At 61.5% G+C, this 45,601-nt stretch carries 41 protein-coding genes and 1 pseudogene; 19 read left to right on the top strand and 23 right to left on the bottom strand.

Translation table 11 applies throughout. The features are described 5' to 3' along the window. Positions 1 to 96 precede the first annotated feature (96 nt). The 3 genes and pseudogenes from NA637_RS11355 to NA637_RS11345 all read left to right on the top strand — a co-directional run. Entirely contained in the window at positions 97 to 357 is a 261-nt protein-coding gene (locus NA637_RS11355; RefSeq protein ID WP_256072340.1) for a type II toxin-antitoxin system Phd/YefM family antitoxin, read from the top strand. Beyond that, positions 354 to 743 carry a type II toxin-antitoxin system VapC family toxin gene (locus tag NA637_RS11350; protein WP_256072339.1) on the top strand — a complete coding sequence of 130 codons (390 nt, stop codon included), beginning with the start codon at positions 354 to 356 and terminating at the stop codon, positions 741 to 743. Before NA637_RS11355 ends, NA637_RS11350 begins: the two co-directional genes overlap by 4 nt. A gap of 85 nt (positions 744 to 828) precedes the next feature. Beyond that, positions 829 to 1,021: pseudogene (locus NA637_RS11345) on the top strand (tyrosine-type recombinase/integrase); the annotation flags it as partial. A 14-nt stretch (positions 1,022 to 1,035) separates the two neighbouring features. Here the strand turns inward: NA637_RS11345 and NA637_RS11340 are convergent. The 8 genes from NA637_RS11340 to NA637_RS11305 all read right to left on the bottom strand — a co-directional run bounded on the left by NA637_RS11340 (position 1,036) and on the right by NA637_RS11305 (position 11,880). After that, positions 1,036 to 4,137 carry a type I restriction endonuclease subunit R gene (locus tag NA637_RS11340; protein WP_256072338.1) on the bottom strand — a complete coding sequence of 1,034 codons (3,102 nt, stop codon included), beginning with the start codon at positions 4,135 to 4,137 and terminating at the stop codon, positions 1,036 to 1,038. A gap of 78 nt (positions 4,138 to 4,215) precedes the next feature. After that, on the bottom strand, positions 4,216 to 5,214 hold the full coding sequence (locus NA637_RS11335; RefSeq protein WP_256072337.1) for a Fic family protein: 999 nt from the start codon (positions 5,212 to 5,214) through the stop codon (positions 4,216 to 4,218). Between the two features lie 288 nt (positions 5,215 to 5,502). Continuing rightward, positions 5,503 to 5,889 carry a type II toxin-antitoxin system death-on-curing family toxin gene (locus NA637_RS11330; protein WP_256072336.1) on the bottom strand — a complete coding sequence of 129 codons (387 nt, stop codon included), beginning with the start codon at positions 5,887 to 5,889 and terminating at the stop codon, positions 5,503 to 5,505. Between the two features lie 4 nt (positions 5,890 to 5,893). Then, positions 5,894 to 6,916 (bottom strand): DNA-binding protein, encoded by a 1,023-nt coding sequence (locus NA637_RS11325; RefSeq protein WP_256072335.1) that lies wholly within the window; start codon positions 6,914 to 6,916, stop codon positions 5,894 to 5,896. Continuing rightward, positions 6,913 to 8,178 (bottom strand): restriction endonuclease subunit S, encoded by a 1,266-nt coding sequence (locus NA637_RS11320; protein WP_256072334.1) that lies wholly within the window; start codon positions 8,176 to 8,178, stop codon positions 6,913 to 6,915. The genes NA637_RS11325 and NA637_RS11320 overlap by 4 nt, the downstream gene beginning before the upstream one ends. A 37-nt stretch (positions 8,179 to 8,215) precedes the next feature. After that, positions 8,216 to 10,144 carry a type I restriction-modification system subunit M gene (locus NA637_RS11315; protein ID WP_256072333.1) on the bottom strand — a complete coding sequence of 643 codons (1,929 nt, stop codon included), beginning with the start codon at positions 10,142 to 10,144 and terminating at the stop codon, positions 8,216 to 8,218. A 1,005-nt stretch (positions 10,145 to 11,149) separates the two neighbouring features. Beyond that, complete coding sequence (vapC, locus tag NA637_RS11310; RefSeq protein ID WP_256072332.1) at positions 11,150 to 11,584, bottom strand: type II toxin-antitoxin system VapC family toxin; 435 nt, start codon at positions 11,582 to 11,584, stop codon at positions 11,150 to 11,152. Next, complete coding sequence (locus NA637_RS11305; RefSeq protein ID WP_256072331.1) at positions 11,545 to 11,880, bottom strand: type II toxin-antitoxin system VapB family antitoxin; 336 nt, start codon at positions 11,878 to 11,880, stop codon at positions 11,545 to 11,547. Before NA637_RS11305 ends, vapC begins: the two co-directional genes overlap by 40 nt. On the opposite strand from NA637_RS11305, the gene NA637_RS11300 reads away from it, so the two are divergent. Next, positions 11,881 to 13,023, top strand: a complete 1,143-nt coding sequence (locus NA637_RS11300; protein ID WP_256072330.1) for an IS91 family transposase — start codon at positions 11,881 to 11,883, stop codon at positions 13,021 to 13,023. A gap of 15 nt (positions 13,024 to 13,038) precedes the next feature. Continuing rightward, positions 13,039 to 13,473, top strand: a complete 435-nt coding sequence (locus tag NA637_RS11295; protein ID WP_256072329.1) for a GFA family protein — start codon at positions 13,039 to 13,041, stop codon at positions 13,471 to 13,473. 735 nt (positions 13,474 to 14,208) lie between these two features. On the opposite strand, the gene NA637_RS11290 is transcribed toward NA637_RS11295, so the two are convergent. The 3 genes from NA637_RS11290 to fadD2 all read right to left on the bottom strand — a co-directional run bounded on the left by NA637_RS11290 (position 14,209) and on the right by fadD2 (position 19,781). Continuing rightward, entirely contained in the window at positions 14,209 to 15,894 is a 1,686-nt protein-coding gene (locus NA637_RS11290) for a methyl-accepting chemotaxis protein (RefSeq protein ID WP_256072328.1), read from the bottom strand. A gap of 297 nt (positions 15,895 to 16,191) precedes the next feature. Beyond that, positions 16,192 to 17,880: a long-chain-fatty-acid--CoA ligase FadD1 gene (gene fadD1 / locus NA637_RS11285; protein WP_256072327.1), complete on the bottom strand. Its 1,689-nt coding sequence runs from the start codon at positions 17,878 to 17,880 to the stop codon at positions 16,192 to 16,194. A gap of 212 nt (positions 17,881 to 18,092) precedes the next feature. After that, positions 18,093 to 19,781 (bottom strand): long-chain-fatty-acid--CoA ligase FadD2, encoded by a 1,689-nt coding sequence (gene fadD2, locus NA637_RS11280; protein ID WP_256072326.1) that lies wholly within the window; start codon positions 19,779 to 19,781, stop codon positions 18,093 to 18,095. Positions 19,782 to 20,046: 265 nt separating this feature from the next. Here fadD2 and NA637_RS11275 point away from each other — a divergent pair, with 265 nt between their 5' ends. After that, entirely contained in the window at positions 20,047 to 20,517 is a 471-nt protein-coding gene (locus NA637_RS11275; RefSeq protein WP_256072325.1) for a MaoC family dehydratase, read from the top strand. A 321-nt stretch (positions 20,518 to 20,838) separates the two neighbouring features. On the opposite strand, the gene ccoM is transcribed toward NA637_RS11275, so the two are convergent. From ccoM to NA637_RS11260, 4 genes are all read right to left on the bottom strand, one after another. Continuing rightward, entirely contained in the window at positions 20,839 to 20,949 is a 111-nt protein-coding gene (ccoM, locus tag NA637_RS25520) for a cytochrome c oxidase subunit CcoM (protein WP_045425123.1), read from the bottom strand. A gap of 207 nt (positions 20,950 to 21,156) precedes the next feature. Beyond that, entirely contained in the window at positions 21,157 to 21,318 is a 162-nt protein-coding gene (locus NA637_RS11270; RefSeq protein WP_256072324.1) for a hypothetical protein, read from the bottom strand. After that, positions 21,315 to 21,941, bottom strand: a complete 627-nt coding sequence (locus NA637_RS11265; RefSeq protein ID WP_256072323.1) for an alpha-ketoglutarate-dependent dioxygenase AlkB family protein — start codon at positions 21,939 to 21,941, stop codon at positions 21,315 to 21,317. Before NA637_RS11265 ends, NA637_RS11270 begins: the two co-directional genes overlap by 4 nt. Further along, positions 21,928 to 22,227 (bottom strand): aspartate-semialdehyde dehydrogenase, encoded by a 300-nt coding sequence (locus tag NA637_RS11260; RefSeq protein ID WP_256072322.1) that lies wholly within the window; start codon positions 22,225 to 22,227, stop codon positions 21,928 to 21,930. The genes NA637_RS11265 and NA637_RS11260 overlap by 14 nt, the downstream gene beginning before the upstream one ends. A 180-nt stretch (positions 22,228 to 22,407) precedes the next feature. Here NA637_RS11260 and rapA point away from each other — a divergent pair, with 180 nt between their 5' ends. Continuing rightward, a complete protein-coding gene (gene rapA / locus NA637_RS11255; protein ID WP_256072321.1) occupies positions 22,408 to 25,257 on the top strand; it encodes an RNA polymerase-associated protein RapA in 2,850 nt (949 codons plus the stop codon). A gap of 287 nt (positions 25,258 to 25,544) precedes the next feature. On the opposite strand, the gene NA637_RS11250 is transcribed toward rapA, so the two are convergent. After that, positions 25,545 to 29,963 (bottom strand): DEAD/DEAH box helicase, encoded by a 4,419-nt coding sequence (locus NA637_RS11250; RefSeq protein WP_256072320.1) that lies wholly within the window; start codon positions 29,961 to 29,963, stop codon positions 25,545 to 25,547. 122 nt (positions 29,964 to 30,085) lie between these two features. Between NA637_RS11250 and NA637_RS11245 the strand changes: the two genes are divergently transcribed. The 4 genes from NA637_RS11245 (at position 30,086) to egtD (ending at position 33,602) form a co-directional block, all read left to right on the top strand. Further along, positions 30,086 to 30,397, top strand: coding sequence for a hypothetical protein (locus NA637_RS11245; RefSeq protein WP_256072318.1), 312 nt, complete (start codon positions 30,086 to 30,088; stop codon positions 30,395 to 30,397). 27 nt (positions 30,398 to 30,424) lie between these two features. Next, entirely contained in the window at positions 30,425 to 31,120 is a 696-nt protein-coding gene (locus NA637_RS11240; RefSeq protein WP_256072317.1) for an SDR family oxidoreductase, read from the top strand. A 217-nt stretch (positions 31,121 to 31,337) separates the two neighbouring features. Then, a complete protein-coding gene (gene egtB, locus NA637_RS11235; protein WP_256072316.1) occupies positions 31,338 to 32,633 on the top strand; it encodes an ergothioneine biosynthesis protein EgtB in 1,296 nt (431 codons plus the stop codon). A 3-nt stretch (positions 32,634 to 32,636) separates the two neighbouring features. Further along, on the top strand, positions 32,637 to 33,602 hold the full coding sequence (egtD, locus tag NA637_RS11230; protein WP_256072315.1) for an L-histidine N(alpha)-methyltransferase: 966 nt from the start codon (positions 32,637 to 32,639) through the stop codon (positions 33,600 to 33,602). A 127-nt stretch (positions 33,603 to 33,729) separates the two neighbouring features. Here egtD and NA637_RS11225 read toward each other — a convergent pair whose 3' ends face one another. Further along, positions 33,730 to 34,236 carry a hypothetical protein gene (locus tag NA637_RS11225; RefSeq protein WP_256072342.1) on the bottom strand — a complete coding sequence of 169 codons (507 nt, stop codon included), beginning with the start codon at positions 34,234 to 34,236 and terminating at the stop codon, positions 33,730 to 33,732. A 277-nt stretch (positions 34,237 to 34,513) separates the two neighbouring features. Here NA637_RS11225 and NA637_RS11220 point away from each other — a divergent pair, with 277 nt between their 5' ends. Beyond that, positions 34,514 to 35,275 carry an SDR family oxidoreductase gene (locus NA637_RS11220; RefSeq protein ID WP_256072314.1) on the top strand — a complete coding sequence of 254 codons (762 nt, stop codon included), beginning with the start codon at positions 34,514 to 34,516 and terminating at the stop codon, positions 35,273 to 35,275. 374 nt (positions 35,276 to 35,649) lie between these two features. Here the strand turns inward: NA637_RS11220 and NA637_RS11210 are convergent, their stop codons facing one another. Together NA637_RS11210 and NA637_RS11205 are read right to left on the bottom strand one after the other, a co-directional pair. Next, positions 35,650 to 35,994 (bottom strand): ArsR/SmtB family transcription factor, encoded by a 345-nt coding sequence (locus tag NA637_RS11210; protein ID WP_256072313.1) that lies wholly within the window; start codon positions 35,992 to 35,994, stop codon positions 35,650 to 35,652. Between the two features lie 267 nt (positions 35,995 to 36,261). Beyond that, positions 36,262 to 36,513 carry a hypothetical protein gene (locus NA637_RS11205; protein WP_256072341.1) on the bottom strand — a complete coding sequence of 84 codons (252 nt, stop codon included), beginning with the start codon at positions 36,511 to 36,513 and terminating at the stop codon, positions 36,262 to 36,264. A gap of 459 nt (positions 36,514 to 36,972) precedes the next feature. Between NA637_RS11205 and NA637_RS11200 the strand changes: the two genes are divergently transcribed. After that, the gene (locus NA637_RS11200) at positions 36,973 to 37,185 is read left to right on the top strand and encodes a hypothetical protein (protein ID WP_256072312.1); all 213 of its coding nucleotides are present in this window, start codon (positions 36,973 to 36,975) and stop codon (positions 37,183 to 37,185) included. A 4-nt stretch (positions 37,186 to 37,189) separates the two neighbouring features. Here the strand turns inward: NA637_RS11200 and mdtD are convergent, their stop codons facing one another. Next, positions 37,190 to 38,599: a multidrug transporter subunit MdtD gene (gene mdtD / locus NA637_RS11195; RefSeq protein WP_256072311.1), complete on the bottom strand. Its 1,410-nt coding sequence runs from the start codon at positions 38,597 to 38,599 to the stop codon at positions 37,190 to 37,192. Positions 38,600 to 38,929: 330 nt separating this feature from the next. On the opposite strand from mdtD, the gene NA637_RS11190 reads away from it, so the two are divergent. The 6 genes from NA637_RS11190 (at position 38,930) to NA637_RS11165 (ending at position 43,460) form a co-directional block, all read left to right on the top strand. Continuing rightward, the gene (locus NA637_RS11190; RefSeq protein WP_256072310.1) at positions 38,930 to 39,463 is read left to right on the top strand and encodes an iron transporter; all 534 of its coding nucleotides are present in this window, start codon (positions 38,930 to 38,932) and stop codon (positions 39,461 to 39,463) included. A 13-nt stretch (positions 39,464 to 39,476) separates the two neighbouring features. Beyond that, positions 39,477 to 39,809, top strand: a complete 333-nt coding sequence (locus NA637_RS11185) for a cupredoxin domain-containing protein (RefSeq protein WP_256072309.1) — start codon at positions 39,477 to 39,479, stop codon at positions 39,807 to 39,809. A 21-nt stretch (positions 39,810 to 39,830) separates the two neighbouring features. Next, positions 39,831 to 40,688, top strand: a complete 858-nt coding sequence (locus NA637_RS11180; protein WP_256072308.1) for an FTR1 family iron permease — start codon at positions 39,831 to 39,833, stop codon at positions 40,686 to 40,688. After that, positions 40,685 to 42,061, top strand: coding sequence for a 4Fe-4S binding protein (locus tag NA637_RS11175; protein ID WP_256072307.1), 1,377 nt, complete (start codon positions 40,685 to 40,687; stop codon positions 42,059 to 42,061). The genes NA637_RS11180 and NA637_RS11175 overlap by 4 nt, the downstream gene beginning before the upstream one ends. Positions 42,062 to 42,289: 228 nt before the next feature. Beyond that, the gene (locus NA637_RS11170) at positions 42,290 to 42,967 is read left to right on the top strand and encodes a Crp/Fnr family transcriptional regulator (RefSeq protein ID WP_256072306.1); all 678 of its coding nucleotides are present in this window, start codon (positions 42,290 to 42,292) and stop codon (positions 42,965 to 42,967) included. Positions 42,968 to 43,064: 97 nt separating this feature from the next. Then, positions 43,065 to 43,460 (top strand): putative zinc-binding protein, encoded by a 396-nt coding sequence (locus NA637_RS11165; protein WP_256072305.1) that lies wholly within the window; start codon positions 43,065 to 43,067, stop codon positions 43,458 to 43,460. A gap of 135 nt (positions 43,461 to 43,595) precedes the next feature. On the opposite strand, the gene ubiT is transcribed toward NA637_RS11165, so the two are convergent. The 3 genes from ubiT to NA637_RS11150 form a co-directional block, all read right to left on the bottom strand. Next, positions 43,596 to 44,090, bottom strand: coding sequence for a ubiquinone anaerobic biosynthesis accessory factor UbiT (gene ubiT / locus NA637_RS11160; RefSeq protein ID WP_256072304.1), 495 nt, complete (start codon positions 44,088 to 44,090; stop codon positions 43,596 to 43,598). Further along, positions 44,084 to 44,974 carry a U32 family peptidase gene (locus tag NA637_RS11155; RefSeq protein WP_256072303.1) on the bottom strand — a complete coding sequence of 297 codons (891 nt, stop codon included), beginning with the start codon at positions 44,972 to 44,974 and terminating at the stop codon, positions 44,084 to 44,086. Before NA637_RS11155 ends, ubiT begins: the two co-directional genes overlap by 7 nt. 22 nt (positions 44,975 to 44,996) lie before the next feature. After that, positions 44,997 to 45,601, bottom strand: a 605-nt coding sequence (locus NA637_RS11150; protein WP_256072302.1) for a peptidase U32 family protein, incomplete at its 5' end; no start/stop codon positions are given.

Below are 45,601 nucleotides of genomic sequence, written 5' to 3'. Positions count from 1 at the left end.
CGGCCATAACAGCCCGCAGCTGTCGAACCTCGACAGTTGCCCCATCGCCCCAGCAAGAATAGACTAAGCAGGTTAGCTAACCTGAGGTGACTAGCAATGAAATCTGAAAGCGATCTCGGCAATGCGCCTAAAACCGTCAACATCCACGATGCCAAAACTCACCTGTCCCAGCTCATCCTCGAGGCGAGCCAAGGCAACCCGTTCATAATCGCCAAGGCTGGCAAGCCTATGGTCCGTGTTGTCGCAGTCGATCATGAAGCCAAACCGCGATTGGGCATGCTTAGCGGTGCCTTTGCGGTACCAGACGATATCGATGCGCCTTTTCGAGACGAAATCGAAGCGATGTTTGGCGTATGAAGCTGCTGCTGGACACTCACATCCTGCTCTGGGCCTGCGCGGCCCCATCATCTCTCCCACGAGAGGCTGTGGAGATGATCGAGGATCGCGCCAATGAGCTGTTCTTCAGCGCCGCTAGCATCTGGGAAATCGGCATTAAAAACGCAATGGGCAAAGCCAGCTTTCAGTTCGATCCAGGAGTGCTAAGAAGGGCTCTTCTGGACGGCGACTACACGGAACTGACCATGACCAGCCAACACGCCATTGCGGCCGCGGCCTTGCCTCTTCTTCACAGCGACCCATTTGACCGGATGCTCATCGGACAAGCAGCTACGGAAGGCTTCATCCTCGTAACCAGTGATCACGCTATAGCGAAGTACTCAGGGCCAACCAAACACGTCGGTTGAATGCGCCGGCCCACGAATACCCTGTTGTAACGGGATGAGTAATGACCATACAAGCCGTTATTTTTGATGCTTTCGGGACACTATAGATGTACGAATTGGTTTGCAGCTGTTGAGCATGCTTGCCTGCCGCCCATCCGAGCTACGCGAGGCTCGTTGGGACGAATTTGACCTGAATGCAGGGCTTTGGCTAATCCCGGCGGCAAGGCGGCAAGGCGGCAAGAATGAAGCGCCGGCGCGAGCACTTGGTTCCGCTGCCAACTCAAGCAGTTCAGCTCCTTGCAACCGACCCACCCTACGCCCAACCCGCACATAGCATCTCAGCCTGCTCCAAAATCAGCTGTGCAGCCCCTTCCTGCTGATCTGGCGGATATTTGTATTTCCGTAGGATGCGTTTGACCATCAGCCGCAGCTTGGCACGCACGCTGTCGCGGTTGTTCCAGTCCACCGTCACGTTCTGCCGCAGACTTGCGGTCAGCTCGTGGGCGATCTTGGCGAGGATCTCGTCGCCCAGCTCGCGCACCGAGGCCTCGTTGTTGGCCAAGGCATCATAGAAGGCCAGTTCGTCATCATTCAGCCCGAGCTCATCGCCACGCTTGCTGGCGGCGGCGAACTTCTTGGCCATCTCGATCAGCTCTTCGATGACCTGAGCGGTTTCGATGGAGCGGTTCTGGTAGCGCTTGATCACGTTATCCAGCAGTTCGGAGAATTTCTTCTCCTGGGCCAGGTTGCTGGCGAACTTGCTCTTGATCTCGCCTTCCAGCAGCCGCTCCAGCAGCTCCACCGCCAGGTTCCTTTCCGGCAGGTTGCGCACCTCGGCGAGGAATTCATCATCCAGCAGGCCGATGTTGGGCTTGTCCAGGCCCACCGCTTCGAACACATCCACCACCTCGCCGGAGACCACGGCATTGCCGATGATCTGGCGGATGGCCAGCTCGCGTTCCTCGTCGGTCTTCTTCCTGGCACTGATCTCGCGCTTGGTCAGCAGCACCTTGATGGCCTGCAGAAAGGCCACTTCCTCGCGCACCGCCTTGGCTTCATCCAGCGTGCAGCACAGCGTGAACGCCTTGCTCATCGCCAGGGCGTTGTCGGCGAAGCGCTTCTTGCCATCCTCCAGACCCAGCACATGGTTCGCCGCACCGGCCAGCAGCTTGTGCCCACCGGTCAAGTAATCGCTGTAATCGAAGCCATGCAGCAGGCCGCGCAGCACGTCGAGCTTTTCCTCCAGCACCGCATAGGCTTCGTGGGCATCCACGGTTGGCCGGCCGCGTCCCTTGCTGGCGGTGTACTCCTTGAGTGCCGCCTTCAGTTCGTTGGCGATGCCGATATAATCCACCACCAGGCCGCCCTGCTTGTCCTTGAACACCCGGTTCACCCGGGCGATGGCCTGCATCAGGTTGTGGCCCTTCATGGGCTTGTCCACATACAGGGTATGCACGCAGGGGGCATCGAAGCCGGTCAGCCACATGTCGCGCACGATGACCAGCTGCAGTGGGTCCTTCGGGTCCTTGAAGCGCTTTTCCAAGCGTTTCTTCACCTGGCCGGGATAGATATGCGGGCGCAACAACGCCTTGTCCGAGGCACTGCCGGTCATCACCACCTTGATCGCACCCTGCTCCGGATCTTCGTCATGCCAGTCGGGCCGCAGCGCGACGATCTCGTTGTATAGGTGCACGCAGATCTCGCGACTCATGGCCACGATCATCGCCTTGCCGCTCTGCGCCTGGTTGCGCTCCTCGAAGTGCGCCACTAGATCCGCCGCCACGCTTTTGATCCGCGGCTCCGCCCCCACCACCTTTTCCAGCGCCGCCCAGCGCGACTTCAGACGCGCTTGCTGGTCTCCTTCCTCGTCTTCGGCCAGCTCATCGACTTCATCGTCGATATGCGTCAGCTCGCTGTCCTTGAGTGACAGCTTGGCCAGGCGCGACTCGTAGTAGATGGCCACCGTGGCGCCATCCTCCTTGGCCTGCTGCATGTCGTAGACGTGGATGTAGTCACCGAACACCGCCCGGGTGTCACGGTCTTCGCTGGATACCGGCGTGCCGGTAAAGGCCACGAAGGTGGCGTTCGGCAAGGCATCACGCAGGTGCTGGGCATAGCCGACCTGGTAACGCGCACTGGCCTCGGCCACATGCAGATTGGGCGCCTTCAGCGCGGCACCGAAACCATACTGGGTGCGATGCGCCTCGTCGGCGATCACCACGATGTTCGAGCGGGTCGAGAGCACCGGAAAGCTGTCCTCGTCCGCGCCCGGCATGAACTTCTGAATGGTGGCGAAGACGATGCCACCACTGGGACGGTTGCCCAGCTTCTCGCGCAAGTTGCCACGGGTATCGGCCTGTACCGGCTGTTCACGCAGCAAATCCTGAGACAGCGAGAACACCCCGAACAACTGGCCGTCCAGGTCGTTGCGGTCGGTGATCACTACGATGGTCGGGTTTTCCATCGCTGCTTCCTGTATCACCCGCGCGGCGAAACAGGTCATGGTGATGCTCTTGCCCGAGCCCTGGGTGTGCCAGACCACCCCGCCCTTGTGCGTGCCGCCGGGGCGCGAAGCACTCACCACTTGCTGGATGGCCGCACGTACCGCGTGAAACTGGTGATAACCGGCAATCTTCTTCACCAGCCGACCGTCATCCTCGAACAGAACGAAATAGCGCAGGTAATCGAGCAACAAGGCAGGCTGCAACACGCCGCGCATCAAGGTTTCCAGCTCGTTGAACTCGCCCAGCGGATCGACCGAGACGCCATCGATGGTGCGCCAGCGTGAGAAGCGCTCAATATCCGCCGACAGCGAGCCCATACGTGCCTCGCTGCCATCGGTAATCACCAGGATCTCGTTGTAGTGAAAGACGTCCGGAATCACCTCTTTGTAGGTCTGGACCTGATTGAACGCCTTGCTCAGGTCGGCGTTTACATCAGCCGGGTTCTTAAGCTCCAGCAACACCAAGGGCAAGCCGTTGATGAACAATATGATGTCCGGCCGGCAGGTACGCTTCGGCCCCTGAATACTGAATTGGTTGACCGCCAGCCAGTCGTTGGCGCCGATGTTTGCCCAGTCAATCAGGCGGACAAAGTCGCCGCGTGTGTCGGCGTCCCGCTGGTACTGCACCGGCACGCCGCCAACCAGCAGGCGATGGAACAGGCGATTGGCCGACAACTGCACCGGCACACCCAGATCGACTACCTGCTTGATTGCATCCTCGCGTGCAGCCAGCGGCACCTGGGGATTGAGCTTGGCGATGGCGGCGCGCAGGCGTTCCGTCAGCACGACCTGGCGATAACTCTCGCGCTGAGGGTCGCTGCCGTCATGGGCGATATCCGGCCCGTAAAGGTGCGTGTAGCCCAGTTCGCTCAGCCATTCGAGTGCTTCTTTTTCAAGCTGGTCTTCGGTCATTACTGCTCAATCCTTGATCCGTCGATTCCATCGACATGACGACAAAACATGTTCAAAAAAACTCGGTAAATCGACGGGTTACTCGGTCTGACCGGCCGGCATCACCTGCCAGTAACCCCCATTGGCCGGCCCCACGCGGCGCAGGCGGTTTTCAGACTGCAACTTGCGCAAACTTCGCTCAACCGAGCGCTCGGTGACGCCGGTCAGTGCGGCCAGTTCAGGAATGGTGATGTCGGGCCGTGCAGCAATGGCCTGCAGAATTTTCCCCGACGTTTTTACCGACTTTTTCCCCGACGTTATTTCTGTTTCTCGCGCCTTCTCCTCCAGCGCTTCGCCGAGCGCCTGCTGCAGTGCCTCCAGCATGAACTCCACGAAAGGCGTGGCCTCGGCGACCTGGTCGGCGGCGGACAGGGCGGCGTAATAAGCAGCCTGACGGTCGCGGATTACGCTTTCCGCCGGCAGCCAGGCCAGCACCGGGCGCCAGCGGCTGAGAATTAGCGTTTGCCACAAGCGGCCCATGCGACCGTTGCCATCGGCGAACGGGTGGATGAATTCGAATTCGTAATGGAACACACAACTGGCCAACAACGGGTGAACGTCAGTGGCGGCCAGCCAGCCGAGCAGATCGTCGACCAGTTGCGCCACGCGGCTGGCCGGTGGCGCCATGTGCATGAGTCGTTCCCCCCGATAAATGCCGACCCCGCCGCGACGAAAGTGGCCGGCGTCATCGATCAGACTATGCAGCAACCGGCCGTGGGCGGCCAGCAGATCGGCCCGGCTGGCAGCGTTCCAGCCGGGCATGGCTTCGTAGGCGGCGAACGCGTTGCGCACTTCCTGGATCTCACGGGGCAGCCCGAGCACACGCTTGCCGTCGAGCACGGCGGTGACCTGTTCGACGCTCAGGGTGTTGTTCTCGATGGCCAGCGACGCCTGAATGCTGCGGATGCGGTTGCCCCGGCGCAATTGCGGGGTCAGCGCTGCTTCCTCCCGCGCCGTCAGCCGGCCGACCTGCTCGGCGATTTCGGCGACCAGGGCGAGCATGTTTGGAGTGAGGGTCAGCGGCGGCTGGTAGCGCATACGTTCAGCTCCGGCGTAAAAAAAGACTTAACCCTGTGCACTCGCATTCAGGCTCCCAGACTTTCCAGCAGTTCAAGCTTGAGATCCTCTGGGAAGTCATCATCCTGAATCAGGGAAATAACCAACCGCTGCAGCAATTCTTTATACGGGGTGGGCGGTTTGCTCCTCCATCCCCCACATCTTGTGGTCACCAGTCATAGTCATGGGTCACTTGCGCTTCCGTCACAGGCCCGGTGACAACGGCTTGTTCGAGCAGTCGGCGGAATACGAGGCCGCGGCTGGCCACCACTACATATTGTAGGAGGAGGAGCAAACCGCCCACCCCGTTTCTTTATTAATCTTCCCCTCGGCCACTGCAACTACAATGTTTTCCATCTGAAAAACAAACTGCGGCACGCAATAGTCGTATCCATTCAAGCTCAGGAAATAAGCTCCCAACGTCAGGCTCGACCTCTTGTTACCGTCGCTGAAGGCGTGAAACTTGTTAATGCCAAAGATCAAATGCGTCAGCTTGGCGTAGAAAGTGGGGTAATAGTCATCGTTCTGGATGTGCTGCAAAACGCTTTCCAGTTGCCCCAGATCCTTCAGCCCCGGCAAGCCACCCGAATGCTCAATAATCCAGTCATGCACATCAACGGCATGCCGGGCATCGAAGTAAAGCGTCAGGTCGGCCATGGCCTCAACGATCCTTCAGCCGCTTGAGCACGGCCAGCAGCTTCGGGTCTGAAAGGCGCTCTTCCAGCGCCTCGCTGCGCTCTCCTAGGAAACGGTCGAAATCAGCTTCCGGCACTGCCTGAACATAGGCCTCCAGCTTCTGATGCAGCGCTTCGCGGAAGCCCAAATCGCGGCTGGCCATGCGGGTTCGGGCGTCATCTATCGAGGGCTTTAGATAGGGGCTGGCAGCGGCCTCGGCTAGCAACTGGTCGACTTCTGCGGGCTTGAGCTTGCGGCCCAATTTCTGCGCCTGCTGTTGAATGCTGACGGCCAAGCCGCTTTCAAAGCTGGCCAAGGTCTTCAGCACTTCGGCATACATCGTGTCGCGTGTGCTGTCGCCATCCGCCAAGCGCAGCACCTGCTTGTACTCACGGGCGTTTTCGCAAAAGATCGCCTTGTAGATCTTGTCCGTGTAAACCGCGTACTTGTGGTTGCCCATCTCGACATAGTCGCGCAAGGCATTGGTGAACTGCTTGCGGTAGCTATCCTCCATGAAAGCCGAAGGAAGGTAGTCCTGGTCACGCTGGTTGATGAAGCGAGTATGCCCGCCTGTGCGCTCTGCCACCACATCCAGCACGATGTCCAGCATGCGGCTACGAATGGCCTTGGCCCTCTCACTCTCAGTCACCAGCATGGCGATATTCAGCACCGCCCGGAACGTGAATACGCCCAGAGCGGGCACTTTGGCGCCGATCAAGTCGACGACACTGATGTCGTCGACTTTAGCTAACTTCATGTTTTTTAAGGCCTTTCCTTTTACAACTTGGTAGCCATTCTGCTTGAGTTCGGCTTCGTGGCTGGCCAGGTAACGGTCGATGGTGCGTTCATCCACGTCCAGCAGTTCGGCCACGTGTGATTTGAAAAAGACCACTTCTCCATCAATACACAGGCCGCCCAGAGCCAGATGCTCCTCCAGCTTGCTCAAGGCATAGCGGTTGTTGAGAACGTTGCTGCGCGCCACCGCCGAGATCGTCAGGTCTTTGCTCATGCCAAGGCGTCCTCCAATTGTTCTTGGGCTTCCGGCAGGCGCAGTTGGCCGGAGATCAGGCGGGGCAAGAGGGTGTCTCGGAGTTGGGTGAGGGTTTGGGCTAGCTCTCTGTTCGCCTTAACACGTTCCCATACAGCCTTACCGAACTGCTCAAAGGCTTCTGCAAGATCACTTGATGGCATGATAACTTTGTACTGACCAAGTTCAGCTTTGGAAAACCCCGACTGAACGGCCTTAGAACTCACGCCCTGTAAATATCTATAAAAAGAGGAGTCACTAACCATTTGGAAAGCATATTCCCGCCCGACCTGGACAGGGCATAGTTTCATCAAAGCCACGTTGTAAGAGCCACTCAGGCCTCGACAGACACGACCAAGGGAATCCTTCGCCTTGTCTCCACTAGCGGAGCCATAGCGTCCAATAAGAACGTCGTCTTCCGTGACCTTTTTTAGCTTTCCAGTGTCCGGAATATAGGTTTTGTGGGCATCGGTCGAGAAATCTCGGATCTGTAATAACCGGACATAACCATCTCTAGGCTCATCGATGAATGTTGCCGCCGGTGGTTGAGCCCCGCCTTGCAGATCGCAAGCATCAAGGAACGGAACAACCCCCCACCCCTTCGGCACCAACCCCAGCTCAGACTCTTCGAAGCTATCGGGGAACAGGGCGGCAGTGGGGGCGTCCATGCCTTCCGGCTGGCGGCCTTCGGCCTTGGCGCGCACGGGGTCGAAATCGACGAACCAGGATTTGAACAGTGCCTGAGCGATGGCTTCCAGGGTGGCGTTGGTTTCGCGTAGCAGGGTGATGCGGTCGTCGATACTACCCAAAATCGATATCACCTGATCTTGAGCAAATAAGCTTGGCGTAGCGACCAACATTTTCTTAGCCGCACCAACATTGAAGTGTTGCTGAACCGCACCAACCAGATGAGAAGAAATGTGGTGGGAAGCAGCTGAATTAATCCAATAACAAAGAAATCGTGGCCGAATTTCAGCCCCGCAACGTGCAATAACTAAGTCAGAGCAGTTGGCATCATTCAGCCACTCAGGAATGACTGCGCATGTGCCCGGCTTCCCCGTCCGAACGATGACGACATCGCCAGGACGCAATGCTGACTTTTTGATGCGCTGGTGAAACTCGGCGCTGACGAACTTCAAATCGCTAGTGTTGATACCAAAAGGGTCGACGTTCAAAGACCGCAAAAATGGAACACCATTGTCGACGTACTCCGAAGCCATTGAACCTACAAACCCGACAGTCACTTCTGTAGCTATATCCTCAAGAGGTTTTAGCGGCCACTCAGACCTCATACCCCAGCCCCCCCAGCTTCTGCCGGATCAACTGATCGAGTTCTGCGCCCTTCTGCATCTGCTCGCCGAGCTGCTGGGTGAGCCGCTGCATCTTCTCGGCAAAGGCTTCGTCGTCGTCCTCCACTTCCTCTGCACCGACATAGCGACCCGGCGTGAGTACATGGCCGTGCTCGGCGATTTCCGCCAGTTTGACGCTGCGGCAGAAGCCGGGAATGTCGGTGTAATCGCCGATCGCACCCCCCTTATCCAGCGGCTCGCCGCGCCAGTCAGCTACAGTTTGCGCGATGCGTTCGATATCGGCCTCAAGCAGCTCGATCTGCACACGGCTGACGCTGGTGCCGAGTTTGCGCGCGTCGATGAACAGCACTTCGCCGGGGCGGGCGGTTTTCTGTCTAGCGAGAAACCACAGGCAGGCGGGAATCTGCGTGTTGAAGAACAGCTGACCTGGCAGCGCGACCATCACGTCCACCACATCGGCCTCGACCATGGCCTTGCGGATGTCGCCTTCGCTGTTCTGGCCGGAGCTCATGGAGCCGTTGGCCAACACGATGCCGGCGCGGCCGTTGGGTTTGAGGTGATAGAGCATGTGTTGCAGCCAGGCGTAGTTGGCGTTGCCTTGCGGTGGCGTGCCGTAGACCCAGCGCGGGTCGCCTTCCAGGCTGCCGTGCCACCAGTCGCTGACGTTGAATGGCGGGTTGGCCAGTACGAAGTCGGCGCGCAGGTCTGAATGCTGGTTGCGGATAAAGGTATCCGCCGGCTCCTTGCCCAAATTGAAGTCGATGCCGCGAATGGCCAGGTTCATTGCCGCCAGGCGCCAGGTGGTGGGGTTGGATTCCTGGCCGTAGATGGACACGTCGCCCAGCTTGCCGCCGTGGGCTTCAATGAATTTCTCCGACTGCACGAACATGCCGCCACTGCCGCAACACGGGTCATACACCTTGCCGTGGTGCGGGTTGAGCACCGCTACCAGGGTTTTGACGATGCTGGCCGGCGTATAGAACTGCTCGCCCTTCTTGCCTTCGGCGCTGGCGAACTGGCCGAGGAAGTACTCGTAGACCTGGCCGAGCAGGTCGCGGGCCTTGTTGGCGTCGTCGCCAAAGCCGATGGTGGAGATCAGGTCCACCAGCTCGCCGAGTTTGCCGTCCGGCAATTGGGCGCGGGCGTAGCGTTTGTCGAGGATGTTCTTCAGCTTGGGGTTTTCCGCCTCGATGGCGGCCAGGGCGTCGTCGATTTTCTTGCCGATATCCACCTGTTTGGCGGCGGCACGGATGAACTCCCAACGCGCCACCTCCGGTACCCAGAACGCGTTGACCTCGCGGTAGTAGTCGCGGTCCTCCAGTTCGGCAGCGAGCAGTTCGCCATCTTTTCCAAGAGCATCGTCGCCCAGGTAGTAGTCGTCGTTCTCGTCGGCAAACTTGGCTTCCAGCTCGGCGCGGCGGCCGGCGAAGCTATCGGAGATGTACTTGAGAAAGATCAGCCCGAGCACGATGTGCTTGTACTCGGCGGCGTCCATATTGGCGCGCAGCTTGTCGGCGGTGGCCCAGAGGGTTTTCTCCATCGCCGCCAGGCTGGTGGCGGGCTGCAGTTTGACGGGTTTGGTCTTGCTTGCGGCTTGCACCAGATAATTGGCCGGCACTTCAGATACACCGGGCTCGCGACGTTCACGCGCGTTGCTCAGCGCCTGGTCCGCAAGGCTGATGCCAGTGGCCGAAACACGGGATACGGAACCGCCGCGCCCACGACCTTTGAGCAATACGCCCTGCGCTATCAGCTCATCACGAGCGGCGCGAAACTGTTCGTCACTCAATTCGGCGAACTGGCCTTGCAGACGCGAAAGCAGCGTTTGATTGCCGATGCTGCTGCCATCGGCGGGAACGGCCGCAAGCAATGCGTGCGACAACGTGGCCAAATCTGTCATGCGTAACTCCTCGTGCGCCTCCATCCTGTGGAAGCGCCGGTAAATAAACTGTGACGCGGCTTTGAGCGGACGATGCGCAGTAAGCGAAGGGATGGCGTGTAAGTCTGCACTGGCTGAACGCGTACGAGCGGAGGGCCATCCCTGGATCTACAGGCCTGCCGTGCTTTGATGCCGCCACCTTATCCATTGCCTTTGCATGGGTAAAGCTGACAATCAATCTTGCCGAGCTTACCTGCCAGGCACGCTGCACAGGGGACCAGAAAACCCACGGCCAGCGCTTCAGGTCCCGATCTAGGCTAGCGCCTGTATGGGGGGCGCAGAGCGGTTTCTATGCTGTGTATATGAACAGGTAAACTTTCAGGGCTTAGCTTGGAATGCCGAACACTGCGCGCGCTGTACCGCGGGCACCTTCAATGATACTGCACGCGCTGACCGGACAAGCCAAGAACACCACAATGCCCTCAATTGCCCCTGACAGGGTTGGGGGCTTAAGTTGATGACATTGGGCAGAAGTCATCCCCTACCAAACACTTGTTGCCAGCATCCTTCATAAATATGTGGAAGGTCGCTTGCACGAGGATCGATAGCTAACCAGGCCATGCACCTGATGCCAAAACCTCCGCTTCGCCCTGGTTTTGTCACCGGAGATGGCAAGCGTTATGCCCCACTGGACCAAGATCATCCGGGGTCATTCCTTCGGCCGGTCCGCGTCACGTGTCGGGTCGCTTCGTTCAGTAGTCAATGGGCTCGGCCAGCGCATCGCGACGTTCGCAGCATGACTTGGCTGGTTCACAGAACCTGTCGCATCACTCGGTTCTCGAGCGCCGGTGGCTTCGGTGACGTCCAAGACTTCAGGCATTGCGGCAACCGGATCGTGGTGCAGTGTGTCGGCCAAGGGGTCAGGCTGCGGGCGGCCGGGGGAAAAGCGTGATGGTTCACGGCCAGCTGTGGCATAACGAATTCGCTCAAGCCGACGCCGTTTCGCGGCTCGGCTTAGCTCGGGCGCTATGTGTGAGCCGCGTCGCGCAGCCCGAGGTGTTCCACAAACGGTCGGAAGTCCTTGTCGGAGAAAAGCAGAGGAAGCTTATGCTCAATGCAGAACGAAGCGATAATCACGTCGGCAGTTTTTCTGATGATGACGCCTTTCTTGCGCAGTTTCCGAAAGTTCTCCGCACTCCTTATCGCCATCTCCTTTCCGAGCAGTTCAAAGATCGTGAACTCTTCCAGCAAGTCTCTAGCGGTCTTGTAGTCTTTGTCGTGTCTAAATCCCTGAAGCACTTCCGTGAATATCAAATCCCCTATCGCGACAGCGCGATTGCCAAGCGTCTCATCAAGAAAGTCAGCTTCCCGGGAACCGTTTCCGCTAAAGTAGTCAATCCAGACGCTGGAATCCACGAGGATCACTGCGTATATCTCATATCGTCGAGATCCCCAGTCCATTCCAGCTTTCCTCTAAACCGCTTGATCCCTTCTTGTTTTTTCAATTTGATCAACGTCTTGAGGCCTAGCTCTACGGCTTCTCTCTTGGTTTTAAGCCCTGTCGCCTTGAGAGCGTCGTCCATCAGGTTGTCGTCAATTTCAATATTGGTTCGCATTGTTTTCAGCCTCATGGAAAGCGCCAATGTGTATAGATGACAGTATAGATACACATCAAACCGCGTCAACCGGGACGGGTTTTCCGCTGGCGCTCCAATCCCGCCCGTTACGCGGGCGTTATATTTCTTGGCGTCAACCATGTGACTTCTGAACAAACGCTTAAGGTCCGCCAAGGGTTGCTGCATACCGGGCAACAGAACCTAGGCCGCCATCTGCATGTACATGCCCTAGTGGCCGGCGGAGCCTTGACGGCGGAGGGACAGTGGCGCACTCCCACACGCGGTTTCCTGTTTCCCGTCAAGGCGCTCTCCAAGGTGTTCCGCGGGCGCCTCATGGACGGCCTGAAGCAAACCTTGACCGAACGGGATACCGTCGAATGGCGACAGGTGAAGACACGCTGCTACCAGCGTGAGTGGGTGGTCTACGCCAAGCAGCCCTTGGGCGGGCCGGCGCAGGTGCTGGACTATCTGGGCCGCTACACCCATCGGGTGGCGATCTCGAACGAGCGCATCGTCGCCATCGATCAGGGCGAGGCGGCATTGCGAGTGCGGGTCAACGACACCTCCGGCAAACGGCGCATCCTGCGTCTGCCGGGCAGCGAGTTTATCGAGCGCTTCCTCACCCATGTGCTGCCCAAAGGCTTCAAGCGCATCCGTCACTATGGGCTACTGGGGCCGGCGCACAAGGCGGCGCAACTGGCCGCCGCGCGAACGGCGCTGCAGACACCGGCTCCCCAAGCTGCGGTAGTCGAATCGGTCACAGCCTTCCTGCACCGGGTGGCCCGGCTGGAATGGTTATGCTCCCCGCCTGTCGCGCAGGACAGATGCGTATCATCGAGGTGCTGCCCGCCAGGACAAGCCGACCACCCTTGCGGGGGCCACCATGATCAAGGCGTTTCCCGCTCACGCTGCCACTGCGACGACAGTCAATGCCACCGCCGGGAACCCATGCGCCATAACGCCGACGAGGACGTCGATTTCCACCTTTCAGTCCACCCGCCGGCAGGGTTTACGGCTGGTCGACTCACTCATTTGCGGGCCAGCATCCATCCACGACTGCCATCGTCAGCCCGCGCATCCGCACAACACCCAACAAGGCCTTACAGTTCCCAAATCCATCCGTCAGCAGTAGGCGGTTCAGTTCAACAAAGTTTATCTGCCGCCCTGCACATCGTGAGCTACGCTGGCTTGGCGGGGGCGGCAGATAAACGCTGTTCGTTGGGCGCCTATAATAAAAGGTGCGAAGTCTATAGTTATCAAATAGCGTACGACCATGGCAACTGACTCAGGAGGTACAAAATGACCGACAAACAGACGTATAAAGGGAGCTGCTTCTGCGGCGCAATTCGATTATCCGTGACCGGCGAGCCGGCCGCCATGGGCTATTGTCATTGTGAGTCGTGTCGCCACTGGTCAGCGGGGCCAGTAAATGCCTTTACACTCTGGAAGCCCGAGGCCGTAAAAATTACCCAAGGTGCCGACAAAATCGGGACATACAACAAGACGCCAAACAGTTATCGGAAATGGTGCAAAATCTGCGGCGGTCACATACTAACCGAGCATCCAAACATGGGCCTGATTGATGTATACGCGGCGGTGATTCCGGATTTCCCCTACCAACCGGGTGTTCATGTCCATTACCAGGAGGCGTTCCTAAGGATAAAGGATGGATTGCCTAAGCTGAAAAATGTCCCGGAGGAAATGGGCGGCACGGGCGAAAGCATCGCAGAGTAGCCTCAGTTCGCTCGATGATGTAGCGGCCAACGAATCGTTGGAGAGGGACTTTTACTACTCAGGCTGCGCCTGCTTCGCAAAAGCCCCTCAGCTCAGGCGTTAGGCCTAGTAGAAAACCAACCATGACCGAAGAAGAGTCGCTCCACGCCGCCATCTACGAAGACGTAGAACTGCACTGGTACGACTCCCCTTGGCCTCAGTTGTTTGAAGTCGAGCGAGATCGCCTCGTATCTCTATTCCCAGGCACCATGGCATCAAGGCCGACTCGCCGAAGTTTACCAGCCGTGCAGGACGCTCTCAGCAGGCGGGTTGTCCGAGACCTGCGCTAACGGAGCCTGGACGACCGACGGGGGTGATGATCGGAATGCAGGCCTACCCTGGGCATGATTCGCCTTCGCTAGCTGAAACCTAACCCACCCAGGAAGCTTAACCACTGCCAGTCTCTCCCCATCTATTTGCTGAGTTACTAAAAGGAGGCGCTTTATACCCGGAATGAACAATTTGCTCCGATCCGTTAAGTTAGGAGCAAGCTTCAACCGTCTAGGCAAGCACAGGAATGCGACCATGCCGTAGAGCGGACGGGGCCATAGGGTCCTATGGCCCGGGTTGCGTCGCTTCGGTGCGCATCGTTGCGCCAGACGGCATCACCGATGGTCGGCTTGATGGGAACCCGACCGAAACCCCGCCGGGAGCCCTCGACAGGGCGGGCATTGCGCCCGCCTCGTCGATGATGGCTCAGATACGGAACTGCCCGACCAGGCGTTGCAGATTCTCGGCCAGGCCATTGAGTTCCCGGGAGGTCTGAGCGCCTTCGGCGGCCTCCTGCGCCACGCTGTCAACCGCATCGGCGATGTGATGAACGCTGCGGTTGATTTCTTCGGCGACCGCGGTCTGCTCCTCGGCTGCGCTGGCGATCTGGGCGTTCATAGAGTTTATGGTGCCGATCAGCGCGGCAATCGCATCCAGCGATTCGCCCGCCTGGTTGGACTGGACCCGAGTGCTTTCGCCCTGCTGCCCGGCACGGCCCATGCCTGTGACCGTCATTGCCGTGGTGTTCTGTAGGCGGTCAACCATGCCCTGAATTTCTACCGTACTCTGCTGGGTACGGCTGGCGAGCGCTCGCACCTCGTCAGCGACCACTGCGAACCCGCGGCCGGCTTCGCCGGCGCGTGCCGCTTCGATGGCGGCGTTGAGCGCCAGCAGGTTGGTCTGCTCCGCGACCGCCCGAATCACGTCAAGTACGCCTACGATGCCTTCCACATCTTTCTGCAGCCCGCCCAGCGATTCGCCGCTGTTACGCAGCTCGCCGACCAGATCGTGGATCTGCTGAATGCTGCCGTCCACGATTCGCTTGGCGCCCTGGCCCCGCTGATCCGCTTCCTGAGCGGCTTCGGCGGCGCGCTGTGCGCTCATCGCCACTTCCTGGGCAGCGGCCGACATCTCGTTGATCGCGGTCGCCACCTGATCGGTTTCATGACGCTGCGCTGCCATCGCCTGCTCGGAACGCTGCGCCTGGCTGGCGACGCTGGCAACCAGCGTAGTCAGCTGACCGGTAGTCTTCGAAACCTGTTGAACCAGGCCGTGAATCTTATCGACGAAGCGATTGAACGAGGAAGCCAGATCGCCCAGTTCGTCCTGGCTGGTAACCGGCAGGCGGTGGGTCAGATCGCCCTCACCGGAAGCCATGTCATCGAGCTTGGCCTTTATCAGCATGAGTGGTCGTAGCAGCGTGCGGCTCATGGCAGTCGCCAGCAGGGCAATCAACACCAACAACCCGAGGGCGGAGCCCACCATGACAACCAACAGTTCGTCGATATCGTCCTGAAACGATTCCCGAGCTGCCTGTACATCGCGCTCTACCCCGTCCAGGTTGAGAGACGTACCAAAGACCATTTTCCATTTCGGCAAATGCTCGGCATAACCGATCTTCGGGACTAGTGTCGTGCTGCTACCCAGCACAAAAGTGTAATCGACGTAACGGCTACCATCCATCCCGGCCCGAACGAGCTCACGAATGGCGTACTTGCCGCTGGGGTCACGATAATCGTAGAAGCTCTGCCCAATCTTGTCCTTGGTGTTGCCCTGCAGGACCCGCACGCTTTGTTCGTCGTAGCCCCAAAAATAGCCGTCCTTGCCGTAGGAGAGCGTTTCCAGAATGGCCACGGCACGGTCTCGTGCATCTGGGTCGTCCGAGGCGGAGCTGTCGTAGATGGGGGCAATCATCTTCCGAGCAAGCTGCACGTAGTTTTCCAGTTCCGCGCGGCGGTCCCGAACGAGATTTTCACGTGTCTCTGCCTCCTGCTTGGCCGCCAATTCCTGCAGCGTGAGCACGGAGATGCCGCTGAGAAGTATGGCCAGCAAGAGGATTGGACCTAACACGAGGATGAGAAGCTTCGTTTGCAGACGTAATCTGGAGAGCATTAGCTGGACCCTGAGCAGAACTTAAAGGCGGCGAAGGCGCCTGTTTTACGGCGCCAACTTATCGCACCAGCACCATCAAGGTTATCGACTAGCGAACGCCATAATTGAGGTCTGCTAGGCAAATCGACCCGCACCAGATGACGTCAGGTCTGACAGGCCGTTGAAAAACGTAGGCGAGGCAGGCAAGACAAGGCGAAAAGGACCGAGTAAGCGGACCGGACTCGCGACCGAGTTTACGGTTGTATGAGCATTCCGAGGGGCTCCCCGCCGAAGCGGGGCTCTCACTGGCCTGAACCGTTACTTCTGGCCGAGCTTCCTCAGCTCTTCGTCACGCAATTCGCGGCGCAGGATCTTGCCCACGTTGGTGGCTGGCAAGCTGTCGCGGAACTCGACGGTCTTGGGCCGCTTGTAGCCCGTGACGTTGTCATGCATGTGCTGCATGACCTGCTCCTTGGTCAGGCTCTCGCCCGGCTTGACCACTACGAACAGCTTGATCGCCTCGCCGGATCTTTCATCCGGAATGCCTATCGCCGCGCACTGCAACACACCCGGCAGGGTGGCGAGTACGTCTTCCAGCTCGTTGGGATAAACGTTGAAGCCGGACACCAGAATCATGTCCTTCTTCCGGTCGACGATGCGCATGTAGCCGTCGTCCTGGATGATGCCGATGTCGCCGGTCTTCAACCAACCGTCAGCATCCAGGATTTCATCAGTGGCATCCTGGCGCTGCCAATATCCCTTCATCACCTGAGGACCCTTGACGCAGAGTTCGCCGATTGCGCCGAGCGGAAGGTCGTTGCCTTCATCATCGATGACCTTGCACTGGGTCGACGGCATGGGGATACCGATCGTACCGATCTGGATACCGCCAAACGGGTTGACCGAGACCACCGGGCTGGTCTCGGTCATGCCGAAGCCTTCGCAGATCTCGCAGCCAGTTACTTGCTGCCAGCGCTCGGCTGCCGCCAGTTGCAAAGCCATGCCACCGGAGAAGGTGGCTTTCAGTGAAGAGAAATCCAGCTTGCGGAAGTCTTCGTTGTTGCACAGCGCCACAAACAAAGTGTTGAGACCAACAAAGCCGGTGAAACGGTACTTGCCGAGATCCTTGACGAAGGTCGGCAGGTCGCGCGGATTAGTGATCAGCACGTTGTGCGCGCCGATCAGCATCATGGTCATACAGTGAAAGGTGAAGGCATAGATATGATAGAGCGGCAGCGGCGCAACCATGGTTTCGCAACCATTAGCCAACTCGGAGCCCATCAGCGCGCGGCACTGCAACATGTTGGCGACGATGTTGCGGTGGGTCAGCATCGCTCCCTTGGCTACGCCTGTAGTACCCCCGGTGTATTGCAGGACCGCCACGTCATCCCTGGCCGGATTGGCTTCGCGCGGCGCCTTGCCGCGCCCCAGCGCCATGGCATCGGTGAACTTGACCGCCTTGGGCAAGTTGTAAGCCGGCACCATCTTCTTCACATGCTTGACCACAGCATTGACCAGCATACGTTTGACCGGCGGCAGCATGTCGCCAACTTCGGTCACCACCACGTGGTGGATGCCGGTTTTCGGCAGCACTTGTTCTGCCAGGTGGGCCATATTGGCCAGGCAGACCAGGGCCTTGGCGCCGGAATCATTGAACTGATGTTCCATCTCCCGCGCCGTGTAGAGCGGGTTGGTATTAACCACGATAAGACCCGCGCGCATGGCGCCGAACACGACGATGGGGTACTGGATAAGGTTGGGCAGCTGGACCGCGATGCGATCGCCCGGCTGCAGATCGGTGTTCTGCTGGAGATAGGCTGCGAACTCACCGGACAGTTTGTACAGCTCACCGTAGGTCAGGGTCTTGCCGAGGTTGCTGAAGGCCGGCTTGTCTGCGAACTGCTCACAGGACTGTTTGAGCACAGCCTGAATGTTCTGGTACTCATCGGGATTGATCTCGCTCTTGACCCCGACAGGATACTTATCCTTCCAGAAGTTATCGGTCATGAAACCCCACTCCTAAGCGACAGCTTTACTGCATATAGCAGCTGTTTTGTTGTGTTTTGTTAATTTTTGTACGGAAGTTCCCGCCAAAAACCGGACTGGAGGTTAGCAGTTCTGGAACTGGCCGAACAGTGTCCGGCCAGCTCAAAAGGGACACAAAGTGACCGAGCCGGATTGGCCGGTCACTTCCAGAGCGTCATCAGGCGTTGCTCGGTTCAAGCCTGATCGCGTAATTCCCGGCGAAGAATCTTGCCCACCGGTGTCATCGGAAGCGAATCTCGGAAGACCACGTGCCGTGGCACCTTGTAGCCCGTGAAGTTTTCCCCGCAATACGCCTTCAGCTCATCGACGGTCAGGCTGGCGTCGCTGCGCACAGCGAACAACTTCACGGCTTCACCGGACTTCTCGTCGGGCACGCCGATCGCTGCGCAGGCAGCCACCTTCGGGTGCGCCATGACTACGTCCTCGATCTCGTTGGGGTAGACGTTGAAGCCGGACACGATTATCAGATCCTTCTTGCGATCAACGATGCGGACGAAGCCATCGGCATCAATCACCGCGACATCACCGGTTTTAAGCCACCCTTCGACATCCAGCACCTCGGCAGTGGCGTCGGGGCGCTGCCAGTAACCCTTCATAACCTGCGGACCTTTGACGCAGAGTTCACCGCGTTCGCCGAGGGGGAGCTCGCGGCCGTCATCGTCGATCACTTTCAACGTCGTGCCCGGCACCGGCAGGCCGACGGTTCCCAGACGTGAATGTTCACCATGCGGATTGGCGCAGACCACCGGTGAAGTTTCGGTCAAGCCATAGCCTTCGGTCACAGTGACGCCGGTCATGCCCTTCCAGCGCTCGGCTACCGCGGAAACCAGCGCCGTGCCGCCTGAGTTGGTGCCTTTGAGCGAGGCGAAGTTGATTTTCTTGAATTCAGGATGCGACATGAGCGCGACGAACAACGTATTCAGTCCGAGGAAGGCCGTGAACTCCCACTTCTGCAGCTCCTTGACGAAACCATCAATGTCGCGAGGATTGGTGATCAACACATTATGGTTGCCGGTCACCATCATGCACATGCAGTTAACCGTGAAGGCGTAGATGTGGTACAGCGGCAGCGGCGCGATCATGATTTCCTGCCCTTCCTTGATGATCGTGTGCCCTTGCTCGTCCAGCTGCTGCATGTTGGCGTGAACCTGCTGCATGTTCGCCACCAGGTTGCCATGGGTCAGCATGGCGCCTTTGGCCACCCCAGTCGTGCCGCCGGTGTATTGCAGGACTGCAATATCGTCCAGCGTCTGCGCAACCGGCTTGAGGCCATGCCGCCCGCCATCACGCAGCACCTGCTTGAACGACACGGACTGCGGCAGGCTGTAAGCCGGCACCATCTTCTTCACATGCTTGACGGCGGCATTGACCAACAGCCCCTTGAGCGACGGCAGCATGTCGCCGATACGCGCCTCGATGAGGACCTCGATACCGGTGTCGGGTACAACCTCCTGCACGAGCTTCCCGAAGGTATTCAGGTACACCAGTGCCCGCGCGCCGGAATCCTTGAACTGCTGGCGCATCTCCCGCGCGGTATACAGCGGGTTGGTATTGACCACGATAAGCCCGGCGCGCAACGCACCGAACACAGCGATGGGGTATTGCAACAGGTTGGGCATCTGCACTGCGATGCGGTCACCGGGCTGCAGGTCGGTGTGATTTTGTAGCCAGCCCGCGAAAGCCGCCGAGTAACGTTCCAGGTCCGCATAGGTCAGCGTCACACCCATATTGCTGAAAGCGGGACGGTCTGCGTGAGTCTTGCAGGAGCGCTCGAATACTTCCACCACCGAGCGAAAGCCGCCCAGGCCCACGTCGTTGGGCACACCAGCGGGGCGTTTGTCGTTCCAGAAGTCAGGTTGCATTGTTATTGGCCTCTATACCTGAGAGTGTCTGGCCCACTCGCGGCGGGCTATGGCGAACTTACCAGCTGCGCTGTGCCGCGCAATAGCGAGGCGGGTGTAATCAGTGATGTGAATCTCCAGCCACTGGCCCTGGAACAGGACAACCCCGCCGCAGACCTCTAGAATGCAGCCACCCAAGCGCCCGCACCGGCGCGCCCGCCATCACCTGCCGCGGCTTCTGTCGAGGCTGGGCCTATCGTCCGTTTCCGTATTCCGAGGTTTACGCATGAGCACATTGAGCAATACCCCCTACGCCGATCTGGAGGTGGGCCAGAAGGCCACCTACAGCAAGACCGTAGAAGAACGCGACATTCAATTGTTCGCCGCAATGTCAGGTGACCACAACCCGGTCCACCTGGATGCCGAATTCGCCGCCTCGACGATCTTCCGTGAGCGCATCGCACATGGCATGTTCAGCGGCGCACTGATCAGCGCAGCCGTGGCGTGCGAGTTGCCCGGACCGGGCACCATCTATCTCGGCCAGACGATGCGTTTCGCCCTGCCGGTCAAGCTTGGCGATACCTTGACCGTGCGCTTGGAGATTCTCGAGAAGCTGCCAAAGTTTCGCGTCCGCGTCGCCACCCAGGTTTTCAACCAGCGCGACGAGATGGTCGTTGACGGCGAGGCCGAAATCCTCGCCCCGCGCAAGGCACAGACCGTCGAAATCAAAGCCCTGCCCCCGGTCACAATTGGCTGAGGCAACGAAGATCGTTGGAGTCTTCCGCCGGACACGCCCACCGCTTGACGGCTCCTGAACCATGCAGGGCCACGCACGAGGGCGCCTGATTGTCGCCCTTCGGCAATTGACTGGCCCAGCGACATGAGGCGCATCGGTACCCCGGGGAGCAGCCTTCGAGCGACACGCCAAGACGCCAAGCCACGGTGTGCCAATGAATCCATCGCCCGCCCGGAACCCGTGACCGTGCTCATGCAACCCCAGCGCCATGCCTGGCGCACCGAAAAAAAAAGGCGACCTAAGTCGCCCAAATGCCTTGCGTGCTCCTTACCTCCAGCCGGATCACCGCTTCTTATGCGCGTCCCGCCAGATGAAATATCCGAAACCGCCGAGGAAGGCGACCATAAGGCCGACCGTGACCACCCCTGCGAGCACCACATTATCGACGAACATGATTTCCTTACCTCCAAGCTGTTTCGCTATCTGATGGCTGCATAGTCTTCCTCCCTGCCGATAAAAAAATTGACCGACATCAATCGCTGCGGAGCCTTTGAACAAAGGCTCCGCGGGAGCTGATCTGGATCAAAAAAACGGGGTGTCAGAAAAGGTGCTGCGGGACAGAAGCCACGCTTGGCTTGGAAACGGACGGTCAGAGGCCTGTCAGCGCTTTTTCGGCTTGGCCTTGGGCTTCTTCTTCGGCTTGCTCAGCGGTAGCACTTGCTCGAAGGCCTGGCGCATCTCGACGAGTCGCTTTTCCTTGATGTCATGGATGCGCTTTTCACGTTCGGCGCTGAAGTCGATCAGCTTTTCGTCACTGCTCATAGGATGGGCTCGCGGATGATCTGGCGGAAAGTCAGGTTGAGGCGCGGTGCTCGGACCTTTCGTGTTCTGGCGATCTGGTGCTGCCAATGATGCTGCGTGAGACCGCTCATGACCAGCAGCGATCCATGCTCGAGCTCGACGGAGTGCGCAATCCGGCTGGTTCCCTTGCGACGAAAATCGAAACGCCGCGTTGCGCCCAGATTGAGCGAGACTACCAGCGGCTGATGGCCGAGCTCTCGCTCGTCATCGCTGTGCCAGCCCATGGCGTCTTGCCCGTCGCGATAGAAATTGAGCAGCGCACCGTTCAATGACTGGTCGACCTGCTGTTCCAGCTGGTGGCGGATACCGGCCAGCAGTGGCGTCCAGGCAAGTGGTTGGTGAGTGAGGCCTGAATACCGATAAAGCGCGTCGGCATCGCCATACCAGGCGACCAGTCGCGGCACGGCGATGCCGCGGCCATAGAGTTTGAGCTGTGGTTGGGACCATGGCGTCTGTGCTGAAAGCTCCGCAAGCCATTGATCAGCCAGACCTGCTTCGACCCATTGCGGGAAGTAGCGCAGATCCGCGTCTGGCAGCTCGATCACCTCGCTGTTGGCTGCCCCAGGCAGCTCAAACCTCGACATCCACCCATAGCCCCTGTCGCGGAAGCTCTTCAAGGGCGGCCTGATCCTCTTCGGCGGTCTCGCCTTCGGCCAGCTCCTGAGCGGTATAGCCACGACGATGCTGTCGCCTGCGTTGCTCGTCGCCCAGCATCTGCGCGGCTTCCTGCGGGTGACGACGATCGAGCCCCACCGAGCTTTCGTTGGCGCTCGGCTGAACGGGCGTCACCGGCGCGATATCAGGTCTCGGTTTGACCACGTCCTGTTGCGCGGTCACCTGGACTGCACCGGGTGGAATAACTGGCAGCATCTGTGCTCTCCAAAAGCAACGCCAAGATCAAGGGCCATTCAGGCGGCCCTGAACCAACCGAACGCTTAACCTGCTGTCGACTTTAACAGCAACGCTACACTGACTGGCGCGGCATCTATCGTCGCTCTATCGGCAGTGTTCCGTTAATATAGCGGGCTTTTTTACAGCGGGAGTCAGGGCATGGCGCAGCAGTATCTACCGGGGCAACGCTGGATCAGCGACAGCGAAGCGGAACTCGGTCTGGGAACCATCCTGATGCAAGATGGCCGCATGCTCACCGTGCTCTATCCCGCAACGGGCGAAACCCGCCAGTACGCTGCTCGCAGCGCCCCGCTGACCCGTGTGCGTTTTGTTCCGGGCGACGAGATCACCCATTTCGAAGGCTGGAAGATGACCGTGCGCGAGGTCGACGATGTCGACGGCCTGCTGGTTTATCACGGCCTGACCGCACAGAGCGAAGCCCGCACGCTGCCGGAAACCCAGCTGTCGAACTTCATCCAGTTCCGCCTCGCCAGCGACCGCCTGTTCGCCGGCCAGATCGACCCGCTGAACTGGTTCAAGCTGCGTTACCACACCCTGGAAAACCAGAGCAAACAGCTGACGTCCTCGCTGTGGGGCCTGGGTGGCGTGCGCGCGCAACCCATCGCGCACCAGTTGCACATCGCCCGTGAAGTCGCTGACCGCATCGCCCCGCGCGTTTTGCTCGCGGACGAAGTGGGCTTGGGCAAGACCATCGAAGCCGGCCTGGTGATCCATCGCCAACTGCTCTCTGGCCGCGCCAAGCGCGTGTTGATCCTGGTCCCGGAAAATCTTCAGCATCAGTGGCTGGTGGAAATGCGCCGCCGCTTCAACCTGCAGGTTGCCCTGTTCGATGACGAGCGTTTCATCGAAAGCGATGCCAGCAACCCGTTCGAAGACACCCAGCTGGCACTGGTGTCGCTGGAATGGCTGAAAGACGACGAGCGCGCGCAGGACGCTGCCTTTGCCGCCGGCTGGGACCTGCTGGTGGTGGACGAAGCGCATCACCTGGTCTGGCATCCGCAAAACGCCAGCGCCGAATACAAGCTGGTCGAGCAACTGGCCGAAGTGATTCCCGGCGTCTTGCTGCTGACCGCGACGCCCGAGCAACTCGGTCAGGAAAGCCACTTCGCACGCCTGCGTCTGCTGGACCCGAACCGTTTCCATGACCTCGAAGCCTTCCGCGCCGAGAGCGCCAGCTACCAGCCGGTGGCCCGCGCGGTGCAGGAACTGCTGGACGAGGATCGCCTGTCGCAGGAAGCGCACCAGACCATCCATGACTTCCTCGGCGTCGAAGGTGAAGCCCTGCTCGCCGCGGCGACCGATGGCGACATCGAAGCCAGCAACCGCCTGATCCGCGAGCTGCTCGACCGTCACGGCACCGGACGTCTGCTGTTTCGTAACACCCGCGCCGCCGTGCGCGGTTTTCCCGAGCGCCGGCTGCATCCGTATCCGCTGCCCTGCCCTGCCGAGTACCTGGAGCTGCCGCTGGGTGAGCACGCCGAGCTCTACCCGGAAGTCAGCTTCCAGACCCAGCAGGAAGAGCCGGACGCGCAGAACCGCTGGTGGACCTTCGACCCGCGCGTCGAGTGGCTGATCGACACCCTGAAGATGCTGAAGAAGTTCAAGGTGCTGGTCATCTGCGCCCACGCCGAGACCGCGCTGGATCTGGAAGACGCCTTGCGCGTGCGCTCCGGCATTCCGGCCACCGTGTTCCACGAAGGCATGAGCATCCTCGAGCGCGATCGCGCCGCCGCCTACTTCGCTGACGAGGAGTTCGGCGCGCAGGTGCTGATCTGTTCCGAGATCGGCAGCGAGGGCCGCAACTTCCAGTTCGCGCATCACCTGGTGCTGTTCGATCTGCCGGCGCACCCGGACCTGCTGGAGCAGCGCATCGGCCGTCTCGACCGGATCGGTCAGGCGCATGTCATCCAGCTGCACGTGCCCTACCTGGAAACCAGCCCGCAGGAACGCCTGTTCAAGTGGTACCACGAGGCGCTGAACGCCTTCCTCAACACCTGCCCGACCGGCAACGCCCTGCAGCATCAGTTCGGGCCGCGCCTGTTGAACCAGCTGGAAGAAGGTGACGACGACGAGTTTCAGACATTCATCGAAGAGGTCCGCGCCGAGCGCCAGCGCCTCGAAGCCGACCTGCATGCCGGCCGCGACCGCCTGCTGGAACTCAACTCGGGCGGCGGCGAACAAGGCAAGGCGCTGGTCGAAGCCATCGAAGAGCAAGACGACCAGTTCGCCCTGCCGATCTACATGGAAGAACTGTTCGACGCCTTTGGCATCGACAGCGAAGACCATTCCGAGAACGCACTGATCTTGCGCCCCAGCGAGAAGATGCTCGACGCCAGCTTCCCACTCGGCGACGACGAAGCCGTGACCGTCACCTATGATCGCGAGCAGGCGCTGGCCCGCGAAGACATGCAGTTCCTGACCTGGGAACACCCCATGGTCCAGGGCGGCATGGATCTCGTGCTGTCCGGCTCCATGGGTAACACCGCCGTGGCGCTGATCAAGAACAAAGCGCTCAAGCCCGGTACCGTGCTGCTGGAACTGCTCTATGTCAGCGAAGTCGTGGCGCCGCGAGCGCTGCAGCTGAACCGCTTCCTGCCACCACTGGCGCTGCGCTGCCTGCTGGACTCGAACGGCAACGACCTGGCGCCCAAAGTCGCGTTCGAGACGCTGACCGATCAGTTGGAAAGCGTCCCGCGCGCCAGCGCAAACAAGTTCATCCAGGCCCAGCGCGATGTGTTGGCGGTGCAGATTGCCGATGCCGAAGCCAAGATCGCCCCGCGTCATAGCGAGCGTGTCGCCGAAGCGCAACACCGGCTGAAGGCCAGCCTCGACGAAGAGCTGGCGCGGCTGACCGCGTTGCAGGCAGTCAATCCGAGCGTGCGCGACAGCGAGATCGAAGCCCTGCGCAAGCAGCGCGAAGAAGGTCTGGCCATGTTGGAGAAAGCCGGACTGCGCCTGGAGGCGATTCGGGTGTTGGTGGCGGGGTAATTTAGCTGCCAGACGTAGGATGGGTGCAACCCATCGAGCGCGCGTGATGGGTTGCACCCATCCTACGGTCTGGACTCGCCCCGCCTGTCAACCTTCTGCTTTTTGAACACCGCAACCCGGTTGCATCTAGGTATCTTCAGTGGCTAGGAGTGGTTCGTCGTTGGCTATTTTGATAGATGCCACCGTGGCGCTTTGACGCCTCGGCGAGCGCGAGTCCATCCTACGGGGCCAGGCCTGGAGATCCACCCGCCGCCCCAGCTCCACCCGGCTTCGCCCCGAGGCGGCTGTTACCGCCGCGCCACCGCCAGCAGTTGCCTGGCCTTGCGCTGGTCGTCTTCGTCCAGCTCCGCGAGCAGCTCCGGTTTTCCGGCAATCAGCAACGCCAGGGGTACACCGTCACGATAGAGGATGCGGTTGCCGGCAGTAGCGGGTATGCGCTCGCCAGGCAGCAGCGTGCCGACCTGATTCAACGGGTCGACCGCCGATACGGCGATCATCTCGCCGGCCAGCGGTCGCTTGCGCACCTCACGCAGCAGGCCAACCGCTTCGGGCAAGGCGAACTGTTCGCCCGCCACGCCCGCCACGAAACGCCCGCCGCGAATGTGTCCACGCGCTTCGAGCCGATGGTAGACCCGCAGAAGATCCCGCCAGGGCGGCAGCCAATCCGCCTCCCGGTCCAGCAAGCGCCAAAACACCACACCGTAGCGACGCAGCAAGGTCAGCGCAATGTGCTCCAGCGCTTCGGGGTCGAGCGCGGGCCGGCGCGCCGAGGTCTCGATCGGCGCCGGCGTGCCTTTGCGCACCAGCGCCCAACGGCCGGCATCAGCCATGCCGCCGATGAATGCGCCGCCGCGGCTCTGTCGGGTGCTGCGTGAACGCTTCGCAGCGGGCGCTAGTAGCGCCCGCAGACCGGCGAAGCTGTCCGCATTGACCAGCCCTACCGCGACCAGCTCACCCAGGGCATCCTCCAGTTCGCTGCGCAACAGGCGTGCGTCCTGCTGGAGTTCGTCGAAGAACAAAGCACCCTGAGTTTGCAGCGTTTCGAATACCCGCTGCGCGCGCGAGGACAGTTCCGGCTGCGGCGCGTCGCTGGCCAGCACGTACCAGGCCGCCAGTTGCCGACGCGGCAGCAAGACGATCGGCGTGCCGCGCACCGGCCCGCTGCTGGCCTTGATCCGGCCGGCCAGGCGCGTCCAGACGATGCGCCCGGAGCGACATAACTCGTCCAGCCACGGCCCTCCGTAATCGTTCAGTCGCGCCGGCAACAGATCGCTTTCCCATGCGCCGGCAGCGGCCTGGAAGCCTTCAAGCTGCTCAACTACCGGGCCGAGCGCGTCACGTCCCTGCATCCGCGTGGCCTCGGATAGGTGCTGCCAGTCGAACAGGAATCGCATGAAGTCGGCGCGTTCCACCGGCTCGATTTCACGGCGCAGGCGCTTGACCGTGTAACGGTGGATGCGCGCCAGCAGGTGCCGCTCGCACCATTCATCTTCACGTGCGCCAGGCGTGAAGCGACCGCGCAACACATAGCCTTCGGATTCCAGGCGCGTCAGCGCCAGCGCAACCGCCGACGCCGGCAAGGCCAGCGGCCGGGCGATCAGCGGTACCGGCAAGGGGCCGAAGCCGGTCAGGCGCGCGCGGATCAGCTCGACCAGCGCGGCGTCTTCGCTCGATTGCTGATCGAAGCCCGGCAACGGCTCGAGCACCGGCTCGCAACGAGCGCTGGGATAGATCGACTGCAAGAGCGCCAGATGCTCGATGGGTAACCAGAGCGCGCGATCCTGCGCGACCAGCATCCGCGTCGCGCGCCCGCCACGAGCCAGTTCGCTCAGCCAGGCCAGGCATTGGGGATCGGCCTGCGCTTCCACTTCAGCGATGCAGCCGAGCCCCGTCAGCGCTTCGTGCAACTCGTCCGGAGTGCGTGCCTGGGGCCAGGCTTCCTCGTCCACCGCCTGGATCGCAGCGGCATCCAGCGCGCCGAGGTCGTCGGAAGATTCAGGGTCGGTCCAGCGGCGATTGAGCACGGCCTGGGTTCGGCGCTCTTCCAGTGGTGCATCGTCGAGAAAGGCGTACGGCCGCGCGCCCAGCACTTCCATGGCCAGCGGCGACGGTGCCGGCAGATCGCGGGCCAGCAGCTCGATTTGGCCCGCCTCGATGCGCCGCAACAGCGCCAGCCAGCCCTCGCTGTCCATGGCCTCGTGCAGGCAGTCATCGAGCGTCTGTGCAACCAGCGGATGATCCGGCACCTCCCGCTCGCCGACGATGTTCTCCAGGCAGGCGACCTGGTCCGGGAACACGGTGGCAAGCAGGTCTTCACTCTTCATTCGCTGCAGTTGCGGCGCCACCTTGCGCCCGCCGGCCATCCGCGGTAGCGCCAGCGCGGTAGTTGCGTTCCAACGCCAGCGCACACCGAAAAGCGGCGCATCGAGCAGTGCCTGGATCAGCACCGCCTCGGCGCTGTCAGGGTGCAGGTAGCGCCACACCTCATCGAGCGGGAAGCTGTGACTGGTGGACAGCGAAAAGATGATCGCATCCTCGGTCGCCGCGGCCTGGAGCTCGAAGTTGAAGGTGCGGCAGAAGCGCTTGCGCAGCGCCAGGCCCCAGGCACGGTTGATCCGACTGCCGAACGGCGAATGGATGACCAACTGGGTGCCGCCGGATTCGTCGAAGAAGCGCTCCATGATCAACCGTTGCTGCGTCGGCAGCGCGCCCAGCGCGGAACGGGCGCGCGCCAGGTACTCGACGATCTGCCGAGCCGCGGCGTCCGGCAGGCCGAGGATGCCGGTGAGCCAGTCGATGGCAAGCTGCAGCCGTGAGGAGCCCGCTGAAGCATCGGCACCTTCCGCTTTTGTAGCAGCTAGCTTGCTGGCGATCCTTGGCTGCGTAAAAGCATCGCCAGCAAGCTGGCTCCTACGGGATTCGGCGTCGGCCAGACGCTGGTCAACCTCCCCCCGCAACCTCGCCACGGCCGCCGAAAGCTCATTGCTGCGCCCTGGCGCTTCGCCCAGCCAGAACGGAATGTTCGGCGGTTGGCCCTGAGCATCTTCAACCCGCACCCGCCCCGCCTCGATCCTGATGATGCGGTAGGCCGTATTGCCGAGCTGGAAGACATCACCGGCCAGGCTCTCGACGGCAAAATCCTCGTTGACCGTGCCGATGTTGAAGCCCTGGGGTTCGAGCAGGACCGAATAGTCGGCGTTGTCAGCGATGGTGCCGCCGGAGGTCAGCGCGGTCAGACGGCTGCCGCGTCGTCCGCGAAGGCTGCGGTTGACCGAGTCACGGTGCAGATAGGCGCCGCGCGCACCGTGACGGGTGGTGTAGCCCTTGGCGAGCATTGCCAGCAGCGCCTGATAGTCCGCCTCGCTCAATTGTGCATACGGCATGGCCCGGCGAATCAGCGTCAGCAGCGCCTCCTCCTGCCATTCCTGGCACGACACCTCGGCCACGATCTGCTGCGCCAGCACGTCCAGTGGCGCCTTGGGAATCACCAAGGTATCCAGCTCACCGCGACGCACGCTGTCGAGCAAGGCAGCGCATTCGATCAGGTCATCGCGTGAGCTGGGGAACAGACGCCCCTTGGACACGCCCCCGACCTGATGCCCGGCGCGCCCGACGCGTTGCAGGAAGGCGGAAATCGAGCGCGGCGAGCCCAGCTGGCAGACCAGTTCGACATCACCGATATCGATGCCCAACTCCAGCGAAGCAGTAGCCACCAGCACCCTTAGTTCGCCGCGCTTGAGCCGCTGCTCGGCATCCAGCCGTTGTTCGCGCGCCAGGCTGCCGTGATGGGCGGCGACCACTGCGTTGCCGAGACGCTCACTGAGGTGCCGCGCGGCCCGTTCGGCCATGCGCCGGGTGTTGACGAAAACCAGGGTGGTCCGATGTTCAGCCGCCAACGCGGCAAGCCGGTCGTACACCAGCGCCCAGACATCGTTGCTCATTACCGCTTCCAGCGGGACCGGTGGCACCTCCAGCGCCAGGTCACGCGCTCGGCCGTGGCCCACATCGACGATTTCGCAGCGGCGCCCCGCACCGACCAGAAAATCCGCCACGGCCTCGATGGGTTTCTGTGTTGCCGACAGGCCGACCCGCACCAGCGGACGCGCGCACAACGCCTCCAGCCGTTCCAGCGACAGCGCCAGATGGCTGCCACGCTTGTTACTGGCGATGGCATGAATCTCATCGACGATCACGCTGCGCACACCGGCCAGCATTTGCCGACCGGATTCGGAGCCGAGCAGCACATAAAGCGATTCCGGCGTGGTCACCAGAATATGCGGCACCCGCTTGCGCATCGCCGCGCGCTCGGCCTGCGGCGTGTCGCCGGTGCGCACGGCGGTGCGAATTTCCAGCGGTGGCAGACCGAGCGCTTGCAACTGCGCGGAGATACCCGCCAGCGGCTGTTCCAGATTGACGTGGATATCGTTGGACAACGCCTTGAGCGGCGAGACGTAGAGTACCGAGGTCTGGTCCGGGAGACCGCCTTCGGCAACGCCCTGCTGCACCAGTTGGTCGATGGCGGCGAGAAAGGCCGTGAGCGTCTTGCCCGAGCCAGTCGGCGCTGCTACCAGCGTCGACTGACCGGCGCGTATCAGAGGCCAGGCGCGGGCCTGAGCGGGAGTCGGCGCCGGAAAGCTGCGACCGAACCAGCCGGCCACGGCAGGGTGGAACGCAGCCAGCGCTGCATGGACGAGAGAGTCTGTCATCTCCTGAATATGCTGCCGCAGCGGCTCGTCCACAAGGCCGGCTCGGCACATCCCGTCGCGTCAAAGGAAACGGCAGCGCCGCTTGGCGGTCCACTTCATACAGCCCGAAGTCGGAGAACCCCATGAGCAACCAAGCCTTGAACCTGGACGAAGCGATGCAGCTCGTTTCAGAAGCCTTTCTGCCTTGCGGTTGCGTGACCAGCGCCAACCCTGACGACGACAGCTTCGGCTTTACCGTGATGTCGGGCAGCGGTACCGAAGTGCTACGCGTTGCCAGCGTGTCACGCGAGGAATACACCCGCCCACAGCGCCTCGGCAGCGTCATCGAGCAAGCCAGGCTGGATGTCGAAGACAAGGATCAGCGCCTCGAGCCCTGGACCATGCCAGCCCTCGATGACGACACCGGCATCCCCGAAACCCCACCGAACTATTGAGGCTTCTGCCAGCTGACGAGGACGACCATGAGCGATCCGGTACTTCTGATCACCGGTGCCTCCTCCGGGATAGGCGCCGCCACTGCCCGCCTCGCGGCCGAGGCCGGGTACCGCGTTGCCCTCGCCTCGCGCGCCGAGGACAAGCTGAGGCGGCTGGTGAATGAGCTTGGCGGCCCCGAGCGCGCGCGGGCGATCCGCTGTGACGTGAAGGAATACGCCGAACAACAGGCCATGGTGGAGCAGGTACTTGTTCATTTCGGCCAGCTCGATGCGGTCTACGCCAATGCCGGCATGCCGGGCAGCGAAGGCGGCTTCAGTGGCGCCGATCCCGCGGTCTGGCGCGAGATGCTGCTGACCAACGTCTACGGCGTCGGCCTGACCCTGCGCTGCAGCCTCGAAGCGCTCAAGGCCAGCCGTGGCCATCTGCTGCTGACCGGCTCAGCCGCGGGCCGCTTCGTGATCCCCGGCTCCATGTACAGCGCCAGCAAATGGGCGGTGACCGGCATGGGCCTGAGCGTGCGTGAAGAGTTGCGCGGCACCGGCGTGCGCGTCACGCTGATCGAACCGGGCATGGTCGATACACCGCTGTTCGACCAGCCGCCCCCCTATGCGCTACAGCCCGACGACATTGCTCGCGCGGTGGTCTATGCGCTGTCGCAACCAGGCCATGTGGACGTCAATGAGATTCTGATCCGGCCAGTCCCGCCGGTCGAGACCGATTAGCCGGTCGGTTTTTTCAAATTGGACCGATCAAGCTGTGGAACAGCAGACAATGGAAGGCGGATGAGCGTCGAGCGGCCCGACGATTCGACGCAGGGCTGCTTTCATGAATAACTTGAAGAGGCGACCAGCCACACGCCGCAGAAACTTTTGCGCCTCGCTTCGGGTCGCTTATAGAGGCGGTTATTGGCCGCTCCATGCATCGATCGGGGGGATGCCCATGGGTAACCTGGCACAACAGCCGAAACAGCAACCGGCCCTGGCCGATATGGATCACCTGCTGCAGCGCTTCCAGCAGGTTCGCGCCACCAGTGAAGCAATTTGTGCACCGCTGCAGATCGAAGACTACGTCATCCAGAGCATGCCCGACGTCAGCCCGCCGAAATGGCACCTGGCGCACATCAGCTGGTTTTTCGAGGCATTTCTGCTCAAGCCTTATCTGCCAGGCTACAAGCCACTGAATGCGGCTTACGACCACCTGTTCAATTCCTACTACGAAACCCACAGCACGCCGTTCCCACGGGTTCAGCGCGGGCTGATCTCGCGCCCTGGCGTAGAGGACGTCTACCGGTTCCGCCAGCATGTCGACCGGGCGATGGGTGAGCTGCTGACCCATCCGCCACACCAGCACGCCGCCGAGATCATGCACCGGGTCGAGCTGGGCTTGCAGCACGAGCAGCAGCATCAGGAATTGCTGTTGATGGACATCAAGCACATCCTTGCGCAGAACCCGCTGCACCCTGTCTATCGCAGCGACTTGAAACCTGCACCCGCACTGCATAACGACCGTGTTCGCTGGCACAGCTATGCCGGTGGCGTGCGGCATATCGGCCATGCTGGCGGTGGCTTCGCCTTTGATTGCGAGACGCCGCGACACCGCCAATTCGTCGAAGATTTTCAGCTGGCCGACCGCTTGGTCAGCAACCGCGAGTACCTGTCGTTCATCGCAGACGGTGGCTACGCGCGAAGCGAACTCTGGTTATCCGATGGCTGGGCGCATATCCGCCAGCACGGCTGGAACGCGCCGCTGTATTGGCATCGTGAGGACGGCGGCTGGTGCGAAATGACACTTGCCGGATTGCAGCCACTGGACCTGGAAGCGCCCGTCTGCCACATCAGCTTCTATGAAGCGGACGCTTATGCACGCTGGGCCGACGCCAGGCTGCCCACGGAAGCCGAATGGGAGGTCGCCGCCACCGACCAGCCACGGCGCGGCAACTTTCTGGAAAGCGACCATCTGCAACCTGTTTGTGCCAGCGTGCCGCATGAGGGGCCGGCGCAGTTGTTCGGTGATGTCTGGGAATGGACCGCCAGCGCCTATCGGCCCTACCCCGGCTTCCATCCGCTGGAAGGCAGCCTGGGCGAATACAACGGCAAGTTCATGTCCGGTCAGATGGTCTTGCGCGGCGGTTGTTGCGCCACACCTGAGGCGCACATCCGCGCCACCTACCGCAACTTTTTTCAGCCGGCGATGCGCTGGCAATTCGCCGGGCTGCGCCTGGCCAGGGAGCTATGAAACATGGCACTAGCCGTACATTTTCATGATCAGACGCAGCCGACCCACGACAGCTCCCTGCGCGACGAGGCACTGGAGGGTTTCGCCGCATCGCCGAAGCACATCTCGCCGAAGTTTTTCTACGACCGACGCGGCTCGGAGCTGTTCGAGCAGATCTGTCTGCAGCCCGAATACTACGTGACCCGCACCGAGGAAAAGATCCTCGCCAACGCGGCAAACGAGATACTGCAAATCGCCGGCCCACAGACCGACCTGATCGAGCTGGGCAGCGGCGCCAGCCGCAAGGTACGCCTGCTGCTCGAGGGGCTGCGGCCGGTCAGTTACCTCGGCATCGATATTTCTGAAGACTTCCTGCTCACGAGTACTCAGCGCCTCGCCGCAGACTACCCCTGGCTCGAAGTGCACGCAGCCTGCGCAGATTTCTCAGACGAGCTGAAGCTGCCGGACGATTTTACCTTGCACCATCCGCTGGTGTTTTTTCCGGGCTCGAGCATCGGCAATTTCACCCCGCTGCAAGCGCGCAAACTGCTCGGGCACCTGCATGCAATCCTGCCGCCGGGCGGTGGCCTGTTGATTGGCGTCGATCTGGTCAAGGACCGCAGCGTGCTGGAGGCGGCTTATAACGATCGCGCCCACGTCACGGCCGCGTTCAACCTCAACCTGTTGCAGCGCATCCGCCAGGAGCTCGATAGTGATATCGACCCGTCGCGTTTTGCCCACCGGGCGTTTTTCAACGAGCAGGACTCGCGGATAGAGATGCACCTGGTCAGCCGTGAGGCGCAGGACGTGATGATCGAGGGCCAGCGCTTCCATTTCGAAGCGGGTGAAAGCCTGCATACCGAGAACTCCTACAAGTACACCTTGCAGTCGTTTGCCGACCTGGCCAATAGCGCCGGCTTCGACTGCAGCGGTCAATGGACCGACGCTCAGGATTTGTTCAGCGTGCACTACCTGCAACGTCGTCCATGAGGCTCAGCACCCAATACGTATCCGCCCTCGCGCTTGGCCTTGGCAGCTGCTGCCGAGGTACAACCGCTGCGACTCAAAGACCTCTTTCCTTCGCTGTATTCACCATACAATGACCGCCTCTGGTTCGTCATGGAAAGCTCCTCTTGCGAGGCAGGAGATCAAATTGTGGCCCCGGATCGTCGAGGCGGACTCCTCGGCGTAGGGGCTTCGTCCAACAACCGCCCCAACACCCTCCCCAAAACCTGCGTGCCCTCGCCGATCCGGGCGGCGTCGATGGCGTGAAAGCCCAAGCGCATGAAATTCGCCGGGGAGCCTCGTTGAAGAAGAATTGCGCGCCTGCCTCGAACAGCACGCCCTGCTGTGCGGCGGCCCAGGCCAGGCGCTGGGTGTCGACACCGTCCGGGGCCTGGAGCCAGAAGGCGCTGGCGCCGGGACTGCCCATCGGCTGGCAACCGGGCAGCTCATCGTCGAGTGCCAGGCGCAGGGTATCGCGGCGACGGCGGTGCTCGCCGCGAAAGCGCCGCAGATGCGAATCGTAGTGTCCCTGGGCCAGAATCTCGACAAGCATGCGTTGGTTGTTGAGTGGCGGATGGCGATACATCAGGCGACGCAGCGCGCGCAACTCGTCGAGCAGTTCGGCATCGGCGACCAGATAGCCGATGCGCAGCCCCAGGGCGAAGGCTTTCGACAGGTTGCATTCCGATGGAGGCGTTGGTGGTGGTCATTGCTCTCTATTGGGCGATCAGCATCTGCCTGGAACGGGCGCTCAAGTGGGCGAGCCGGTTCGATGCCAAACGAGGGTTCGAACATGTCTGACGGCAACTGGCTGCTGCTCTTGACGGTCTGACGCAGTAAGCTCCCCGGGTCGGCCGCGTACGGCCCGCCTACCCGAACAGACAAGAGGTCCCTGCATGAACAACGTGGTTTTCATCACGGGCGCGACATCCGGCTTCGGCCGCGCCACCGCCCGCCGCTTTGCCGAGGCCGGCTGGGCGCTGGTTCTGACCGGACGCCGCCAGGAGCGGCTCGAGGCGCTGAAGCAAGAGCTGTCAGCCAAGGTCCCGGTGCATATCGCTGCGCTCGACGTACGCGACGCCGAGGCGGTGAAGCAGGTCGTCGCCGAGCTGCCCGAAGGCTTTCGCCAGGTCAAGTCGCTGGTCAACAACGCCGGCCTGGCGCTCGCCCCGGAGCCTGCGCAAAAGGTGGACCTGAACGACTGGCACACCATGATCGACACCAACGTGACCGGCCTGGTCAACGTCACCCATGCGCTGCTGCCGCGCCTGATCGAGACCGGCCGGGGCGCGAGCATCATCAGCATCGGCTCGGTCGCCGGCCACTGGCCGTACCCGGGCGGCCACGTCTACGGTGCCACCAAGGCGTTCGTCGAACAGTTCAGCTACAACCTGCGCTGCGACCTGCTGGGCACCGGCGTGCGGGTCACCGACCTCGCCCCCGGCATGGCCGAAACCGAGTTCACCCTGGTCCGTACCAAGGGGAATCAGGAAGCCTCGGACAAGCTCTACCGTGGCACCACCCCGCTGACCGCCGAAGACATCGCCGAGCAGATCTTCTATGTCGCCACGCTGCCAGACCACATCAACATCAACCGCCTCGAAGTGATGCCTACCCGACAGGCCTGGTCGCCGTTCAATATCGATCGCGACAAGTGAGCATCGACGCGGCGGACAGGGGCAGGCCGCACCGTCCGTGCCCGCCGCGCTTCAACGGCGAAGTACCGATTCCGTGCCGCCGCACCTTGTTCGCCCGCTTTTGTTGCGCCCTGCCAACCATCGCCGCCGCCACCTCCTCTGCCACGCGGGCGAATGAATTCGCCCCTACACAAGCTCCATGACACCGAACAGACTGTTTGCACGGATTGCGCAAAGGCTCGAATGCGAAAAGCGGCTGACCGATGATGCCGCCCACGAGCTGCGCAGCCCGCTGACCGCCATCAAGACTCAGCTGCAGGCGATCGCTGACGCCAGCCAGCAGCCGGGCTCCTGCATTCGATTTAAACGTGGTGGCAGCCGGGCCAAACGCCAGCCTATGCTCGGCTCAGGTGCTCCGCGGCTTGAGGCGCCTGACAGTAGAGCTTGTACAACACCTGCATGACCTCCATCGCCTGAGGGCTCGCGATGCCGTAGTAGACCTGCTTACCTTCGCGACGGGTGCTGACCATGCCGTTGTGCCGCAGCACGGTCAGTTGTTGGGAAAGGGTCGGCTGAGTGATACCGGTCAGAGTCGCCAGATCGCCCACGCAGTACTCGCCCTGAGTCAGCTGGCACAACAGCAGCAACCGGTCCGGGTTACCCAGAACCTTGAGCAGACCGCAGGCTTCCGCCGCACTGCTGCGAAGCGTTTCCATATCAATTTCTGACGCAGGGGCCATTTTTCACCGTTGATCAGGACAGGTTGACGGAACATTTTACCGATATATATCTCAACAAAGTGTTCCTGCTCGTCGGAGCGGTTCTCATCGGAACTCAGGGCGTCGCACAGAGCGCTGGATCTGCCATATCCGAAGTTCATCGACCACGTCCCTGGCAATCGACAGTGCGGCGTGTGCCATCAGACTTGTCGGAACGCTACCGGCAATGTTGCGAGCAGGTCGAACACAGCCTCCGGGGTAGGCCGCAAACCGGGCGGGCAGACTGAGTCACCCACGTAGCTGACTCAGTTGCCGCTTGAGCAACTCCACCTGCCCCGTCTCCGCTCGCAGGCCTGCAGACAGCTCGGCCTTTTCTTGCTCCAGACGTTGAACGATCGCGCCGAGTCCCTGCAGCAGCTCGCGCAGCACGGCGAGTTCCACCCTGTGTTGCCTGAGCTGCAGCCATTGCAGCCACAGAATGATGGCCAGCACCAAAGCCGCACAAAGCGAGCCTCCCGTCACCAACCAGAACGTTCCCATTGCTCCCATAAACCAAGTCCTTCTGTCGAGTCCGGCACATCCGGCGAGCGCTACACATTATGTCGCGATACGCGACAGGTCGATAATGTTTACCCGTACAGGTAAACAAAGGCAGCGGGTTCTGGAGGAAAGCCGCGAGGCAGTGAAGGCTCCATAACGTGGCTTGAAGCACCGCCCTATGCGCCAGAAGCGCTTGAGCGAAGCAATCCAACGGCGACCTGCAAGCGGACGGACATGTCGCACATAGCGACACGACTGGGCAGGATTGATGAGAGAGATCGGCGAGAGGGATAACTGAAGCCAGCCCGGCTCGCACTGACCCACATTGCGGCTAACCGTTCAGCGGGAAGCTCTTTTCAGGCGATGAGCGGAAACTACCAAATGCTCGTCAGCTGTCAGAATGACATCACGGCTGCAGAGGAGCAGCCATCTTCTGAATCGAGCACGAGCCTGCTAATCATGTCTTCTAAAAAACTCTACACCATTGTCCTGGAGCACAGCCTGGAGGTACTCCTCGAGGCCGCCACGATAGAGCAGGTCGAGGCGTTCTGGGATGCATATGACACCCGCTATTTCGGCCTGCGCATGGAGGAAGAAAACAGCCACCACGCGCGAGTGATCGTGACTGACGAGATACCCGAGGAAGAGGAAGCCGATCTCTGTATCGGCTGATCTGTCACTCGTCGTCGATGAGCCGGGCGGCCATGACCTGCTTGCTGTCGAGCTGAAAGAACAATGTCGCGGCCAGCATCGACATCGCGCCGATGCACAGGAACGTCAGGTGAAACGCTTGCAGCACGGCCGCGCCGTCGGCGCCCGGGACCGTGAAGCCGCCCAGCAAGGCGCCGGCCGAGGCCACGCCCAGGCTCATCGACAGTTGCACCACCACCGATAGCAGGCTGTTGCCGCTGCTGGCGTTCTGGTTGCTGAGCCCCACCAGGGTCACGGTATTCATCGCGGTGAACTGCATCGAATTGACCATGCCGACCAGGCTCAGGTGTACGAGCAACAGTACCGTCGGAGTCTGCCCGTCGATGGTCGCCAAACTGGCGATCAGGCTGCCCAGCAACAGGGTGTTGCCGATCAGAATGCGCCGATAGCCGAGGCGGTCGATCAGTGGCTTGGCCAATGGCTTGACGAACATCGCGCCGAGCGCCAACGGAATCATGCTCATGCCCGCCTGCGCCGGGGAGTAGCCCAGCGCGACCTGCAGCAGCAACGGCAACAGGAAAGGCAGCGCCCCACTGCCCAGGCGCGCAAACAGATTGCCGAAGATGCCGACGGCAAAGCTGCGGGTGTGAAACAGGGACGGGCTGAACAGCGGTTTGTCGATGTGCCCGGCGCGTAACCAGTAGGCCGCCAGGCAAGCGCTGCCAATCACCATTAGCAATAGAACGCGGGCGTGGGGCATCTGCATTTCACCCAGACCTTCGAGCGCAATGGTGACCAGCACCATCGCGCCGCCAAACAGCAAGAAGCCGACCGTATCGAAGCGCATCCGCTCGCTGCTCTTCAGGTCGGGCATGAAACGAAGCGCGGCGATGCAGCCAATCAACCCCACCGGCAGATTGATCAGGAAAATCCAGTGCCAGGAGGCGTATTCGACCAACCAACCGCCCAGCGTCGGCCCGATCAATGGCCCGACCATCCCCGGCAGCGCGATGAAGGTCATCACCCGCACGAATTCGCTGCGCGGGTAGGCGCGCAATATCACCAGACGCCCCACCGGCAGCATCAGCGCGCCGCCTACCGCCTGCACGACGCGCGACATCACCAATTGATTGAAGCTGATGCTCATCGCGCACAACAGTGAACCGAGCGTGAACAGCACAATGGCGGAAAAGAAGATCCGCCGGGCACCAAAGCGATCCGCTACCCAGCCCGAGGCCGGAATCAGCAACGCCACGGTGAGCATGTAGGCGATGACCACTCCCTGCATGCGCAGCGGGTCTTCGGCAAGGTCGCGGGCCATGGCCGGCAAGGCGGTGTTGAGGATGGTGCCATCAAGGGTCTGCATGAAGAATGCGATGGCGACCAGCCACGGCAATACGCGGGCGGTTCTGGCGTCCAGTACAGCTTGAGTCATGAAATTCCCCGACTCCGAAAGCGCATATGGTAGGCGCCTATCGATCTTCCTCGCAGCATTTAATCGATCTCTCGACACAACGCCCGACCATAGCCGCAGCGATGAGAGCGCTTTTGTCAAAACACGCGATCAGACTGTGACAACTCAACGCAGAAACGACTCCAGAGCCCCTCAAGACGCCGCCTTCCGCGTTATCAAGCGCAGCGACACAGGACGACCCAGGGTGTACGTTACAAAATATTTCCCCCAAAATTGACGCGAATCGTTATCGTTAAGCATCACAGGTGCGATCCTTTCCTGCATCAACCACCCAATCTCTTCGGAGGCTTCATGCGCATTCCCGCTACCCTCGCCATCGCGTCGTTGCTGCTCCCTTCCCTCGCCCAGGCCAAGGAATACCCCATCGGTGAACCGCAACAATGCGGCGGTATGGAGGTCGCTGCCGTTTACCTGCAGCCGGTCGAAATGGAGCCTGCCGGCATGATGCTCGACGCCGCCAACTCTGATGTGCATCTGGAAGCCGACATCGCCGCCACCGAAGGCAACCGCAACGGCTGGCAGGAAGGCAGCTTCGTTTCCTATCTCAACATCCGTTACTCGCTGAGCAAGCAAGGCTCGGACGAAAAAATCGAAGGCGACTTTCACCCGATGGTGGCCAATGACGGTCCGCACTATGGCGACAACGTCAAGCTGATGGGCCCGGGCAAGTATCAGCTGACCTTCACCGTCTCGCCGCCAGACGGCAAGCATGCCACGTTCGGCCGTCACGTCGACAAGGAAACCGGCGTCGCGCCCTGGTTCGAACCGTGCACGCTGAACTACGCGTTCACCTACGCCGGCATCGGCAAGAAAGGCGGCTACTGAGCCGGAGGTCAGCATGCAACGCATCCTGCTTCCAGCCCTCGCCCTGCTCGCGGCCGGCTTTGCCGGCAGCGCCCAGGCCGGTCTGCCGACCTATGAGTTGACCATCCGCGACGGCCATTTCGAGCCGGCCACCATCGAAGTGCCGGCTCGCCAGCGCTTCAAGATCGTCGTGATCAACGCCGGCAAGGGGCCGACCGAGTTCGAGAGCACGCCCCTGCGGGTGGAAAAGGTGCTCTCGCCGGGCGTCACCTCGTTCGTCGTGATTCATCCGCTCAAACCGGGCCGCTACCCCTTCTTCGATGAGTTCCACATGGACCTCCCGGAAGGCGAAATCATCGCCAAGTAGTCTCTGCACAGGAGAAGCGACATGGGCGAATCAATGTTCATCGTCTGGCGCGAAAGCGTCGAAGCGCTGCTGGTCATCGGCATCCTGCATGCCTGGCTGAGCCAGCAACCGGACAACCGTCATGCGCTGCGCATGCTCTGGAGCGGTGTGGGCGCCGGGGTCGGCCTGGCCTCGCTGCTGGCCTGGGGCATTCTCAGCGCCGGCGACTGGCTGGCCGGGCCGGCTGGCGAGTGGTTCCAGTGCGCCATGCTGGTGGCCGCCGCCCTGCTGATCCTGCAGATGGTCGGCTGGATGCACCACCATGGGCGCGATCTCAGACGCAATCTGGTCGACAGCGCCGCCGCGCACCTTAGCCAGGGCAGTGGCATCGGCTTGCTGGTACTGGCGATGCTCGCTGTGGCGCGTGAGGGCAGCGAAACGGTGGTGTTTCTGTACGGCATCGGCCATCAGCAGGACGGTTCGGACCTGACCGGTTTCGTCATCGGCGGTGTGCTGGGCTTTGCGCTCGCGCTGCTGAGCTACGCGGCACTGCAGGCCGGCAGCCGGCTGTTCTCCTGGAAGCGCTTCTTCAAGGTCAGCGAGGCGCTGCTGCTGTTGCTCGGCGCGGCCCTGCTGATGGCCGGCCTCGACCGCTTCAGCGGCCAGCTGATGGGCATGGACGTGCCTGAAGTGCTTTACACCGTTTTCGGTGACCCGGTCTGGGACACCTCGGCCCTGCTCGATGACGGCGGCACCCTGGGCAGCACCCTCGCCGGGTTGACCGGCTACCGGGCGATGCCATCGCTGGCGGCGGTCATTCTCATGGCGCTTTACTGGCTGGCGGTATGGGCCTGGCTGCGACCGAAGGCGGCGGATCGGCTGGAGGCGCGCACCGCATGATCACCAACGCCTCCCGGCTGGCACGCATCGGCGACCTGCTGCGCCAGCACGCCAGGACCATCCGCCTGATCCAGTGGCTGGTGGTCGGCTTCTATCTGGTCCTGCTGCTGGTGCCAGCGATGCTTTCGCTGCCGCCTTCCGAAGCGCGCATGCTGGACAACATCACGGTGTTCGCCCAGTTCCTGTTCTGGGGGCTGTGGTGGCCGTTCGTGCTGCTGTCGATGGTGCTGTTCGGCCGGCTCTGGTGCGGCGTGCTCTGCCCGGAAGGCTCGCTCAGCGAATGGATCAGCTGGCGCGGGCTGAACAAGCGCACACCGCTGTGGATTCGCTGGAGCGGCTGGCCAACCATCGCCTTCGTGCTGACCACCGTCTACGGCCAGCTGATCAGCGTTTATGACTATGGCCGCGCCGCCGCGCTGATTCTCGGCGGCTCGACCGTCGCGGCGATGATCGTCGGTTTTCTTTATGGTCGGGGCAAACGCGTCTGGTGCCGGCACCTGTGCCCGGTCACCGGCGTGTTCGGCCTGCTCGCCCGTCTGGCGCCGATGCACTACAAGGTCGACGAAGAACGCTGGCAGGCCAATCAGGGACCGAAGCTGGCGACCCCCAACTGCGCGCCGCTGATCGACATCCGCCGCATGCAAGGCAACAGCGAGTGCCACGCCTGTGGTCGCTGCAGTGGCCAGCGCGGCGCCGTGGCGCTGGCCGCCCGCTCGCCGAACGAGGAAATCCTCATCCTTGGCAACCAGCCGCAACAGGGTCATTGGGACAGCACGCTGCTGCTGTTCGGCATGATCGGGCTGGCCATGGGCGCCTTCCAGTGGACGGTCAGCCCCTGGTTCATCACCCTCAAACAGAGCGCCGCCGAATGGCTGGTCGATCGCGACCTCTTCTGGCCGCTGGAGGCCAACGCGCCCTGGTGGCTGCTGACCCACTACCCGCAGGCCAACGACGCCTTCACCTGGCTCGACGGTGCGGCGATCCTCACCTACATCGGTGCCAGCTCACTGCTGATCGGTGGGGCCCTGTGGCTGCTGTTGCAAGGTGCGGTGAGGCTGATGAGCCGCGGCGACAACGTGTTTCATCACCTGGCGCTAACCCTGACGCCGCTGGGCGGCGCCGGACTTTTTCTCGGTCTTTCAGCCACCACCATCAAACTGCTGCGCTACGAGGGTTTCATCCTTGCCTGGGCGCAGCCGACCCGCGCGCTGCTGCTGGTCGGTGCCGTCGGCTGGAGCCTCTACCTGGCCTGGCGCGTGATCAGCCGCCATGGCGCCAATGGGTTGCGTCGGATGGCGGCATTCGGTTGCGTGGGGCTGGCGACCGCGGTGGTTGGTTACGGCTGGTATCTGCAGTTCTGGGGTTGGAGCTGATTCGTACCGCCAACGCACCGCCACGCCGCGTCCAGGGTTTGATGATGTGAAATGCAGGCAATTGCGGCCGCGAGCGAATTGGCCATCGTCAATTCACCTTGGCGGTATTTTTAAAATGACTCCGAGGCAACCGCGGCCGACGATCTTGTCTGCGATCAAGGAAGGGGGCGATGCGTGCTCCTAGGATGCAACGTCGAACCATCCCGGACAGGTGCCGGTGGAGGAACCATGCTGACCGAAACATCCCTCGTCGCGGACCTCCGCCGACACCACCTGTTCAGCCGATTGCCCGAAGCCGCGCTACAGGACGTGTGCGCCTCGGCCAACCTCAAGCGGCTGCCCGCCGGTGCCTCGCTGTTTCATCAAGGCGACAAGGCGGAGCGGTTCTATTTTCTGTTCAGCGGTCAGGTGAAACTGCACCGCGTAGTCTGCGACGGCCAGGAAAAACTGGTCGAGGTCATCCGCGCTGGCGAGTCATTTGCCGAAGCCTTGCTGTTCACTGGCGCGCCGAACTATCCGGTCAGCGCCACGGCACTGAAGGCCAGCCTCCTCGCCAGCCTCAACGGCCCGCACTACCGGCGCATGCTCGAGCAACACCCGAGCATCTGCCTGGACATACTCGGCACCCTGAGCATTCGGCTGCATCAGCGTCTGAACGAAATCGACACCCTGACGCTGGCCAACGCCAGTCATCGGGTGGTGCGCTTTCTCTATCAGTCGCAAGAGGACGACAGCGGCGTGGTGACCCTCGATGTGCCCAAGCGTCTGATCGCCTCCAAGCTGGGCATTCAGCCGGAGACCTTTTCGCGCATCCTGCATCGGCTGATCGAGTCGGGAATGATCAGCGTACAGCGCCGGCGCATCGAGATACTCGACAGCCGGGGCCTGGCCGCTTATCAGGCCTGAGCTGCGACGGATTGCCCCCGCTTCCTGACGATCGTCATGGGCCACCCTTGGATTGGCCCGGATACTTTCGCTGGCCCTTTCGAATCGGGAGAAGCGCATGTCCGCACCCCGCCTGCCCCTCGTCCATGCCTGCTCGGGTTGTTCCAACGTGGCGCAACTGGCCAATCCCCTCGCGGTGCGCCTGGATCGTGCCGGTCTGGCCGAAATGTCCTGCATTGCCGGTGTCGGCGGCCGGGTCAGCTCGCTGGTCAGCAAGGCCAACTCTGGCCGAGCGATCCTGGCCATCGACGGCTGCCCGCTGCATTGCGCACGCGCCTGCCTGGCGCAGCACGGCGTAGTCGCGAACGTCCACATCACCCTCAGCAGTTACGGACTGCGCAAGCGCTACCGCGAAGAGTGCTCCGAAGCCGAAGCCGATGCCTTGCTCGAGGACATGCGCAACATCATTGCCAGCGACCGCATGCAACCGCGGCACCGGCTGCACTCGGTCTAGCAGACAGATGAACAACTACCTGCTACCTGCGTTGGCCTCGGCAAGCCGCTTGCGGCCAACACGCTTCGCTGCACGCTCGACGGACCCGCCCCTTTCGGATGGAAGAAAAGCCGTAGGCCCGGACTGGTTCGGCCTTCACAAAACCCGCGGCCGAATAAATTCGGCCCTACGGGCTTGAGCACCGGCACCCTGCAGCACGTTCCATAGCCAGGGCGGCAGCAGGTCCGGGTCGAGGCTGTCGATCAGGTTCTTGATGGCCAGGCCGAGCTCGGTATCCCCCTCGATCACTAGCCGGCGTCTGAAGAACAGGGTGTCCGGGTCTTCCTGCCGACTGGCGAGCAACAGGAACTCACGCCAGTTGCCACGGATGGTGACCTGGACCGGCGCCTGCTCGGCGATGCGCAACTTCTGCCGGTCGCAGCTCAGGCACCAGCCCAGCTTGAGGTCGACGACTTCCAGGCGCATCCAGTGGCCTTCCAAGGCCTGGAAGGCATCCTCAGCCAATGGCTCAGCGAAAAGCTGATTCAGGCTGCGCTCCAAGGCGATACGTTGCAGCGCGAATGGGATTCGCGCGGCCAGCGGCAACAGGTGCTCGCCGAGTTTCAATAAATGTGCACGAGGGTTCAGCATAGTCCGGCCTCCTCGGCGCGCAGCATGCCCGGCTGGCCATGCCAGTAACCGTTGCAGCCGTCGACGGCGAGCGGTGGCAGGCCACCTTTGCGCACCGCATCAAATGCCTGAACGACCTCGATCATGCCCGATGCGCGCGGGCTCAGCCGCAGCAGCTCGGCACCGCTCTCGACCAGCGCCGGATAGTCCGCCAGCAGATTGCTGACCGAGGCCGACAGGGTCTGGATGCCATTGATGGTGAACAGCGCCTCGCCTTCCTGGCTCAACAGCGGGATGCCTTCTGGGTAGTTCTGGCAGCAGAACTGGCAATCGTCCTTCGGCCGATTTTCCGCGCGAGCGGTGAAGCAACGCGCCGAGTACGCCAACGGAAGGTGGCCGTAGGCGAAGATCTCGATTTCCGGCACGGCGACACCGAGCCGGGACAGCTGCGCACGCGCGTCGCGGATCATCGCCCCGGAAATCTCCACTGGCGGCACCCAGCGCTGCATGCCGCTGCTGACCAGCTCGGCCAGTGCATGGCCGTTGTAGAGGTTGAGCGCCGGGCCGCCCACGAAAGGCACGCCCTTCTCGGACAGGTACTGCACCGCACCCATGTCATTGGCTTCGACCATCAGCTCGCCGTTCTCACAGAGCCGACGCAGGCTGGACAGCTCCGAAGCCGCCTCGACCAGCGCAAGGCCGGACAGCACCAGTTGCGCCGCTGATTGCTGTTTCAGCTCACGCGCCAGACCAATCCAGTCGTCGAGCCCCATGTCGCGGCGCTTGGAGCAGACGGTTTCCCCGAGATAGATCACATCGAGCGGCATGTCTGCCATGTCGGCATAGAAGTCCAGCGTCTGCTGGCGATCCCAATAGAACAGCACGGGGCCTAGGCTGAGTTTCATAACTGCTCCTTGCTGAAGAGATTCACTGCCACGCCCGGTGATAAGCGCCGAGGGTCGTTTGCGAGCCCTCCGACAAGCCATCGAGCACTGCGCGCCAGCCTGGCTGCACGGCATAACGCTGCGGCGCCTGCAGATAGGCGTCCAGCGCCGAGCGCCAGACGCGAGTGACCTGCTCGACATAAGCGGGACTGCGCTGCCGCCCCTCGATCTTCATTGCCGTGACACCGATGTTGGCGAGCTCAGGAATCAGGTCCAGGGTATTCAGGCTGGTGGGCTCTTCCAGTGCGTGGAAGCGTTCGCCATTGACCATGAAGCGGCCCTTGCACAGCGTCGGATAGCCGGCTGACTCGCCTTCGGCGTAACGGTCGATGAGCACGTTATTCAGCCGCGAGGTCAGCCCCTCCGGTTCCTCGCTCCAGCGCACCGCCTTGGCTGGCGAGCAGACGCCGCACAGATTCGGTGATTCGCCGGTGAGATAGGAAGACAGGTGGCAACGGCCCTCGGCCATGATGCACAGGCTGCCGAAGGCAAACACTTCGATCGGCACCGGACTGCTGGCGGCGACCTGCTTGACCTGCTTGAGCGACAGCACCCGCGGCAGCACGGCGCGCTTGATGCAAGCTGCAA

It is taken from the genome of Stutzerimonas stutzeri (genome assembly GCF_024448935.1).
GTDB lineage: Bacteria > Pseudomonadota > Gammaproteobacteria > Pseudomonadales > Pseudomonadaceae > Stutzerimonas > Stutzerimonas stutzeri_AO.
Note: the sequence above shows the minus strand (reverse complement) of the source record. Positions and strands in the feature narration are given on the sequence as shown.

What these genes read in the sequence shown, in the direction of transcription:
- NA637_RS11355 (WP_256072340.1), top strand. Translation starts at nt 97, where the DNA reads ATGAAATCTGAAAGCGATCTCGGCAATGCGCCTAAAACCGTCAACATC.
- NA637_RS11350 (WP_256072339.1), top strand. Translation starts at nt 354, where the DNA reads ATGAAGCTGCTGCTGGACACTCACATCCTGCTCTGGGCCTGCGCGGCC.
- NA637_RS11340 (WP_256072338.1), bottom strand. Translation starts at nt 4,137, where the DNA reads ATGACCGAAGACCAGCTTGAAAAAGAAGCACTCGAATGGCTGAGCGAA.
- NA637_RS11335 (WP_256072337.1), bottom strand. Translation starts at nt 5,214, where the DNA reads ATGCGCTACCAGCCGCCGCTGACCCTCACTCCAAACATGCTCGCCCTG.
- NA637_RS11330 (WP_256072336.1), bottom strand. Translation starts at nt 5,889, where the DNA reads ATGGCCGACCTGACGCTTTACTTCGATGCCCGGCATGCCGTTGATGTG.
- NA637_RS11325 (WP_256072335.1), bottom strand. Translation starts at nt 6,916, where the DNA reads ATGAGCAAAGACCTGACGATCTCGGCGGTGGCGCGCAGCAACGTTCTC.
- NA637_RS11315 (WP_256072333.1), bottom strand. Translation starts at nt 10,144, where the DNA reads ATGACAGATTTGGCCACGTTGTCGCACGCATTGCTTGCGGCCGTTCCC.
- vapC (WP_256072332.1), bottom strand. Translation starts at nt 11,584, where the DNA reads ATGGACTGGGGATCTCGACGATATGAGATATACGCAGTGATCCTCGTG.
- NA637_RS11305 (WP_256072331.1), bottom strand. Translation starts at nt 11,880, where the DNA reads ATGGTTGACGCCAAGAAATATAACGCCCGCGTAACGGGCGGGATTGGA.
- NA637_RS11295 (WP_256072329.1), top strand. Translation starts at nt 13,039, where the DNA reads ATGACCGACAAACAGACGTATAAAGGGAGCTGCTTCTGCGGCGCAATT.
- NA637_RS11290 (WP_256072328.1), bottom strand. Translation starts at nt 15,894, where the DNA reads ATGCTCTCCAGATTACGTCTGCAAACGAAGCTTCTCATCCTCGTGTTA.
- fadD1 (WP_256072327.1), bottom strand. Translation starts at nt 17,880, where the DNA reads ATGACCGATAACTTCTGGAAGGATAAGTATCCTGTCGGGGTCAAGAGC.
- fadD2 (WP_256072326.1), bottom strand. Translation starts at nt 19,781, where the DNA reads ATGCAACCTGACTTCTGGAACGACAAACGCCCCGCTGGTGTGCCCAAC.
- NA637_RS11275 (WP_256072325.1), top strand. Translation starts at nt 20,047, where the DNA reads ATGAGCACATTGAGCAATACCCCCTACGCCGATCTGGAGGTGGGCCAG.
- ccoM (WP_045425123.1), bottom strand. Translation starts at nt 20,949, where the DNA reads ATGTTCGTCGATAATGTGGTGCTCGCAGGGGTGGTCACGGTCGGCCTT.
- NA637_RS11270 (WP_256072324.1), bottom strand. Translation starts at nt 21,318, where the DNA reads ATGAGCAGTGACGAAAAGCTGATCGACTTCAGCGCCGAACGTGAAAAG.
- NA637_RS11265 (WP_256072323.1), bottom strand. Translation starts at nt 21,941, where the DNA reads ATGTCGAGGTTTGAGCTGCCTGGGGCAGCCAACAGCGAGGTGATCGAG.
- NA637_RS11260 (WP_256072322.1), bottom strand. Translation starts at nt 22,227, where the DNA reads ATGCTGCCAGTTATTCCACCCGGTGCAGTCCAGGTGACCGCGCAACAG.
- rapA (WP_256072321.1), top strand. Translation starts at nt 22,408, where the DNA reads ATGGCGCAGCAGTATCTACCGGGGCAACGCTGGATCAGCGACAGCGAA.
- NA637_RS11250 (WP_256072320.1), bottom strand. Translation starts at nt 29,963, where the DNA reads ATGACAGACTCTCTCGTCCATGCAGCGCTGGCTGCGTTCCACCCTGCC.
- NA637_RS11245 (WP_256072318.1), top strand. Translation starts at nt 30,086, where the DNA reads ATGAGCAACCAAGCCTTGAACCTGGACGAAGCGATGCAGCTCGTTTCA.
- NA637_RS11240 (WP_256072317.1), top strand. Translation starts at nt 30,425, where the DNA reads ATGAGCGATCCGGTACTTCTGATCACCGGTGCCTCCTCCGGGATAGGC.
- egtB (WP_256072316.1), top strand. Translation starts at nt 31,338, where the DNA reads ATGGGTAACCTGGCACAACAGCCGAAACAGCAACCGGCCCTGGCCGAT.
- egtD (WP_256072315.1), top strand. Translation starts at nt 32,637, where the DNA reads ATGGCACTAGCCGTACATTTTCATGATCAGACGCAGCCGACCCACGAC.
- NA637_RS11220 (WP_256072314.1), top strand. Translation starts at nt 34,514, where the DNA reads ATGAACAACGTGGTTTTCATCACGGGCGCGACATCCGGCTTCGGCCGC.
- NA637_RS11210 (WP_256072313.1), bottom strand. Translation starts at nt 35,994, where the DNA reads ATGGCCCCTGCGTCAGAAATTGATATGGAAACGCTTCGCAGCAGTGCG.
- NA637_RS11205 (WP_256072341.1), bottom strand. Translation starts at nt 36,513, where the DNA reads ATGGGAACGTTCTGGTTGGTGACGGGAGGCTCGCTTTGTGCGGCTTTG.
- NA637_RS11200 (WP_256072312.1), top strand. Translation starts at nt 36,973, where the DNA reads ATGTCTTCTAAAAAACTCTACACCATTGTCCTGGAGCACAGCCTGGAG.
- mdtD (WP_256072311.1), bottom strand. Translation starts at nt 38,599, where the DNA reads ATGACTCAAGCTGTACTGGACGCCAGAACCGCCCGCGTATTGCCGTGG.
- NA637_RS11190 (WP_256072310.1), top strand. Translation starts at nt 38,930, where the DNA reads ATGCGCATTCCCGCTACCCTCGCCATCGCGTCGTTGCTGCTCCCTTCC.
- NA637_RS11185 (WP_256072309.1), top strand. Translation starts at nt 39,477, where the DNA reads ATGCAACGCATCCTGCTTCCAGCCCTCGCCCTGCTCGCGGCCGGCTTT.
- NA637_RS11180 (WP_256072308.1), top strand. Translation starts at nt 39,831, where the DNA reads ATGGGCGAATCAATGTTCATCGTCTGGCGCGAAAGCGTCGAAGCGCTG.
- NA637_RS11175 (WP_256072307.1), top strand. Translation starts at nt 40,685, where the DNA reads ATGATCACCAACGCCTCCCGGCTGGCACGCATCGGCGACCTGCTGCGC.
- NA637_RS11170 (WP_256072306.1), top strand. Translation starts at nt 42,290, where the DNA reads ATGCTGACCGAAACATCCCTCGTCGCGGACCTCCGCCGACACCACCTG.
- NA637_RS11165 (WP_256072305.1), top strand. Translation starts at nt 43,065, where the DNA reads ATGTCCGCACCCCGCCTGCCCCTCGTCCATGCCTGCTCGGGTTGTTCC.
- ubiT (WP_256072304.1), bottom strand. Translation starts at nt 44,090, where the DNA reads ATGCTGAACCCTCGTGCACATTTATTGAAACTCGGCGAGCACCTGTTG.
- NA637_RS11155 (WP_256072303.1), bottom strand. Translation starts at nt 44,974, where the DNA reads ATGAAACTCAGCCTAGGCCCCGTGCTGTTCTATTGGGATCGCCAGCAG.